This is a genomic window from Streptomyces sp. NPDC005808 (assembly GCF_042871385.1).
Taxonomy (GTDB): Bacteria; Actinomycetota; Actinomycetes; order Streptomycetales; family Streptomycetaceae; genus Streptomyces.
The window spans coordinates 678,900-736,570 of the sequence record NZ_JBIAIK010000001.1 but is presented as its reverse complement, the minus strand read 5'-3'; the positions used below and the strand labels follow the sequence as shown (position 1 = coordinate 736,570).

Genomic DNA, 57,671 nt, shown 5'->3' with positions numbered 1-57,671 from the left:
GGCGTCCGAGGAAGCCAAATCGACCACCAAGGCCGCCACCGAGGAGGCCGAGCGGATCCGCAGCAAGGCGGAGGCCGAGGCGGACCGGCTGCGTGCCGAGGCGCACGACATCGCCGAGCAGCTCAAGGGCACGGCGAAGGACGACACCAAGGAGTACCGCGCCAAGACGGTCGAGCTCCAGGAGGAGGCGCGCCGGCTGCGCGGCGAGGCCGAGCAGTTGCGCGGCGAGGCCAACGCCGAGGGTGAGCGGATCCGCAGCGAGGCCAGGCGCGAGGCCGTCCAGCAGATCGAGGAGGCGGCCAAGACCGCCGAGGAACTGCTTGCCAAGGCCAAGGCGGACGCCGACGAACTGCGGTCGGTCGCCACGACCGACAGCCAGCGGGTGCGCACCGAGGCCATCGAGCGCGCCACGACCTTGCGCCGGCAGGCCGAGGAAACCCTGGAGCGGACCCGCTCGGAGGCCGAGCGGCACCGCACGGAGGCCGAGGAGCAGGCCGAGGGCGTCAAGGCGGACGCCGAACGGGCAGCTCAGGCGCTCCGCGAGGAGACCGAGCGGGCCATAGCGGCCCGCCGCGAAGAGGCCGCCGAGGGGCTGGCCCGGCTGCACACCGAGGCCGAGCAGCGGGTCGCCTCGGCGGAGCAGGCGCTCGGCGAGGCCCGCGCGGAGGCCGAGCGGCTGCGCCGTGAGGCCGCGGAGGAGACGGACCGGCTGCGTTCGGAGTCCGCCGAGCGGATCCGTACGCTCCAGGCGCAGGCCGAGGCGGAGGCCGAGCGGCTGCGGGACGAGGCCGCGGCGGACGCGTCCGCCTCCCGGGCCGAGGGCGAGAACATCGCCGTACGACTGCGTTCGGAGGCCGCGGCGGAGGCCGAGCGGCTGAAGTCGGAGGCTCAGGACAGCGCGGACCGGGTACGGGCGGAGGCACAGGCCGCCGCCGAGCGGCTGGCGGCCGAGGCCGCCGAAGCGCTGGCCGCCGCGCAGGAGGAGGCCCAGCGGCGGCGCCGCGAGGCCGAGGAGCTTCTCGGTTCGGCGCGCCAGGAGGCCGACCAGGAGCGTGAGCGGGCCCGCGAGCAGAGCGAGGAGCTGCTCGCTTCCGCGCGCAAGCGGGTGGAGGAGGCCCAGGCCGAGGCCGTACGGCTGGTCGAGGAGGCCGACCGGCGCGCGACCGAGATGGTCTCGAACGCCGAGCAGACCGCGCAGCAGGTGCGGGACTCGGTGGCCGGGCTGCACGAGCAGGCCCAGGAGGAGATCACCGGTCTCAGGTCCGCCGCCGAGCACGCGGCGGAGCGGGTGCGGACCGAGGCGCAGGCGGAGGCCGACCGGGTCCGCGCCGACGCCTACGCGGAGCGGGAGCGGGCCGGCGACGACGCGAGCCGGGTCCGACGGGAGGCGTCCGAGGAGTCGGAGGCCGCCAAGGCACTGGCGGAGCGCACGGTTTCGGATGCGATCGCCGAATCCGAGCGGCTGCGTTCGGAGGCCGCCGAGCACTCCCAGCGCGTCCGCGCCGAGGCGTCCGACGTCATCGCCAACGCCGAGCAGGACGCTTCACGTACGAGGGGCGAGGCCCGCGAGGATGCGAACCGGATCCGTTCGGACGCGGCCACGCAGGCGGACACGCTGATCAACGAGGCGCGGTCCGAGGCGGAGCGGCTCACGGTGGAGACGAACGCCGAGGCCGAGCGAGTGCGCGCGGAATCGGTGGCCAAGGCCGAGCGTCTCATCTCGGACGCGACCGGCGACGCGGAGCGGCTGCGCGCCGAGGCGGCGGCGACGGTCGGCTCCGCGCAGCAGCACAGCGAGCGGACCCGCGCCGAGGCGGCGCGCCTCAAGGCCGATGCCGAGGCGGAGGCGGAGCGGCTCACGTCGGCCGCGCGCGAAGAGGCGGAACGGACTACGGACGAGGCTCGCAAGGAGGCCAACAAGCGGCGCTCCGAGGCGGCCGAGCAGGTCGACACCCTCATCTCGGAGACGGCGTCGGAGGCCGACAAGCTGCTCTCGGAGTCCCAGCAGACCGCGCAGAAGACCACGGCGGACGCCGAGAAGCAGGCCGACAGCATGGTCGGCGCGGCCCGCAAGGAAGCGGAGCGGCTCGTCTCCGAGGCGACGGTGGAGGGCAACTCCCGGGTGGAGCGGGCCCGTACGGACGCCGACGAGCTGTTGGTCGGCGCTCGCCGGGACGCGACCGCGATCAGGGAGCGAGCGGAGGAGCTGCGCGAGCGGATCACCACCGAGATCGAAGCGCTGCACGACCGCGCCCGCCGCGAGTCGGCGGAGACGATGCGGGCGGCGGGCGACCGGTGCGACGCGCTCATCAAGGCCGCCGAGGAGTCCCTCGCCAAGGCCGAGGCGAAGGCCAAGGACCTGGTGGCGGAGGCCAATTCCGAGGCGAGCAAGGTGCGGATCGCCGCCGTACGCAAGGCGGAGGGTCTCCTCAAGGAGGCCGAGCAGAAGAAGAACTCGCTCGTCGCCGAGGCTCAGAAGATCAAGGCCGACGCCGAGCAGGAGGCACGGCGCACGGTCGAGGAGGGCAAGCGCGAGCTCGAAGTGCTGGTGCGGCGCCGTCAGGACATCAATGCGGAGATCTCCCGTGTCCAGGACGTGCTGGAGGCGTTGGAATCCTTTGAGGCTCCGTCGGGCAACAAGGACGGTGGAGTCAAGGCCGGCGCTGCCGCGGGTGCGACTCGTTCGAGTGGCAAGGCGTCGGAGGACTAGCGATAAGCCTTGATTCCGTGCTTTGTAGGGACCTTTGACACAGACTCTGGCAAGCGCTCCGACAGGTAGCCACCCAAAAGGAGTGTCATTCTCCAGATCAAACACGTATCCGCTCGATGACACACCGCTTTGACCCCTAGGATTCCCCCTATCACCTCACCGGTCTCATTCGACAGGAACCCCATGAGCGACACTTCCCCCTACGGCTTCGAGCTTGTGCGGCGTGGGTACGACCGCGCTCAGGTGGACGAACGCATTTCGAAGCTCGTCTCCGACCGTGACAGCGCTCTGGCCCGTATCACTGCTCTTGAAAAGCGCATCGAGGAGCTCCACCTCGAAACGCAGAACGCCCAGGCCCAGGTCAGCGACGCAGAGCCGTCGTACGCCGGTCTCGGCGCGCGCGTCGAGAAGATCCTTCGCCTCGCCGAGGAGGAGGCGAAGGACCTGCGAGAGGAGGCCCGGCGCGCTTCCGAGCAGCACCGCGAGCTCGCCGAGTCGGCGGCCCAGCAGGTTCGCAACGACGCAGAATCGTTCGCTGCGGACCGCAAGGCCAAGGCGGAGGACGAGGGTGTCCGGATCCTCGAGAAGGCCAAGGGCGACGCTTCTCAGCTGCGCCAGGAGGCCACGAAGGACGCGCAGTCCAAGCGTGAGGAGGCGGACGCCCTCTTCGAGGAGACGCGCGCCAAGGCCGCGCAGGCCGCCGCCGACTTCGAGACGAACCTCGCCAAGCGGCGCGAGCAGTCCGAGCGTGACCTGGCCTCGCGTCAGGCCAAGGCCGAGAAGCGTCTCGCGGAGATCGAGCACCGCGCGGAGCAGCTCCGCCTGGAGGCCGAGAAGCTGCGCACGGACGCCGAGCGCCGCGCCCGCCAGACGGTGGAGACGGCTCAGCGCCAGGCCGAGGACATCGTGGCCGACGCGAACGCCAAGGCCGACCGCATCCGCTCGGAATCCGAGCGCGAGCTGGCGGCTCTGACGAACCGTCGCGACTCGATCAACGCCCAGCTCACGAACGTCCGCGAGATGCTCGCGACGCTCACGGGCGCCGCGGTGGCTGCCGCCACCTCGCCGGCCGAGGACGAGCCGATCTCGCGCGGGGTACCGGCTCAGCAGTCCCGGTAGTTCCTGGCATCCCGGCAGTTGCTCGTATCGACGACGGCCCGCACCCCTTCTCGGGAGTGCGGGCCGTCGTCTACCCGCGACTTCTCGGGAGCTCGGGCCGTCGTCGTACCCGCGACGACGTGCTGCCCGGGGATCGGTGAACAAGCGGCAAAAACACGCTCGCCCAAGTGGCACCGCGGCAACCCCCGTCTTAGCGTGGCCGCATGATCGAGCTCGAGGGGCTGACCAAGCGGTACGGCGACAAGGTGGCGGTCAACAACCTCACCTTCGCCGTCAGACCGGGCATCGTGACGGGCTTCCTCGGCCCCAACGGCGCCGGCAAGTCCACGACCATGCGGATGATGCTCGGGCTCGACCGACCCACCGCCGGCGACGTGCGGATCGACGGTCAGCACTACGACGGTCTCAGGGAACCGCTGAAGTACATCGGCGCCCTTCTCGACGCCAAGGCCATGCACGGCGGCCGCAGCGCCTTCAACCACCTTCTCTGCCTCGCGCAGAGCAACGGCATCCCCAAGGCGCGGGTCCACGAGGTCCTCGACACGGTCGGGCTGACCGCGGTCGCGAAGAAGAAGGCCAAGGGCTTCTCACTCGGCATGGGCCAGCGGCTCGGTATCGCGGGCGCGCTGCTCGGCGACCCGCGGATCCTGATGTTCGACGAGCCGGTGAACGGCCTCGACCCCGAGGGCATCCACTGGATCCGCAACCTCATGAAGTCCCTCGCGGCACAGGGCCGCACGGTGTTCGTGTCGAGTCACCTGATGAGCGAGATGGCGCTGACCGCCGACCACCTCGTGGTCATCGGCCAGGGCCGGCTGCTCGCCGACACCTCCATGGCGGACTTCATCCAGCAGAACTCCCGGTCCTACGTCCGTATCCGCACCCCCCAGCGCGAGCGCTTCCTCGACGTGCTGCACGGCGCCGGGATCACCGTCGTCGAGACGGGCAACGGCACGCTGGAGGTGGACGGCTCCAAACCGGAGCACATCGGCGAGCTGGCCTCGCGGCACCAGCTCGTGCTGCACGAACTCAGTCCGCAACAGGCGTCCCTGGAGGAAGCGTTCATGCAGCTGACCGCGGAGTCGGTGGAGTACCACGCCCACTCGGACACCCCGCGCCCGGACGCCGGCCTACTGGACCCGGCGCACCCGGTGACCCCGCCGCCACCGCCTCAGCAGCAATGGGGCAGCGACTGGAAGAGGGGTTGACCATGGCGGCGACGCAGGTCCTGCAGTCCGAGTGGACGAAAATCCGCTCTGTCGCGTCCACCGTCTGGACGCTCGGTCTCGCCGCGGTCGTCACGGTCGCCCTCGGCATTCTGATCTCGCTCCTGTCGAAGAACGACTTCGACAATCTGAGCGAGAACGACAAGCTGTCCTTCGACCCGACGTTCATCAGTTTCGCGGGTATGAGTCTCGGTCAGCTCGCGATGATCGTGTTCGGGGTGCTCGTCGTCTCGAACGAGTACAGCACCGGCATGATCCGCACCTCGCTCGCGGCCGTCCCGCAGCGCGGCACGTTCCTCTTCGGCAAGATCGCGGTGGCGACGGTCCTCGCCTTCGTCGTCGGCATCATCACCAGCTTCGTCGCCTTCTTCCTGGGCCAGGCGATGCTCGGCTCGCACAAGGCGTCGATCGGCGATCCCGGCGTGCTGCGCGCGGTCATCGGCGGGGGCCTCTACATGACGCTCATCGCCGTCTTCTCGATGGGCGTCGCGACGATGCTGCGCAGCCCGATGCTCTCCCTCGGCATCCTGATGCCGTTCTTCTTCCTGATCTCCAACATCCTCGGCAACGTCTCCGCCACCAAGAAGATCGGCCAGTACCTCCCCGACCAGGCCGGCAGCAGGATCATGCAGGTCGTGACCCCGATCGACGACGACACCCCCTACGGCCCCTGGGGCGGACTCGCGATCATGGTGGCGTGGGTGGCGGTGGCCGTCATCGGGGGCTATGTCCTGCTCAAGAAGCGGGACGCGTAGGGTCCTCCGGCCGGAGGGCGTCGAACTCCCCCCAGCCCTCCCAGGTGTTCACGGGGAGTTCCAGATCGGGCTTCACGGGGACGAACTGGCCAAGCTCCAGGCTCTCGTCGTCCAGTGAGAACCAGCGTTCGTCGTTCAGCTCGGTGCCCGTGCCCACTGCCCGCGCGCTGAATCGCACCAGGATGCGCACGCCCAGCAGGCCGCGCAGATCCTTCCCCTGGAGCGACGTGAGAGGGAGCGTGTCCACGGGGGAGCCGACCGGTATCCAGAGCGTAAAGGGGGCCGTCTGCTCCACCACGCGCCACACCCGCTCGTCGCACAGCACACCGTCCTCCCCGACCACCTTGAGCCGCTGCTTGTACAGCGCCAGGAGACCGTCACGGCGCGGCGACTCCTCCAGGAAGCGCAGATGGGCCTCTGCGCGCGCGTCCATGATGTCCACGTTGAGGATGTGCTGGTAGAAGCGCACCGCGATCACCGCCCGCCGGCCGCCCCGGTTGGCGTCCGCGAAGACCGGCGAGTGCGACATCGTGGCGAGCGAGACACTCGCCTTGTCGCGCCACACCAGCGGCCGGACCGTGAACATCTTGATCAGTACGATGCCCAGCAGCACCGCGGGCACCAGTGATCCGGTGACCGAGGCGAGCGTGGCCAGCAGTTGGTGCGGGGTGCTGTCCGGCTCCGGCTGGAGGTTGTCCGTACCGACGCAGGCACGCAGTGCGGTGAGGCTGAGGTCGAAGAGCTGCTCATGGTCCGAGAAGCGCACCCCGACGGACCTCGGCGACCGCTCGGTCAGGGTCCACATCGTGGCGATGGCGACGGCGAGCCCGGCCAGTCCGCCCAGGGCCGTCAGCAACAGGGCGTGGACGGTCCGCCCGGCGATCCACCAGCGCACCGAGGTGCGAAACCGGGGATGTGTCCGCCCCCGCACCATCCGGCGCCACCACCCCGGTCCGCTCAACTCGCCTACCCCGCAACCAGGTTCATCGCCTTTGCCACCCCGGAGGGCAATTGTTCCCGGTGTCCGTCGGGTCCAACCTCCGGCACGGGCCCTCCCCCGGCACCCCCCCTACGTCGGCCGAGTGGACGCCCCGCTTCCGGAAAACGGGCTCTGAGGACCGGGCGGGCGCCTGACCAGCCACGACACGTACCTGCCAAAGCATCCCCTTGACCTGCAGTGTTTTACTTTCCCTTGATGGGAACCGTCAGCGCACCGATATCCTCCTAACCCTTACGGGGGCGTGCGCCCCGACGTCCGAGACGTCCAGAACCTTTCGATGGGTGCGGAGCATGATCGAGGCAGTCGGCCTGACGAAGCGCTATGGCGCCAAGACAGCCGTGTACAACCTTTCCTTCCAGGTGAGGCCGGGTGCCGTCACCGGCTTCCTCGGGCCCAACGGCTCGGGCAAGTCGACGACGATGCGGATGATCCTCGGCCTCGACAACCCCAGCTCCGGGCAGGTGACGATCGGCGGCTTCCCCTACCGGAAACTGCCGAACGCGCCCCGCCAGGTCGGCGCGCTGCTCGACGCCAAGGCCGTGCACGGCGGCCGGCACGCCCGCAACCACCTTCTCTGCCTCGCCCAGCTGTCCGGCATCCCGGCCCGCCGCGTCGACGAGGTACTGGGCGTGGTGGGCCTCCAGGAAGTGGCCAAAAAACGCTCCAAGGGCTTCTCGCTCGGCATGGGCCAGCGGCTCGGTATCGCGGCCGCGCTGCTCGGCGACCCGCAGGTGCTGCTCTTCGACGAACCGGTCAACGGCCTCGACCCCGAGGGCATCCTCTGGGTCCGCAACCTGATGAAGGCCCTCGCGGCGGAGGGCCGTACGGTCTTCGTCTCCTCGCACCTGATGAGCGAGATGGCACTGACCGCCGACCACCTGATCGTGATCGGACGCGGGCAGCTGCTCGCGGACAGCAACATCAAGGACTTCATCTCGCACAACTCGGCCGACTTCGCCCGGGTCCGCACTCCGGACACCGAGCCGCAGCAGCGCGAGAAGCTGACCGCCGCGCTGACCGAGGCGGGCGGCCAGGTGCTGCCCGAGCAGGACGGCGCGCTGCGCGTGATGGGCCTGCGGCTGCCGCAGATCAGCGACCTCGCGCACTCCGCCGACGTACGCCTGTGGGAGCTGTCGCCGCACCAGGCCTCGCTGGAGGAGGCGTACATGCGGATGACACAGGGGGCCGTCGACTACCGCTCGACCATCGACCAGAAGGCCGGGCTCCAACAGCAGCTGCCGCCGGGCGCGATGCCGCCACCGCAGATGCCGGTGCCGGGCCAGGGCCAGCCGGGCTGGTACGCACCGCCGCCGCCCCAGCAGGGCGGGCAGCCGTTCGCGATGCCGCAGGGCCGGCCGCACGCGGGACCCTACGGTGCCCCGGTCGCGCCTGGTGCTCCCGGCGCGGCTCAGCCGGGGCCGTACGGCGCTCCGGTCGCTCCGGCAGCTCCCGGCGCCGCGCCCGCCAACCCGTACGCCCAGGCCGCGCCCCAGGCCCCCGCTCCCCAGCCCGCACCCGCCGCCCCCGACCTGACAAAGCCCGAGGACGCCCGATGAGCACGCCCCAGCCCCCGATGCCGCAGCAGGCCGCACCCGACTGGCAGGCGGCGCAAGGCAGTTCGTACACCTCGCCGATCCCGGTCACGCCGACTCACCTGGGGCACGCGCTCGCCTCCGAGTGGACGAAGATCAGGTCGGTGCGCTCCACGATGTGGACGCTCGGTGTCTTCCTGCTCCTGGTCGTCGGCATCGGCTTCCTGGTCGCCATCCAGACCACCGACGAGGACTTCGGCGACGTCCCGTACACGATCCCGGCCTTCTTCGGGCTCATCCTCGGGCAGATCTGCCTGATCACCCTGGGCGTCCTGGTGGTCTCGTCCGAGTACGGCACGGGCATGATCCGTACGACGTTCACGGCCTCGCCGCAGCGCCACCGGGTGCTCACCGCGAAGCTGATGATCTTCTTCGTCGTGGCGTTCGCCGTGTCGGCCTTCGCGATCGGCATCGTCGGCCTGTTCACCTCGGGAGTGCACGGCGGCTCGTCGGAGGTCTCCTGGGGCGGCACGGTGGTGATGGGAGCGCTGTACGTCTCGCTGCTCGGCACCCTGGCCCTCGCGGTCGGCTCGATGCTCCGTCACTCGGCCGGCGCGATCACCGCGATGCTCGGCCTCGTACTGGTGCCCGCGATCATGCCCGCGTTCCTGCTGATGTCCGAGAGCCTGCGGACGATCGGCGAAAAGATGCTGGAGTACAACGCTCCCAACGCCCTCGCCAAGATCTTCCACCTGGACGACGAGAACGGCACGGGCGGCCCGCAGCTCGGCCTGCTCGCCGTGGTGACAGCGGCGTCGATCGCCGGCGCGTTCGTGCTCCTCGAGCGCCGGGACGTCTGACCGGGAGGTGTGACCCGGGGGGGGGTGACCGGGGGGAAGTGAAGTCGCCTAGAACCTGGGCGCGTTACGGGACCGCTGCACCCGCGAGGTACGGCGGTCCTTCGCGTTCCAGCAGGACTTGTGCCAGTGACGGCGGTCATCGACGCCGGAGTGCTCCGGCCAGGCCACCACGTGCGGGATGCCGGAGGGGATCATCTGGTCACAGCCCGGGCAACGGTAGGTCTTGCCCTCGGCACTCGCGCCCGCGACATGGCGCACGCTCCATTCCTCGCCCTGCCAGCTCTCCCTGGACTGGAAGCCGCCGTAGCGGCCTCCGTCGTCCGAGGACGGGCTCGGGCCGGACGAGCCGGCGTCCTTCGGACGGTTGCGACGCGGGGACACAGGACACCTCACGGAGCTATACAGGGAGCAGGGGCCAAGTCCAGCCTACGCGGCGTACACAGGGGTACACGTACTCCACCAACCCCCACAGATCGCCCTCCCTTCGGTCGATTTTGAAGACAATCCGCAAATCTCTCCGAGAGGCCGTGTCTTGGGCACGTGTCGGGCGGTTATGCCGGTGGGGGAGCTCCGCGTCGGAGCCAAGGAAGCAGGAAAGTGCGATGCGTGTTGGAAGTTTTGTACTGGCCGCCCAGTTCCCGGGGCAGGGCCAGGGGGAGGCCCTGCACCGCGCGGTGCGGTCGGCCGAGGTCGCCGAGGAGGCCGGACTCGACTCGGTCTGGCTGGCCGAGCACCACTTCGTGCCCTACGGCACCTGCCCGTCGGCGATCACCCTGGCGGCCCTGCTGCTCGGCCGTACGCAGCGGATCCGCGTCGGCACCGCGGTGAGCGTGCTGCCCACCGCGCACCCCGTGGCCCTCGGTGAGCAGGCGGCGCTGCTGCATGTGGCGTCCGGCGGACGGTTCTCGCTCGGCGTGGGGCGCGGCGGCCCCTGGGTCGACCTGGAGGTCTTCGGCGCGGGACTGGCGGCGTACGAGGAGGGGTTCCCGGAATCGCTGGAACTGCTGTTGCGCTGGCTGCGCGAGCCGTCCGTGGCGGGCACCGGGGAGCGGTTCGGCTTCCGCGAAGTCGCCGTCGTACCCAGGCCGTCGGAGGCGCTGGGTTGCGCTCCCGGCCCCGAGGTGGTGCTCGCGTGCACCTCACCGGCGAGCGTGCGGCTCGCGGCGGAGCGGGGGCTGCCGATGCTCCTCGGGATGCATGTCGGGGACGAGGAGAAGGCCGAAATGGTGGCCCTGTGGCGGCAGTACGCCCGCGTGGCCGGACGGCCCGCCGACGAGATCTCCGCGGCGGCGCATGTGTCGGCCGGGATCTGCCAGATCGCGGACCGCCGCACCGACGCCGTCGAGACGCTCCTCAAGTCGATGCCGGGCTGGCTGAAGCAGGGGCTTGACGCCCATGTGACGGTCGACGGCCGAGCCCGCTCGATGCGGGACCCCCTGGCGTACACCGAACTGCTCTGTGGGCTGCACCCGGTGGGCACTCCCAGGCTGTGCGCCGACCGGCTCGCGGCGACCTCGGAACGCACCGGCATCTCACGCTTCGCCCTGCTCGTGGAGGGGTCGGGGGATCTGGCGGCCACCGAGGAGAACGTACGCCGGCTGGGTACCGAGGTGCTCCCCCAGCTCCGGTGACCCCCGGAGGCCCGCGGCCGGGTGCCAACAGGCCCGGTACGGGCCGGTCGACGAGCCGGACTCGCGGGAGCTTGCCGCCCCGTACAGAAACACCTCCCGCGTACGGAGCGGCAAGCAATGCGGCTACCGCGTCAGCAGTCCCGGAACTCCGGGGACTGGTTCAGCAGTTGGCTGCGCACCGAGGTGAAACGTGCCAGCGTGTCGTCCACTGAGTTGTCCAGTGGGAACACCGCCACCCGGTGGCAGTTCTGGAAGGCAAGCCGCACTCCGAAGTGCCTCTGCAGCGCGCCGCGTATCGCGTCACTCGCAAGCGCACGCAGCAGCTGGCCACGCGCCTGCTCGTCCGGCGGGGGCGTCTGGTTGTCGGCGAAGTTTCCGCCGTCCACCTTCAGCTGGGCCACCAGGGAGCTGATCATCTCCCATGCGTAGGGCAGGGAGGTCCGGACGCAGTCGACGAATTCCGCTTCGTCGACCTCGCCTCGCTCGGCCTGTTCGAGTAGGGCCGGTGAGACGTCGAGCGACATGAGTTCTCCTCTCGCACCCCCAGATCTCGGGGGTTGCCGGACAGGGAAGGGGAGTTCGCGATATCGAACACGCTGAGTACACGCACCGCGACCTCCTGTTCATACGGTAAGCAACGTACGGTGACGGCACCAGGAGAATGGGCACATAGCGAACTCTCACTAGGCACACAATCAGCCACGACCGAACAGGCGTCTTCCAGGGCGAATCGCGTGGACCACTGCCCGTCGAGTAGCGTTGCCGACCATGCGTCTCGTCATTGCCCGCTGCTCCGTCGACTACGCGGGCCGGCTCACCGCCCATCTCCCGTCAGCCCCTCGCCTCATCCTCGTGAAGGCGGACGGGAGCGTCTCGATCCACGCGGACGACCGGGCCTACAAGCCCCTCAACTGGATGTCGCCGCCCTGCACTCTGAAGGAGGGCTCCGGGGACGAGGAGGGCGTCTGGACCGTCATCAACAAGGCGGGCGAGAAGCTCATCATCACGATGGAGGAGATCCTCCACGATTCCTCGCACGAACTCGGTGTAGACCCCGGTCTGATCAAGGACGGCGTGGAAGCGCACCTTCAAGAGCTCCTCGCGGACCGCATCGAGACCCTCGGCGAGGGCTACTCGCTCATCCGCCGTGAGTACATGACGGCCATCGGCCCCGTCGACATCCTCTGCCGGGACGCCGAGGGCGGGACCGTCGCCATCGAGATCAAGCGGCGCGGCGAGATCGACGGTGTGGAGCAACTGACGCGCTATCTGGAGCTGTTGAACCGCGACCCGCACCTCGCGCCGGTCCGCGGCATCTTCGCCGCCCAGGAGATCAAGCCGCAGGCCCGTGTCCTCGCCACCGACCGCGGCATCGGCTGCACGGTCCTGGACTACAACGCGCTGCGCGGCATCGAGGACGACAAACTGCGCCTGTTCTGATCGCACGACGGCAGGCAAAGAGGGCCGGGTCCGAAGACGGACCCGGCCCTCTCGCGTGCTCCGTGCCTCACATCACCGGGCCACTGGGCGACCCGGCTTCACTGCTGCTCGCGGGAGCGCTGCTGATGACGGTCTCCGGGGCGCTGGAGGTGGCGCCACTGGCCGAGCTCGAAGTGGGGGGCTCCGTCGGGGGGGTTGGCGACGGCGTGACCGAGGTCGGCGGCTCGGTCGTCGGCGGCTCACTGGTCGGCGGCTCGCTCGTCGGCGGCTCACTGGTCGGCGGCTTGGCCGTAGGCGACTTCGTGGGCGACTTGGACGGCGAAGCCGACGGGCGACTGGTGCCCTGCGTGCCGGTCGGGTTGGCCGAAGGCTGCCCCGTCTCCGGCGGCGTCGGATCGTCCGAAGTCCCGTACGTTCCGTCGGGACCCGGATCCGTCGGCGTGCTCACGGATCCCGTGCCGGAGTCGTTGTCGTCCTTCTTCGCCTTGTCCGCGCCCAGGCTGTCGTCGTCGGCGCCCTGACTGGCCGACGGGTTGACGCCGACCTCCTCGGCCGGGGCTCCGGTGTTGCCGTCGGAGGTCGCGCCCAGCGTCACCACGGTGCCGAGGACGGCGACGAGGAGCGCGCCCGCGCCCGCGGCCACCAGGTTGCGCCGGGTGCCGCTCACCAGCCGGCTGGCGATGCCGGCGCGCTTGTGGTCGGGGCCCGGCCCGGAGCGGTGGGTGACCAACGTCGAGGGCTCGCCGGACTGTGCGGCGAGGAAGGCGGCCGGTACGCCGCCCGGAGGCGACGCCGACTCCTCGTACCGCGACTCGGAGACTTCCTCACCGGCTGCCGCGCCTGTGAGGGCCAGGACGCCTCCAGAGCGGTCGGTGACCAGCGCGAGGGCCCGGCGGCCCGCGACCGTGCCGCGCTTGTCGGCGAGGGCGCCGCGCAGTCCGATGGAGGCCTCCAGCTCAGCACGGGCCCGGTCCAACTGGCCGCCGCAGAGCGCGAGGATGCCCAACTCATGGTGGAAGTAGGCCTGTTCCGGCACCTCGCCGGAGAGTCGGGAGGCCTCGGCGCCGGAGCGCAGCGCGCGCTCCCAGGCGCTCCAGTGCAGGCCGCCGGCGAACGCGGGCGCGGCCGTACGGGCCAGCTGCACGGCGGTGCTCTCGTCCTGCTCGTCCAGCGGGGGCGTGGTGAGCGGGACCAAGAAGGTGAGCGCGGCGAGCAGGGCGTCGGCCTCGGCGCAGACCCGTTCCGGGGTCACCGAGGGGTGCCCGGCCCACCAGGTGTAGTGCCGGGCCGCCGCGAGCGCCTGCTCCTCGGCGCGGTCCGCGTATCCGGCGGCCTCCAGCTGGGCCTGCACACCGGCCGCGAGCCGGTAGCGGGAGCCGACCGGGGAGACCAGCGCGCAGCCCGCCAGTTCGGCGAGCGCGGCATCCGCGTGGGTGTCTCCCACGAGCGCGGGCAGATGCGCCTGGTGCGGCACCTCGCCGCCCAGCGCGATCGCGAACCGCAGTGTGGCGCGTGCCGACTCGCTGAGCCGGGACGCGAGCAGCGAGGCCGGGGCGGCACCCTCGGCGAGCGAGGGAAGCGGTACCTGGTTGTCGTCGGCCGCGTCGAAGGGGGCGTCGACCGGCACGTCCTGGAAGACGCCGAACTCGTCGACAGCGCCCGCACTGGCGCTCAGCTGGTCACGCTGCCGCAGCAGCGCCCCTGCCTGCACGAAGCGCAGCGGCAGTCCTTCGGACTCGAACCAGAGGTCGCCCGCCCAGTTCGACTCCTCCTCGGTCAGCACGCGTCCGACGGCCCGCTCCAGGAGTTCGAGGCCGCCACTGCGGTCGAGGCCGCCGAGGGACACCTCTTCCACGAGGGAGTCGGCGGTCGGCGCGGGCACGTCGGGCGTCGCGGCGATCACGAAGGCGCACTCGGGGGTGGCGTCCAGCAGCTCGTCGAGCGCGGCGCCGCCGAACTCCACGTCGTCGAGGACGACGACCGCGCCGATCTCGTTGACGAGCCGGAGCAGTTCGTCCCGTTCCGGCAGGTAAAGGGGTGCTTCGTAGACGGCGCAGAAGAGGTCGTGGAGCAGATCGCTCGCCGTACGCCGGTACCCGGAGAGGCGTACGACACCGTCCGGTGCGAGGTCCGCGCAGTCGTCGGCGACGGCGTCGAGCAGGCTGGTGCGGCCCGAGCCCGGAGCTCCGGTGAGCCGCACCGAGCGCCCGCGCGCGAGGAGGCGTACGAGCCGCTCGCGCTCGTCCTGGCGCTCCAGGAGCGGCAGGCGGGGCTGGGCGGGGCCCGGCGGGATCGGCGGCTGGGTCGCGCGGCTCAGTTCGGCGCGGGCCGTCGCGCTGTACTTCACCGGCCGCGGTGGCCGCTCTCCCGGCGGGCAGGCTTCTATCTCGCTGCCGTCAACGGGGTTGACCGTGAGCAGGAAGTCGCCCGAGACGAGCTGAACCGTGCGGGCGAGCGCGGGTGTGTGCTGCCCGAAGTCGGTCGTGAGCGGTTCGCGCGCCGGGCGCGAGCGAGGCGCCTGGCCGTCGTCGTCATGGCCGTACTCTTCGGGTCCGCGGTTGTTCGGGTCCATGTTCCAAGCCCCCCAAAAGCGTCGTGTGCCGAGCCCCTCCCGGCCTTGGTGCACACTGCGCTGTCGCTTCTGGTCCGGTGCCCGCTCCAGGGTTTCAGTCAGCAGGCAGGCGAACCCTAAACCTTCGCACAGTATCTACGAACGGCCGGGGTACCGCGCCGTCCGAGACGTCACAGCTTCGTGAGGATTGTGCGCGTGAGCCGTACGCACGGCTCCCGTGCTCATACCCGGGGCAGTGACTCCACGCCGATGCCGCCCTCGATCGCCAGGATCCGGTGCAGCCTTGTGGCCACCAGGAGGCGCTGCATCTGCGGTGGTACGTCGCGCAGTACGAGCCGTCGGCCGCACCGCCCGGCGCGTCGGTGGGCCCCCATGATGACACCGAGTCCGGTGGCGTCCCAGGAGTCCAGCTCGGACAGGTCGAGCACCAGGTCGCCGGCTCCGTCGTCGACGGCCGAGTGCAGGACCGTGCGGGCGTCCGCCGCGCTGCGTACGTCGAGGCGGCCCCCGACGACCAGCTCGGCGTGGTCGCCCCTGATGTACATATGCGCTCCCCGAGAGTGCTTCTCGTACTCCGCGTCTGTCTGTGCCCCGTCTGACTGCCCGAAGGGCAGTGTGGTTGCTGCTTGTAAGCGAACCGATACCGAATTCACCTCAAGGGGTGACACCCCAGAGGCGCGTGCGGTTTCGGTGCCGGCTGACGACGGGTGGTACTTGATCTTCAGTGCTTGTAGAAGCCCTGCCCGCTCTTGCGCCCGATGTCACCGGCGTCAACCATCCGGCGCATCAGCTCGGGCGGCGCGAACTTCTCGTCCTGGGTCTCGGTGTAGATGTTGCCGGTGGCGTGCAGCAGGATGTCGACGCCCGTGAGGTCGGCGGTGGCCAGGGGTCCCATGGCGTGGCCGAAGCCCAGCCGGCAGGCGAGGTCGATGTCCTCGGCGCTGGCCACGCCCGACTCGTACAGCTTCGTCGCCTCGACGACGAGGGCCGAGATGAGACGGGTCGTCACGAAGCCGGCCACGTCACGGTTGACGACGATGCAGGTCTTGCCGACGGACTCGGCGAACTCCCGCGCGGTGGCGAGGGTTTCGTCACTCGTCTTGTAGCCGCGGACCAGCTCGACGAGCTGCATCATCGGCACCGGCGAGAAGAAGTGCACGCCGACGACCCGCTCCGGGTTCTCGGTCGCCGCCGCGATCTTCGTGATGGGGATCGCGGAGGTGTTGGAGGCGAGCACGGCGCTGTCGCGGACGATCCTGTCGAGCGTCCGGAAGATCTCGTGCTTGACCTCCAGCTTCTCGAAGACCGCCTCGACGACGATGTCGGCGTCGGCGGCGGCGTCCAGGTCGGTGGTGGCCGTGATGCGGGCCAGCGCGGCGTCCGCGTCCGCGCCTTCCAGCTTGCCCTTGCTCACGAACTTGTCGTACGAGGTCCTGATGCCGTCGATGCCACGCTTCAGCGCCTCGTCGGTGACATCGCGCAGGACGACGTCCCAGCCCGCCTGCGCGGAGACCTGGGCGATACCGGCCCCCATGAGTCCGGCTCCGATGACGGCCAGCTTCCGTGCCACTCCGACTCCCCTTAACACCCTGTTCAAGTTGCCTCTCCGGCGGACCCTAGCGCTCGTGAGGGCCCGTGTGACCGCTTAGTAATGCGCGTCACGTCTCAACAGACGGACATCACACCGGATGGCTCACCCAGCGTCCCGCGGCGCATAGTTGAGCACCTTCCGGCTCCTCTGTCGCACTCGTGCGGAACACACGTGTGCTGCGGAACGCCGGGGGGTAACTACGCTGGTCCCATGGTCAATCTGACGCGCATCTACACCAGGACCGGCGACCAGGGCACCACCGCCCTCGGCGACATGAGCCGGGTCGCCAAGACCGACCTGCGGATCTCGGCGTACGCGGACGTCAACGAGGCGAACGCGGCGGTCGGGACGGCGATCGCGCTCGGCGGGCTCGACGAGGAGGTCGTCGCGGTTCTCGTCCGCGTGCAGAACGACCTGTTCGACGTGGGCGCGGATCTGGCGACGCCCGTGGTCGAGAAGCCCGAGTTCCCGCCGCTGCGGGTCGAGCAGTTCTACATCGACAAGCTGGAGGCGGACTGCGACCGCTTCAACGAGGAGCTGGAGAAGCTCCGCTCCTTCATCCTGCCCGGCGGCACGCCAGGCGCGGCTCTGCTGCACCAGGCGTGCACGGTCGTACGACGGGCCGAGCGGTCGACCTGGGCGGCGCTCGAGGTCCACGGGGCCAAAGGAAAGGACGGCAGTATGAACCCGCTCACCGCGACCTACCTCAACCGGCTGTCGGACCTGCTCTTCATCCTTGCCCGGACGGCGAACAAGGACGTCGGGGACGTGCTCTGGGTCCCGGGCGGGGAGCGCTGACGTAGCGCTCGGCGCGGTCGGCCGTCAGAGCCGCCGGTAGATGTCCCTGCGGTGCCCGACCTCGACGGCGAGGACGATCAGGTTTCCGTCGTCGATGGTGTAGGCGATCCGGTACGTGCCGACGCGCAGGCGGGTACGGATCGTCGTGTACCGCCTCTCGTGTAAACAGTGTCGGCGGTGACGAAGTCGCACTGCATCCTTCGATGTAGCCGCGGACCGTCCCGCAGGATCAGGCCACGGGGCCACGGCCCGTGTTGGATGGAGCCATGGCCGTGACACTCCCCCGCCCGCACCGCGACGACCTCCGCATCGCCGCCGGGGGCCTGCTCGGCGGACTTTTCCTCTGGGGCGTAGGTCTCTACAGCCGCACGCGGGACGACCCGATCATCCTCGTCGACCGGACGTGGGCGGTCCTCGTTCCGCTCGTCGTCACGGCCGGCTGTGAGCTGCTGCGCCGGAGCCGCCCGCGCACCGCCCTGATCATCGGCACCCTCGCCATCGCCGCCGATCTGGTGACCCGTGGCAGCCTGGCCACCCTGGTGATGTTCACGGACCTGATGTACGCGGCGGTGTTGTACGGCTCGCTCGGCATGGCGCGGCGCCTGCCCTGGATCACCGGCATGGTCACGGTGGTTCTCACCGTGGGACCCGTCGCGGCCTGGCGGAAGCCGGAAGCCCTGCTGATCGGGGTGTTCACCGGGCTGGTGACCTTCACCCCGGCCGCCACCGGCTGGATCGTCCGCAACCACCGTGACACCGCCGTCGCGGAGCGCCTGCGCGCCGAACAGACCGCCCTGCTCGCCGAGATCGACCGCGCCCAGGCGGTCACGGCCGAACGTGCCCGGATGGCACGGGAGTTGCACGACATGGTCGCCAACCACCTCTCCGCGATCGCCATCCACTCCACAGCCGCGCTCTCCCTCGACGACCCGAAGACCTCGAAGGACGCCCTCGCCGTGATCCGCGAGAACAGCGTCGAGGGCCTCGCCGAGATGCGCCGGCTGATCGGGATCCTGCGCGACGACAGCGGCGACCTGGAGCCCGCCGCCGCTCCCACCCTGGACGGCCTCGAAGCGCTGACGAAGGGCGCCCGCACCAACGGGCTCGACGTCACCCTCGACGCCACCCACGACGCCAGGCTCCCCGCCCCGGTCGAACTCGCCGCCTATCGGATCGTCCAGGAGTCCCTGACCAACGCCCTCAAGCACGCCTCCCCCGGCCGCGTCACCGTCACCGTGGCCCAGCTCGACGGCTCCCTCTGCGTGCGGGTGACCAGCCCGTACGGTGACCGGGACGGGCCGCGCGCGCCCGGCTCGGGGGCCGGTCTGATCGGCATGGAGGAGCGGGCCGCCCTGCTGGACGGCACGTTCGAGGCCGGTCCCGAGGGCAGGGGCCCGGTCAAGGTCTGGACCGTGCGCGCCACCCTGCCGCTCACCCACAGAACTCTGGGAACCGATGGAGGAAGCGAATGATCCGCGTGCTCGTCGCCGAGGACCAGGCTGCCGTACGGGCCGGACTCGTCCTCATCCTGCGCAGCGCGCCCGACATCGAGGTGGTCGGCGAGGCCGCGGACGGCGAGCAGGCGGTCGCGCTCGCCCGTCGACTCCGGCCCGACCTGGTCCTGATGGACGTCCAGATGCCCCGGCTCGACGGCGTCTCGGCCACCCGCCAGGTCGTCGAGGAGCAGCTCGCCGACGTGCTCGTCCTCACCACCTTCGACCTCGACGAGTACGTCTTCGGGGCGCTGCGCGCGGGCGCCTGCGGGTTCCTGCTCAAGAACACCGAGGCGCGCGCCCTCCTCGAAGCCGTCCGCACGGTCGCGCGGGGCGAGGGGCTCATCTCCCCCACGGTCACCCGCCGGCTGATCGCCGAGTTCGCCGCGAAGCCCGTACGGCGCCCGGGGCCCGACGCTGCGGTCCTCGAAGCCCTCACCCGGCGGGAACGCGAGGTGCTCTCCTGTCTCGGCGAGGGGATGTCCAACGCGGAGATCGCCACCCGGCTCAACATGGCGGAGGCGACCGTCAAGACGCACGTCAGCCGCCTCCTGGCTAAGCTGCAGCTGCGCAGCCGGGTCCAAGCGGCGGTGCTGGCTCAGGAGTTGGGCGTGTAACAAGTAACCATGCGCATCCGCTTCAGTGGTCTGGACCTATTGACCTATGGTCCAGACCTTTCTATTGTCCAGCGCACCTCATCAAAATCCCCCGGAGGACCGCGGATGCGCTTCAGACACCGAGCCAGACAGAGAGCAGTGGCAGGGCTCACCACCCTGCTGCTGCCGTTCGCCGCCATGGTCGGCCTCGCGAGCCCCGCCCAGGCAGCCACCAGCGCCACCGCCACGTACGCCAAGACCCAGGACTGGGGCACCGGCTTCGAAGGCAAGTGGACCGTCAAGAACACCGGGACCACGAGCATCAGTTCGTGGACGGTCCAGTGGGACTTCCCCGCCGGTACGTCCGTGACCTCGGCCTGGGAAGCGGACGTCACGTCCTCGGGCACGCACTGGACCGCGAAGAACAAGTCCTACAACGGCACCCTCGCGGCCGGCGCCTCCGTCTCCTTCGGTTTCAACGGAGCCGGCACCGGCGCCCCCTCCAACTGCCTCGTCAACGGCGGCTCCTGTGACGGCGGCACCACGCCGCCCCCGGTCCCCGGCGACGCGCTGCCCTCCGCGCCCGGCACCCCGACCTCGTCCGCCATCACCAACACCTCGGTGAACCTGTCCTGGTCCGCGGCCACCGACGACAAGGGCATCAAGAACTACGACGTCCTGCGCGACGGCGCCACGGTCGCGACGGTGACGGGCACCTCGTACGCGAGCACCGGCCTGACCGCCGGCACCAGCTACTCGTACACGGTCAAGGCCCGCGACACCGCCGACCAGACCGGTCCGGCGAGCGGCGCGGTCTCCGTGACCACCACCGGCGGCACCACGACCCCGCCGGCCGGCGGCAAGGTCAACCTCGGCTACTTCACCGAGTGGGGCGTCTACGGCCGCAACTACCAGGTCAAGAACCTGGACACCTCCGGCTCGGCCTCGAAGATCACACACATCAACTACTCGTTCGGGAACGTCACGAACGGGCAGTGCGTGATGAGCGACTCCTACGCCGCCACCGACAAGGCGTTCACCGCCGCCGACTCCGTCAGCGGCGTGGCCGACACCTGGGACCAGACGCTGCGCGGCAACTTCAACCAGCTGCGCCAGCTGAAGGCCAAGTACCCGAACATCAAGGTGCTCTGGTCGTTCGGCGGCTGGACCTACTCGGGCGGCTTCGCCCAGGCCGCGGCCAACCCCACCGCCTTCGCCCAGTCCTGCAAGGCCCTGGTCGAGGACCCGCGCTGGGCCGATGTCTTCGACGGCATCGACATCGACTGGGAGTACCCCAACGCCTGCGGCCTGACCTGCGACACCTCCGGCTTCAGCTCCTTCAAGACGCTGACCTCGGCGCTGCGCACGGAGTTCGGCAGCAACTACCTGGTGACCGCGGCCATCACCGCCGACGGTTCCTCCGGCGGCAAGATCGACGCGGCCGACTACGGCGGCGCCGCGCAGTACCTCAACTGGTACAACGTGATGACGTACGACTACTTCGGCGCCTTCAACCCCACGGGTCCGACGGCTCCGCACTCCCCGCTGACCTCGTACACCGGCATCCCGGCGGCCGGCTTCAACTCGGCCGACGCGATAGCCAAGCTCAAGTCGAAGGGCGTGCCCTCCAACAAGCTGCTGCTCGGCATCGGCTTCTACGGCCGCGGCTGGACGGGAGTCACCCAGGCCACCCCGGGTGGCACGGCGACCGGCGCGGCACCGGGCACGTACGAGGCGGGCATCGAGGACTACAAGGTCCTCAAGACGTCCTGCCCGGCGACGGGCACCATCGCGGGCACGGCGTACGCGTTCTGCGGCAACAACTGGTGGAGCTACGACACCCCGGCCACCATCGGTACGAAGATGGCCTGGGCCAACTCCCAGGGCCTGGGTGGCGCGTTCTTCTGGGAGTTCAGCGGTGACACCGCGAACGGTGAGCTCGTGACCGCCATCAAGAACGGTCTCGGCTGAGCCAGTTAAGTAAGAGAATCAAGCAACATTGACGCGCTGACCGGGCGGGGCTGCTTCCAGCCACGCGAGAAACCCGGTCAGCGCGTCTTCGCTCATCGCCAGCTCGAGACGCGTACCTCTGTGCAGACAGGCGAGGATGATCGCGTCGGAGAGCAGCGCCATCTCCTCCTCGCCCTCCGGGGCACGCCGTCCGGCCACCTCGATCGCCGAGCGTTCCAGGACGCGGCGCGGGCGGGGGGCGTAGGAGAAGACGCGGTACCACTCGATGCGGTCGCCGTTGTAGCGGGCGACGCCGTAGCCCCAGCCCTTGCCGTTGGTGTCGGGTTTCTCGGGCACGTCCCAGCGCAGGCTGCAGTCGAAGGTTCCGCCGGAGCGCTGGATCAGCCGGCGGCGGAGGCCGAAGACGAACAGCCCGATCACTACGAACGCGACTACCAACCCGCACACAGTCAGAGCGAGGACCATCGACACCGACCTCCTCGTCTCCTAGGTAAAGCAGGTAAAGAAACGGAAAAAAGCACCCGCATCGCCTCAGCCGCGACCCGGTCCGGAGCAAGCTCCGGTCCTGGCCGCGGCTGAGTCACTTCTTGTCGCGCGCTGGTTTCAGTGCGTCGACACCGCTCGCAGACGGACGTCCGCGCGACGCTCGGCGGAAGCGTCGCCCTCCGCCTTCGCACGCTCGAGCTCCCGCTCCGTGCGCTGGACGTCGATCTCGTCCGACAGCTCGGCGACCTCGGCCAGCAGCGAAAGCTTGTTGTCCGCGAACGAGATGAAACCGCCGTGCACTGCGGCGACGACCGTTCCACCATCACTCGTACGAATGGTCACCGGGCCCGACTCCAGCACACCGAGCAGCGGCTGGTGACCGGGCATGACGCCGATGTCGCCGGACGTGGTACGCGCGACGACCAGGGTGGCCTCGCCGGACCAGACACTGCGGTCCGCGGCGACGAGCTCGACATGCAGCTCAGCAGCCAAGGTGGGCTCCTCGGGTCACCACCCGGCTTTGCCGCCGGGTGTTGGGTCAAAGTCTAGTAGGCGTACATGAAGGGACGGGACGCACCCCGCGAGGTGCGACCCCGCCCCCTCACCAAGAAGCAGTACTCGGTTAAGAGACCGTTCAGGAGACGCCGAGCTCCTTGGCGTTCTTCTTGAGGTCCTCAATGCCACCGCAGAGGAAGAACGCCTGCTCCGGGAAGTGGTCGTACTCGCCGTCGATGATCGCGTTGAAGGCCGTGATCGACTCCTCCAGCGGAACGTCCGAACCGTCGACGCCGGTGAACTGCTTGGCGACGTGGGTGTTCTGGGACAGGAAGCGCTCCACGCGACGGGCACGGTGGACGGTGAGCTTGTCCTCCTCGCCCAGCTCGTCGATACCGAGGATCGCGATGATGTCCTGAAGGTCCTTGTACTTCTGCAGGACCGACTTGACGCGCATCGCGGCCGCGTAGTGGTCCGCCGCGATGTAGCGGGGGTCCAGGATGCGGGACGTGGAGTCCAGCGGGTCCACGGCCGGGTAGATGCCCTTCTCGGAGATCGGACGGGAGAGAACCGTCGTCGCGTCGAGGTGGGCGAAGGTGGTGGCCGGGGCCGGGTCGGTCAGGTCGTCCGCCGGGACGTAGATCGCCTGCATCGAGGTGATCGAGTGACCGCGGGTCGAGGTGATGCGCTCCTGGAGGAGACCCATCTCGTCGGCCAGGTTCGGCTGGTAACCCACCGCGGAGGGCATCCGGCCGAGCAGGGTCGAGACCTCGGAACCGGCCTGCGTGAAGCGGAAGATGTTGTCGATGAAGAACAGCACGTCCTGCTTCTGCACATCGCGGAAGTACTCCGCCATGGTCAGACCGGCAAGGGCGACACGGAGACGGGTGCCCGGGGGCTCGTCCATCTGACCGAAGACAAGCGCCGTCTTGTCGATGACGCCGGACTCGGACATCTCCTCGATGAGGTCGTTGCCCTCACGGGTGCGCTCACCGACACCGGCGAACACGGAGACACCGTCGTGGTTGTTGGCGACGCGGTAGATCATCTCCTGGATGAGCACCGTCTTGCCGACACCGGCACCGCCGAACAGACCGATCTTTCCACCCTTGACGTACGGGGTGAGAAGGTCGATGACCTTGACGCCGGTCTCGAACATCTCGGTCTTCGACTCGAGCTCGTCGAAGCGCGGGGCCTTGCGGTGGATGGACCAGCGCTCACCCGTGTACTTCTCGTCGGAGTTCAGCACCTCACCGAGGGTGTTGAACACCTTGCCCTTGGTGAAGTCACCGACCGGGACGGAGATACCGTTGCCCGTGTCGGTGACCGCGGCCTGGCGGACCAGACCGTCGGTGGGCTGCATGGAGATGGTGCGGACCAGGCCGTCACCCAGGTGCTGGGCGACCTCCAGGGTCAGGATCTTCTTCTCGCCGGCGTTGGCCGGGTCGGCCACCTCGACGTGAAGGGCGTTGTAGATCTCCGGCATCGCGTCGACGGGGAATTCCACGTCGACGACCGGGCCGATGACCCGGGCGACGCGGCCCGTGGCAACGGCCGTCTCAACTGTCGTCGTCATTACTTGTCACTCCCCGCGGACGCGTCGGCCAGGGCTGCGGAGCCACCGACGATCTCGCTGATTTCCTGGGTGATTTCGGCCTGGCGGGCCGCGTTGGCAAGACGGGAGAGCGTGGTGATCAGGTCTCCCGCGTTGTCGGTCGCCGACTTCATCGCGCGGCGCGTGGCGGCGTGCTTGGAGGCAGCCGACTGGAGCAACGCGTTGTAGATACGGCTCTCGACGTACCGCGGCAGCAGGGCGTCAAGGACGTCCTCCGCCGACGGCTCGAACTCGTACAGCGGAAGGATCTCGCCCTTCGGCGCCTCCTCCGCGACCTCCTCGAGGCGCAGCGGCAGCAGACGGCTGTCGACCGCGTTCTGCGTCATCATCGAGACGAACTCGGTGTAGACGATGTGGAGTTCGTCCACGCCGCCGTCAGCCGTCTCCTTCTCGATGGCCTCGATCAGCGGACCCGCGACCTTCTTCGCGTCCGCGTAGGTGGGCTCGTCGGTGAAGCCCGACCACGATTCCACGACCTTGCGCTCGCGGAAGTTGTAGTGGGCCAGACCGCGGCGGCCGACGATGTACGTGTCGACCTCCTTGCCCTCCGCCTCAAGACGCGCCGTCAACTGCTCGGCGGCCTTGATGGCGTTGGAGTTGAAGGCGCCGGCCAGTCCGCGGTCGCTCGTGAGGAGCAGCACCGCGGAGCGGGTCGGAGTCTCCGCCTCCGTGGTCAGCGGGTGCTTGGTGTTCGAGCCGGTACCGACCGCCGTGACCGCGCGGGTGAGCTCGGTCGCGTACGGCGCGGAGGCCGCCACCTTGCGCTGCGCCTTGACGACGCGCGAGGCGGCGATCATCTCCATCGCCTTGGTGATCTTCTTGGTCGCGGTGACGGATCGGATGCGACGCTTGTAGACCCGGAGCTGGGCTCCCATGAGTCAGGTCCCTTCCGTCGTCACTTGGTCGCGGCCGGAACGTCTTCGCCGAGAAGCTTGCCGTCCGACGTCTCGAACTGCTTCTTGAAGTCCGCGACGGCGTCGGCGATGGCGGTGATCGTGTCGTCCGACATCTTGCCGCCCTCCTTGATGGAGGTCATGAGGCCCTGCTCCTTGCGGTGCAGGTACTCCAGGAGCTCCTTCTCGAAGCGGCGGACGTCGGAGACCGGTACCTCGTCCATCTTGCCGGTGGTGCCGGCCCAGATGGAGACGACCTGGTCCTCGGTGGCCATCGGCTCGTACTGAGCCTGCTTGAGCAGCTCGACCAGTCGCATACCGCGCTCCAGCTGCGACTTCGACGCGGCGTCCAGGTCGGAACCGAAGGCGGCGAACGCCTCCAGCTCGCGGTACTGGGCGAGGTCGAGACGCAGTCGGCCGGACACCTGGCGCATCGCCTTGTGCTGGGCGGAGCCACCGACGCGGGAGACCGAGATACCGACGTTCAGCGCGGGACGCTGACCGGCGTTGAACAGGTCGGACTCCAGGAAGCACTGACCGTCGGTGATGGAGATGACGTTGGTCGGGATGAACGCCGACACGTCGTTCGCCTTGGTCTCGACGATCGGCAGACCCGTCATCGAACCGGCGCCCATGTCGTCGGAGAGCTTCGCGCAGCGCTCCAGCAGACGGGAGTGCAGGTAGAAGACGTCACCGGGGTAGGCCTCGCGCCCCGGCGGACGGCGGAGCAGCAGGGACACGGCGCGGTAGGCGTCGGCCTGCTTCGAGAGGTCGTCGAAGATGATGAGGACGTGCTTGCCCTCGTACATCCACTGCTGGCCGATGGCCGAACCGGTGTACGGCGCAAGGTACTTGAAGCCGGCCGGGTCGGACGCCGGGGCGGCGACGATGGTCGTGTACTCCAGCGCGCCGGCCTCTTCGAGGGCGCCACGCACGGAGGCGATGGTCGAACCCTTCTGACCGATGGCGACGTAGATGCAGCGGACCTGCTTCTTGGTGTCGCCCGAGCGCCAGTTGTCACGCTGGTTGATGATCGTGTCGACGGCCAGCGCGGTCTTGCCGGTCTGGCGGTCACCGATGACCAGCTGACGCTGGCCACGGCCGATCGGGGTCATCGCGTCGACGGCCTTGTAGCCCGTCTCCATCGGCTCGTGCACCGACTTGCGGACCATGACGCCCGGAGCCTGCAGCTCAAGGGCGCGGCGTCCGGTGGTCTCGATCTCGCCGAGGCCGTCGATCGGGTTGCCGAGCGGGTCGACGACGCGGCCGAGGTAGCCCTCGCCCACGGCGACGGACAGCACCTCACCGGTGCGCTGCACCGGCTGGCCCTCCTCGATACCGCTGAACTCGCCGAGGACGACCGCACCGATCTCGCGCTCTTCCAGGTTCAGCGCGAGGCCGAGGGTTCCGTCCTCGAACTTCAGCAGTTCGTTGGCCATCGCCGAGGGAAGACCCTCGATCTTGGCAATACCGTCACCGGCGACGGTGACCGTACCGACCTCCTCGCGCGAGGCCGCGTCCGGCTTGTACGACTGGACAAAAGTCTCCAGCGCGTCCCGGATCTCCTCCGGCCGGATCGTGAGCTCCGCCATCTGGGTTCCCTGCTCTCCTTGTTGGGCCCGAAGTTTCACTTGGGGGGATGGGGACTCCCCCCTGTAAAGAGGTGAATCCTCTGCACGGCCCAACGAGGGCCGTAGGTACGTACTGCGTATGAAGTTGGGGCTAGCCGGCCATGCGGCGGCTGGCGTCCGCGAGACGGTCCGCGATGGAACCGTTGATGATCTCGTCGCCGACCTGCACCTGGATCCCGCCGAGGACCGCGGGGTCCACGTCGAGGTTGAGGTGCATCTGACGGCCGTAGAGCTTCGCCAGAGCGGCGCCGAGGCGCTGCTTCTGTCCGTCGCTCAGCGGAACCGCGGAGGTGACGACGGCGACCATGCGCTCGCGACGCTCGGCGGCGAGCCTGGACAGGGACTCGAGTCCCGCTTCCAGGCTACGTCCACGAGGTGCGGTCACAAGGCGCGTCACCAGACGTTCGGTCGTCACGTCCGCACGACCGCCGAGCAGGCTGCGCAGCAGCTCGCTCTTGGCCGCGCTCGTCGCGGCACGGTCGGTCAGCGCGGCGCGCAGCTCGGTGTTCGAAGAGACGATCCGGCCGAAGCGGAACAGCTCGTCCTCGACGTTGTCGAGCCGGCCGGCCTGCTGCGCCGCCGTGAGGTCGGCGAGGTCGGCCAGCTCTTCGAGAGCGTCCACCAGGTCGCGGGGCTGCGACCAGCGCGAACGCACCAGACCGGCCACCAGATCGGCGGTCGACCCGCTGACCTGGCTGCCGAACAGGCGCCCGGCCAGCTCGGCCTTCGCCTCTCCGGGCTGCGACGGGTCGGTGAGGACCCGACGCAGCGACACCTCGCGGTGGAGCAACGCGGTGACCGCGGCCAGTTCGTCGCCGAGCTGCGCCGCGTCCACGGACGTGTTGTCCGTCAGCGCGTCGAGACGCTCACGTGCGGCTGCGGTTGCCTCGCGGCTCGCTCCGTGCGCTGTCATCGAGCCGCCTCGGCCTTCGAAGCGGTCTCGTCGAGGCCGTCGAGGAAGCGGTCGATGGTGCGGCTCTGCCGGGCGTGGTCCTCGAGGGACTCGCCGACGAGCTTGCCGGCCAGGGCGGTGGCCAGCTGGCCGACGTCCTGACGCAGCGCCTGAGCCGCGGCCTTGCGGTCCGCCTCGATCTGCGTGTGACCGGCGGCGATGATTTCCTCACGCTGCCGCTGGCCTTCCGCGCGCATCTCGGCGATGAGCGTGGCGCCCTGCTCCTGCGCCTCCTGGCGCAGTCGCGCGGCCTCGTGCCGGGCTTCGGCGAGCTGAGCCTTGTACTGCTCAAGCACGCTCTGGGCCTCGGTCTGAGCGGCCTCGGCCTTCTCGATACCGCCCTCGATGGCCTCGCGACGCTGCTCCAGAACCTTGTTGATGTTCGGGAGAAGCTTCTTGGCGAGGAAGCCGAAGACGATGACGAAGGCGATCAGGCCGATGACAAGCTCGGGGATCGGCGGAACGAGGGGACTTTCCATCTCCTCAGCCGCGATAGTGAGCAGCTGGCTCATGTCAGTGCCTTTCGTCTAGTCGGCTGGTCGGTGATCCGCAGATCACTTGCCGTAGACGAACGGCATGACCAGACCGATGAGGGCGAGCGCCTCACAGAAGGCGAAGCCGAGGATCTGGTTGGCGCGGATCAGGCCGGCAGCTTCGGGCTGACGGGCAAGAGCCTGGGTGCCGTTACCGAAGATGATGCCGACGCCGACGCCAGGGCCGATGGCGGCGAGGCCGTAGCCGATGGAGCCGAGGGAGCCGGAGACAGCGGCGAGGGTCTCAGTGGCAGCCATGCTGATTCTTCCTTCTCTGTACGGACCGGCGGAGGTTGGCCACCGGACGCTTAGGGGGTTTTACAGGGGGGGCGCTCAGTGGTGCTCGGCGAGCGCGCCCTGGATGAAGGTGCAGGTCAGAAGCACGAAGACATAGGCCTGCAGGGCCTGGATGAACAGCTCGAACGCCGTCATGACAAGCACCATGACGAACGAGACGCCCGCGTAGGCGATCCCGATGCCGTTGAGCAGATACCAGCTGGCGATCGTGAACAGCAGCAGCAGGGTGTGGCCCGCGAACATGTTCGCGAAGAGTCGCACCGCGTGCGTGAACGGCCGGACGATCAGGTTCGAAAGGAGCTCGATGCCCATAGCCAGCGGGAGAACCGGGCCCAGCGACTTGTCGTAGCCGGAGAAGTTCTTGAACGCGCCGACGAATCCGTGCCGCTTGAAGGTCAGCGAGACCCACACGATGTAGACGATCCCGGCGAGCACCGCGGGGTACGCGATGACCGACGTGACCGGGAACTGGGCAATCGGGATGATCGACCAGAGGTTCATCATCCAGATGAAGAAGAACAGCGAGACGACCAGAGGTACGTACTTCTCGCCCTCCTTCTTGCCGATCGTTTCGTAGACGACACCGCGGCGGATGAAGTCGTAGCCCGACTCGGCGACCATCTGCAGCTTGCCCGGAACGACCTGCGGCTTACGGAAGGCGGCCCAGAAGAAGCCGACGACGATCACCGAGCCGAGCAGCGCCAACAGCATCGTCTTGTTGAAATAGACGCTGCTGTCCGCATTGCCCACGAGGGGCTCGAACAGGAACGAGTGCAGGCCGGGAGCGGGGAAGCCACAGCCGTCGAAGATGTGGCAGTCGGTCTCAAAGGCGAGCACCTGCGTCGGGTCAGCACTCACCGCGGGCTCCTTCAGCGTGGCGCATAGGTACGGCAACCTCGTTGTGTCGGCGCGGCACGCAGCCGCGGTTCGGCACTGGACTGGTGTAACGGATGTGGGGGCGGCTGTGGGGCATCAAGCCTCGCGTTTGAGCAGGCGTCAGCTCAGATGCCCGCGCCCGCGATGCCGCAGTTGGCACCGGACGATAGCAGGGGTTCCTACGCTCGCTTATCCCGGCCCTACCCCTCACGACGAGTGCCCCGTCTTTTCGGGCTTGTCGCCCTTCGAAGACTCGGGTTCGACGTAGAGGATCTTGGCCTTCATGTACGCACGCGCCTGGGCGCCGATCCACACGAGCGTGGTGGCGACAAGCGTGATCGCGAAGGCTTTGGGGTTGAACAGCGTCGTGTTCTTGAACGCCGCGACAAAGATGAACAGCAGAAGAATCTGTGCCGTATAGAGCATCAGACCCATCGCCTGGAACAAGTGCGGAAGCGATTTGGCAGTGCGCTGCAGGACGTAGAGCCCGATGCCCATGAAGAGGATCACGACCAGCGTCGCGACGACCGCACCGATTGCTCCCTTGCCACCGGCGACCACACCACTGACGACGGCGGCAATCGCGCCGACGGCAGCTGTGGGCACAGCGGCCTGAAGGAGAATCCGGGCGTCATTGGACGGCATGGCGGCAACTCCGCTTGCTAAGGGGGGCAGGGTGTCGTCATGGACGAGCGTAGTCCCGGGCTGAGAGGGAACCTCACGCCAAGGGACCGTCTCTCTCAGGTCCTTCGGCTCCGGCTCGGGTTCTCGTGAACCGTATCACAAACTATTTGATGAGGTCTTTACCTGATTGGTGTGCTCGCTGTCACACATGAGAGTGAAGGTGCGCGTCTGTGCATTCAGCGAGTCGACTTGTCTGGTATTGGGGCAGTTTGCCGACGCGCGAAGGTGTGAACCTCTTGCAGGATTCTTACCTTGGCGTCAGCGCGACGACCCCGCTTTACGCCGATCCAGGAAGCGCGAACGGGCCCCAAGTGCCGTCGCCCCGTTGACTCCTGAGACTCCGGCAGCAACCGGAGTGCGGTGCTCCGGAGCCCCGTCCTCCTCGGCGAAAACCGCAGCCTCGTACGCGACGGCCGGCTCGGTCCGAGACGCCTCCGAGGGGGCGGCGACGACCCTGCTACGGCGATAGCGCGGCGGCACGAAACTCTCCGCCCAACGCGGGGTCCGCGGCGTGAAGCGCGGCAGCAGGAGCAGGACGAGACCGACCGCGCTGAGCCCCATGATCCCGAGCACGATCCACATGGCGCCGGAGTTGACCGAGTACGCGAGAGCGCCGAAGGAGATCAGCGCCGACCAGAAGTACATGATCATGACTGCGCGGCTGTGCGAGTGCCCGACCTCAAGGAGGCGGTGGTGCAGGTGCCCGCGGTCGGCGGCGAAGGGGGACTGTCCGCGCCAGGTACGCCGCACGATGGCGAGCACCAGGTCGGCGGCCGGGATGGCGATGATCGTCAGCGGCAGCAGCAGCGGGATGAAGACGGGCACCGTCTGGTGCACGGTGTTCCGCGGTGAACCGGTGAACAGGTTCATCACGTCGGGGTCGATCTGCCCCGTGATGGAGATGGCGCCGCCGGCCAGCACGAGGCCGATGAGCATCGAGCCGGAGTCGCCCATGAAGATGCGCGCGGGGTGCATGTTGTGCGGCAGGAAGCCCAGGCACATGCCCATCAGGATCGCCGCGAAGAGCGTGGCCGGGGCGGCGGCCTCGATTCCGTAGCTGTACCAGATGCGGTACGCGTACAGGAAGAACGCGGCGGACGCGATGCACACCACTCCGGCGGCCAGACCGTCCAGGCCGTCCACGAAGTTCACCGCGTTGATGGTGATGACGACCAGGGCGACGGTGAGCAGGGTGCCCTGCCACGAGGTGAGCGCGACCAGGCCGACACCCGGGATGGGCAGCCACAGGATCGTCAGACCCTGCATGACCATCACGCCGGCCGCGATCATCTGGCCGCCCAGCTTGATCAGGGCGTCGATCTCGAACTTGTCGTCCAGGACACCGATCAGCCAGATCAGCGCCGCCCCGGAGAGCAGGGCCCGCGGCTCGTTGGAGTTCGCGAAGACGTCGCTGAGGCCCTGCAGGTGGTCCGCGACCAGCAGTCCGGCGCACAGCCCGAAGAACATCGCGATGCCGCCGAGCCGCGGGGTCGGTTCTCGGTGCACGTCGCGCGCACGGATTTCCGGCATGGCTCCGGCCACGATCGCGAACTTCCGCACCGGCCCTGTCAGCAGATACGTCACCGCGGCCGTCACGCAGAGCGTCAGCAGGTATTCACGCACGGGCTTCCCCACAGGTCTCGCTGGCCATCTGAGCCCCACACCTTAGCGATGCATGCATATGGTTGGGGACTTCCGGGTAGCGACGATGGTTGCACGAGTGGCTGTGCATGCGGTTCCGTCTACCCCGCATCAGCCGGGATACGGCGGAAATCCGCTGGTCAGCTCCCGGACTTCTTCACGAACCGTCTTCGCGTCCGCCGCGTCCCGCAGCACACTCGCGAAGAGTACGGCGATCCGCGCCATCTCCGCCTCACCCATCCCCTGCGTGGTCAGCGCCGCCGTGCCCAGCCGCAGCCCACGCGCGTCCCCATGGGGCAACGCGCAGGTGTCGAGGATCATCCCGGCGGCGGCGAGGCGCCCGCGGGCGGTGCGCCCGTCGACGCCGAGGGGCGTGGTGTCGGCGGTCAGCAGGTGGGTGTCGGTGCCGCCGGTGGTGATCGCGAGCCCTTCCGCGTCCAGCGCCTCGGCGAGCTCCCGGGCGTTGGCGACCACCCGGTGGGCGTACGCCGTGAAGGCCGGGGTCGCCGCCTCGCCGAACGCGACGGCCTTGGCGGCGATCGTGTGCATCTGGGCGCCGCCCTGGGTGAACGGGAAGACGGCCCGGTCGACCCGCTCGGCCAGCTCGCCGCCGCACAGGATCATGCCCCCGCGCGGGCCCCGGAGCACCTTGTGGGTGGTGGCGCAGACCACATCGGCGTACGGCACCGGACTGGGCGCCGCTCCCCCGGCGACGAGCCCGATGGGGTGCGCGGCGTCGGCGATGAGATAGGCGCCCACTTCGTCGGCGATCTCCCTGAACAGCGCGTAGTCGATGTGCCGGGGATAGGAGATGGACCCGCAGACGATGGCCTTTGGGCGGTGCATACGAGCCAGCGCGCGCACCTGCTCGTAGTCGATGAGCCCGCTCTCCGCCTCGACGCCGTATCCGACGAAGTCGAACCACCTTCCGGAGAAGTTCGCGGGCGACCCGTGCGTGAGGTGACCGCCGAAGGGCAGCCCCATCGCGAGGACGGTGTCACCGGGGCGCAGCAGGGCGGCGTACGCGGCCAGGACGGCCGAACTCCCCGAGTGGGACTGCACGTTGGCGTGTTCGGCGCCGAAGAGCGCCTTCGCCCGGTCCACCGCGACCCGCTCGGCGACGTCCACGATCTCGCAGCCACCGTGGTGGCGGGCGCCCGGATACCCCTCGGCGTACTTGTTCGCCAGCGGGGACCCGAGCGCGGTCAGCACGGCAGGCGAGGTGAAGTTCTCGGCCGCGATCAGCTGCAAGGTCGTCGACTGCCGCTCCAGCTCCCCGAGCAGGATCTCGGCGAGCTCCGGGTCCTGCCGACGCAGAACATCCGCTTCCAGCGTTTGTGTGACCGGCATGGTGGACTCCGGACCTCGGCATGGGGGTGCGCTAAGTCCAATGTAGAACCGGGACCGGTGGGTCGCCCGGTGTTACCTCCTGCCGGGTGCATCGGGACCCCGACGGGGACCTACGTACGGGCGCGCACACCCGTCAGCGCGGTCACCACCGGATCCAGTGCTTCGTTGATCTCGTCCCCGATCGACCGGAAGAACGGCAGCGGGGCGCCGTAGGGGTCGAAGACCTCGTCCGCCTCCGCGGTGGGGGCCAGGAGCCACCCGCGTAGAGCCGCCGAGGCCCGTACCAGGGCGCGTGCGCGCTCGACCACTCCCTCCTCCAGAGGTGGGAGGGTGGCGGGATCTATGGCCCGTACGAGCCGGGTGAACTCCTTCAGGGTGAAGGTGCGCAGGCCCGCCGAGTGGCCCATGGAGATGACCTGGGCGCGGTGGTCGCGGGTCGCGGTGAGGACGAGGTCGGCGCGGATGACGTGGTCGTCGAGGAGTTCACGGCCGACGAAGCCGGAGGGGTCGGCGCCGTAGTCGGTGAGGACGGTGGCGGCGTTGGTCTCCATGGGGGCGCCCTCGTGCCCCCAGGTGCCCGCGCTCTCCACGATGAGACCGCCCCACAGGGGGTCGCCGAGCCGGTCCGCGAGGGCATGGCGGGTCAGCCGCTCGGTGATCGGTGAGCGGCACACGTTGCCGGTGCTGACGTGGAGGATGCGGAAGGACCCCCTGGGAGAACCGTTGGCCCCCGTGATCCCCGTGCCTATGCCACGCCCCGCGTCAGGGGCTGTCAATTCGCCACCTCGAGGTCGGGTACGACCTTCCGCAGCTCCTCGGCCGACAGTGCCCCCTCGCGCAGCAGCACGGGCACCTTGCCGGTCACGTCGACGATCGAGGACGGCACGATGCCGGGGGTCGGGCCGCCGTCCAGGTAGACGGAGACGGAGTCGCCGAGCATCTCCTGCGCGGCGTCACAGTCCTCCGGCGAGGGGTGACCCGTGAGGTTGGCGGAGGAGACGGCCATCGGGCCGACCTCGGTGAGCAGTTCGATGGCGACGGGGTGCAGCGGCATGCGCACGGCGACGGTGCCACGGGTGTCCCCCAGGTCCCACTGAAGGGACGGCTGGTGCTTGGCGACGAGGGTCAGCGCGCCCGGCCAGAACGCGTCGACCAGCTCCCAGGCCATCTCGGAGAAGTCCGTGACCAGGCCGTGCAGGGTGTTCGGGGAGCCGATGAGGACAGGGGTGGGCATGTTGCGGCCCCGGCCCTTGGCGTCGAGGAGATCGGCGACGGCCTCGGAGGAGAACGCGTCGGCGCCGATGCCGTACACCGTGTCGGTCGGGAGGACGACCAGCTCGCCGCGGCGGACGGCGGACGCGGCTTCACGCAGACCGGTGGAGCGGTCGGTCGCGTCGTTGGTGTCGTATCGCCGTGCCATTTAGCGGTCCTCCTCGTACACGTACTGCTGCCTGGGGAACTCGATGCGCGTGCTCACGGCATCGCCTTGCGGGCGGTCGCGAACCGCGGCCGGTTGTTGAGGTCCGGGTGGTCGGCCGCGTCGGCCCAGCCCCGCTCCTCGGTGAAGATCCACGGCACCTGCCCGCCCTGCGTGTCGGCGTGCTCGATGACGACGACGCCGCCTGGCCGCAGCAGACGGTGAGCGGTGCGCTCGATGCCGCGGATCAGGTCGAGGCCGTCCTCCCCCGAGAACAGGGCGAGTTCGGGATCGTAGTCCCGGGCCTCCGGCTGGACGTACTCCCATTCCGTGAGCGGGATGTACGGCGGGTTGGAGACGACCAGGTCCACATGGCCGTCGAGGTCGGGAAAGGCCTCCAGGGCGTCTCCCTGGCGCAGGTCGACCCTGGAACCCGCGACGTTCTTGCGGGTCCACTGGAGGGCGTCCTCGGACAGCTCCACGGCGTGTACACGGGAGCGCGGGACCTCCTGCGCGAGGGCGAGCGCGATGGCGCCGGAACCCGTGCACAGGTCGACGATCAGCGGCTCCACGACATCCATGGCGCGTACGGCGTCTATGGCCCAGCCGACGACGGACTCGGTCTCCGGGCGCGGCACGAACACCCCTGGCCCGACCTGGAGTTCCAGGTACCGGAAGTAGGCGCGTCCGGTGATGTGCTGGAGCGGCTCGCGGGCCTCGCGGCGCGCGGTCACCTCCCAGTACCGGGCGTCGAAGTCGGTGTCCTTGACGGTGTGCAGCTCGCCCCGCTTCACTCCGTGCACGAAGGCGGCGAGCTCCTCCGCGTCATTGCGCGGCGAGGGCACGCCGGCGTCCGCCAGCCGCTGGGTGGCCTGGGCCACTTCCGCGAGCAGCACGCTGCGGGGGTTCGGGGGTCGCCCCCCAAAATGTTGCTGCACGCTGGTCCTCCGGGCTGAGCTGTTGTCGTGAGGTGGGTGGAGCTCTACACAGCTTGTTCGACTTACGCGGCGGCGAGCTTCGCGGCCGAGTCCGCGTCGACGCAGGCCTGGATCATCGCGTCCAGGTCGCCGTCGAGGACCTGATCCAAGTTGTACGCCTTGAAGCCGACACGGTGGTCCGAGATGCGATTCTCCGGGAAGTTGTACGTACGGATCTTCTCGGAGCGGTCGACGGTGCGGACCTGGCTGCGGCGGACGTCGGCGGCCTCCCGTTCCGCTTCCTCCTGCGCCGCCGCGAGGAGCCTGGAGCGCAGGATACGCATCGCCTGCTCCTTGTTCTGCAGCTGGCTCTTCTCGTTCTGGCAGGAGGCGACGACTCCGGTGGGAATGTGCGTGATGCGCACCGCGGAGTCGGTGGTGTTGACGGACTGGCCGCCAGGACCCGAGGAGCGGTAGACGTCGATGCGCAGGTCGTTGGCGTGGATCTCGACGTCGACCTCCTCCGCCTCGGGCGTGACCAGCACACCGGCCGCGGAGGTGTGGATGCGCCCCTGCGACTCGGTCGACGGCACGCGCTGTACGCGGTGCACCCCGCCCTCGTACTTCAGCCGCGCCCAGACACCCTGGCCCGGCTCGGTCGCGCCGTTGCCGCCCTTGGTCTTCACGGCGACCTGGACGTCCTTGTAGCCGCCGAGCTCGGACTCGGTGGCGTCGATGATCTCGGTCTTCCAGCCGACGCGCTCGGCGTAGCGCAGGTACATGCGCAGCAGGTCACCGGCGAAGAGCGCCGACTCGTCGCCGCCCGCGCCCGCCTTGATCTCGAGGATGACGTCCTTGTCGTCGCTGGGGTCGCGCGGGACCAGCAGCAGCCGGAGTTTCTCCGTCAGCTCCTCGCGCTGCTTCTCCAGCTCCTTGACCTCGGCGGCGAAGTCCGGGTCGTCGGCCACGAACTCCTTCGCCGTCTCGATGTCGTCCCCGGTCTGCTTCCAGGAGCGGTACGTCGCGACGATCGGGGTCAGCTCCGCGTAGCGCTTGTTGAGCTTGCGCGCGTTGGCCTGGTCGGCGTGGACCGACGGGTCAGCGAGCTTCTTCTCCAGATCGGCGTGCTCGCCGATCAGTTCCTCGACCGCCTCGAACATCTCCGGCTCCAATGGACTGCCCCCGGCTCCATCATGGGCTCGGGGACGTAGGTAAGACGAATAGGGGCTGCACCGCAAAGCGCCGGTCCCGACGCCCCCGTGCAGGGGGCGCCGAAGACCGGCGCTGTGAGGTCGCTACTTCTTGGCAGCGGCAGCCTTGCCGAAGCGGGCCTCGAAGCGGGCCACGCGGCCACCGGTGTCGAGGATCTTCTGCTTGCCCGTGTAGAACGGGTGGCACTCGGAGCAGACCTCGGCACGGACGGTGCCGCTGGAGATCGTGCTGCGGGTGGTGAACGACGCGCCACAGGTGCAGCTGACCTGCGTCTCGACGTACTCGGGGTGGATGTCGCGCTTCAAGGTGTCTCCTAGTTTCGGGAGGGCGCCGGGTCGCAGCCGCGGATTGCGGGTGCGTGAACCGGAGCCGACGTACCAGTCTGCCAGGACTGGCCGCATCCCCCAAAACCGGGGGACGCCATGATCTATTCCCAGAGCCTGCCCATGCCGCTCAGGCCGCGCTGACGACGCCACTCGCGCTGCCCGTGGCCGTGCCCTCGGTGGCCGACTTCGGGATCACCTGGTCGTTCCTCAGCGCGTCCCAGACCAGCTTGTCCTTGGCCTCGTCGATGAGCACGCGGTTGGCGTTCGCGCTGTCGTACTGGACCGGCATCGTCACCATGGTCATCTTCGAGGAGCTGATGCCCTTGAGGCCGCCGGCGAAGGACACCAGGTCGTTGACGGACTTCAGGTCGGAGTCGGTGGTGATGGCGCTGGTGGCGGTGTCGGCGAGTTCGAGCAGCTTGGTCGGGCTGGTCAGCAGGCCGATGCTCTTGACCTGGTTCATCAGGGCCTTGATGAACGCCTGCTGGAGCTGGATGCGGCCGAGGTCGGAGCCGTCGCCGACGCCGTGCCGGGTGCGGACCAGGCCCAGCGCCTGCTCGCCGTCGAGGGTGTGGGTGCCGGCCTTCAGGTTCAGATGGCTGTCGGGGTCGTTGATGTCCTGGGTGGTGGTGATCTTCACGCCTCCCAGGTCGTCGATGAGCTTCTGGAAGCCGCTGAAGTCGACCTCGATGTAGTGGTCCATGCGGATGCCGCTCATGGACTCGACGGTCTTCACCGCGCAGGCCGCGCCGCCCGTGGAGTACGCGGAGTTGAACATGACGTCGGAGGCCGCGTCGTGCGTGACACCGTTGGCGTCGGTGCAGGAGGGGCGCTCGACGAGGGTGTCGCGGGGTATGGAGACCACACTCGCCGACTTGTGGCCCTCGTACACGTGCACGACCATCGCGGTGTCCGAGCGGGCGCTGCCGTCGTCGGTGCCGCCGCCCAGCTTCTCGTTGGAGCCGGAGCGGGTGTCGGAGCCCAGGACGAGGATGTTCTCGGAGCCGTTGTCGACCTTCTCCGGCCGGTCCGTGCCGAGGACCTGGTTGATGTCGACGCTCTTGATGTTGCCGTTGAGCTTGAAGTACAGGTATCCGGCGCCGGTGCCGCCCAGCACGACGATGCCCGCCGCGACCCAGGCCGTGATCAGCAGGCCCTTGCGGCGCTTGCTGCGGGCCTTGCGGCGGCGGCCCTTCGCGCGGTGGCGCGGGGCGCTGGTGCCGGGTTCCCCGGATATGCCGGGTTCCGGCGTGCTCTCGGCAGGCATGTGCTCCTCAGTCCTTGTTCGGGTCGGTTACCCCCTGCTTTCCGGCTCAGGCCCGGTCGAAGTGACACATACAGCTCTATGGTCACTCCGTACGGTCAGACGGGGAAACTCGGGCAAGGGTTGCACGACGCTCTGTGCCCAAGCTGTGGGTTCACGGGCACAGCGAGTCACCGGGAGTCCAGGGAAACCCCCCTTCACCTGGGATTTCCGCCGAATTGAGCGTGCCGCTCGGAATCGGCGCTGCTCACGGCTCCTGTGGCAAAGATCTCTCCGCTCCCTGCCTGCCTGCCTGCCTGCCTGCCTGCCGGTGCCACGCAAAGGGCCGCCCCCGTCACCGATGTGACGGGGGCGGCCCTCGGGTTCCGCAGGATTCGGATCAGTCGTTGCCGTTGCCCGGCGTCGTCTTCGCGATCTGCATCAGGAACTCGGCGTTGGACTTGGTCTGCTTCATCTTGTCCAGCAGAAGCTCGATGGCCTGCTGCGAGTCGAGGGCGTGCAGCACCCGGCGCAGCTTCCAGACGATGGCGAGCTCCTCCGCGTTGAGGAGGATCTCTTCCTTGCGCGTACCCGACGGGTCGACGTCGACCGCCGGGAAGATGCGCTTGTCGGCGAGCTTCCGGTCGAGCTTGAGCTCCATGTTGCCGGTGCCCTTGAACTCCTCGAAGATCACCTCGTCCATGCGCGAGCCCGTGTCGACGAGCGCGGTGGCCAGGATGGTCAGCGAGCCGCCGTCCTCGATGTTGCGCGCGGCACCGAAGAAGCGCTTCGGCGGGTACAGCGCGGTCGAGTCGACACCACCGGACAGGATGCGGCCGGAGGCGGGGGCGGCGAGGTTGTACGCACGGCCCAGACGCGTGATCGAGTCGAGCAGTACGACGACGTCGTGACCCAGCTCCACCAGACGCTTGGCCCGCTCGATGGCGAGCTCGGCGACCGTGGTGTGGTCCTCGGCCGGGCGGTCGAAGGTCGAGGAGATGACCTCGCCCTTCACCGACCGCTGCATGTCGGTGACCTCTTCCGGACGCTCGTCGACCAGGACGACCATCAGGTGGCACTCGGGGTTGTTGACGGTGATCGCGTTGGCGACCGCCTGCAGGATCATGGTCTTGCCGGTCTTCGGCGGGGCCACGATCAGACCACGCTGGCCCTTACCGATCGGCGCGACGAGGTCGATGATGCGAGTCGTCAGCACACCCGGGTCGGTCTCCAGACGGAGCCGGTCCTGCGGGTAAAGGGGCGTCAGCTTGTTGAACTCCGGGCGGCCACGGCCGGATTCGGCGGCCATGCCGTTCGCGGAGTCGAGGCGGACCAGCGCGTTGAACTTCTCGCGGCGCTCGCCGTCCTTGGGCTGGCGGACCGCGCCCGTGACGTGGTCGCCCTTGCGCAGACCGTTCTTGCGGACCTGGGCGAGGGAGACGTACACGTCGTTCGGACCCGGCAGGTAGCCGGACGTACGGATGAACGCGTAGTTGTCGAGGATGTCGAGGATTCCCGCGACGGGGATCAGGACGTCGTCGTCGGCGACCTGCGGCTCGTTCGGGCCGAAGTCCTCGCGGCCACGACGGCCACGGCGGTCCCGGTAACGGCCGCGACGGCCGCGACGGCCATCGCCGAACTCGTCGTCGTCCTGGGGGCCGTTGTCGCGCTGCTGCCGGTCCTGGCGGTCCTGGCGGTCCTGACGGCCGCCGCCCTGGCTCTGCTGCTGCCGGTCCTGGCGCTGCTGACCGCCGCCCTGACCCTGGCCGCCCTGTCCCTGACCGCCTTGTCCCTGACCGCCCTGTCCCTGGCCCTGCTGCTCGTCGGTCTTGCCGGCCCGGCGGTCGCGGTCACGGCCACCGCGGTCGCGGTCGCGGTCACGACGGTCACGGCGGCCCTGCCGGCCGTCGCCGTCACCCGCGTCGGCCTTGGCCTCGACCAGGGTCTCCGTCTTGGACTCGCTCTTCGCCTCGGCGGTGACCGTCTCGGGGCTGCCGGCCTCGGCCACGGCGCGGCGCCGGCGACGCTCGCCCGCGGGGGCTTCCTCGGCTTCGCTCGCGCGGGAGGGGCCACCGGCGGGCTGGCCGGGAATGTCGATCTGCTGCGGGGCCACGGCCTTCTCGGCGGCGGGCTGTTCGGCCTTGGTCTCGGCCTCGGCGGCCTCAACGCCCGTACGGGCCTTCGAGGTGGCCCGGCGCTTCGGCTTGGTCTCGGCAGTGGCGTCGGCCTTCGCCGACGCGCCGCCTCCGCCGGCCTGCGCCTCCTTGATTACCTCGATCAGCTGGCTCTTGCGCATCCGCGCGGTGCCCCTGATACCGAGGCCTGACGCGACCTGCTGAAGCTCGGCAAGCACCATGCCGTCAAGGCCGGTACCGCGGCGCCGCCGGGAGCCTGCACCGGAGGCAGGCGCCGCTGAGGCGTCCGTGGCGGGCGCGGCAGCGGTCTCCTCGACACGTGCGCCCATCAGATCGGTGGTGTCGCTCACGAAGGGTCCTTCCCTGGAGCGGACGTCGGCCTGTCTGGCACGGCGACCGGTTTTGCTGTCCGGATTTGGTCCTTTTGGTACGGACCGTGCCGGGGCGGTGGTCCGCCAACGCGGCGGAAGAAATGACTGGTGATGACGGTTCCGGAGCCGTGGCACTGATTTGCGGTGTCATCGGCTCGGTCACGCCGGTTCCGGAGCGTGCTCAACACTGCTCAGCACATAGCACCCAATGCATGGCACAAAGCAGTTTGGGAGGCTCCCGGAAGAATGGGTGTCCCGGACGGGGACGTGAAGCACCTCGCCATGGTGAGGTCGGGTGCAGACTTGAGATTAACACTACCGGATCCAACAAACATTCCCCCTCTCGAAATCCGGTAACCGCGCGCTTCTAATTGACACCGGAGGGTGCGAGCGGCAACACGCTCGCTCCCGTGGCGTCGAGGTCCAGACGGTTGGCAGCCCACCCCTGACCTGCGAGGTCGGCGATTTTATCGGCCGACGCCCCGTCAGCGAGGGCCAGCACCGTGGGGCCCGCGCCGGAGATCACCGCGGGGATGCCGTCGCCTCGCAGCCGTTCCACCAACGCGATGCTCTCGGGCATGGCCGGGGCGCGGTACTCCTGGTGCAAACGGTCCTCGGTGGCCGGCAGCAGTAGGTCGGGACGCCGGGTGAGAGCCTCGACGAGCAGTGCGGCGCGGCCCGCGTTGGCCGCTGCGTCGACATGCGGCACGGTACGCGGAAGCAGACCGCGCGCGGTCTCGGTAAGGACCGGCTTTCCCGGTACGAAAACCACCGGAACGATGGAATCGGCGGGGTCCATCCTGATCGCCCGCGCAGCGCCGGTCTCCATCCAGGAGAGCGTGAATCCGCCGAGCAGACAGGCCGCGACGTTGTCGGGGTGCCCCTCGATCTCGGTGGCGAGCTCAAGCAGGGCCGAGTCGTCGAGTTTCGCGTCTCCGCCTATCGTCACCGCCCGCGCCGCCACGATGCCGGCGCAGATGGCGGCCGACGAGGAACCGAGTCCCCGGCCGTGCGGGATGCGGTTGGCGCAGACGATCTCAAGGCCGCGCGGCTGTCCACCCAGCAGATCGAAGGCGGTGCGCAGGGAACGTACGAGGAGATGACCCTCGTCGCGCGGCAGCGTCTCACTGCCCTCACCCGCGATGTCGATGTGCAGCCCGGCGTCCGCCACCCGGACGACCACGTCGTCGTACAGCCCCAGTGACAGGCCGAAGGCGTCGAAGCCCGGCCCGAGATTGGCGCTGGTGGCGGGGACGCGCACCCGGACGGCGGCGGCGCGGAAGGCTGGACCGGCCATCGCTCGATGACTCTCCTTGAGCTGCGTGATGTACGAGACCTTGAACTGCGTGACGTGCGGGACCCTGAACTGCGTGACGTGCGGGACCTTGAAGTGCGTGACGTGCGAGATTGTCGAAAACGTGCGGTACGAACGTGGGGCGTATTGCGATACGACTGTGGTGCGACTGGCGGTACGGCTGTGGAACGGCCGGCGATACGGATGGGGACGGCTTGCGCTGCGAACCTGACGCGTACGTCAACACCCGAAGGCCACAACGAGGGCGGCTCCGCGGCATATGCGGCGGGCGGGTTCAGTACAGCCTATCGAAGACAGGTTCTGTGGCGACATAGGGCGCACAGGAGGCGCACGATGCGTGTCGTAAGCCCCCTGTGCACCCCCCTCCGGGTGTCCTGCGGGGTGTTCTCCGTTTACGCGAGGTGTTGCGCGACGTTCTACGCGAGATGTCGCGCGCCGTTCTACGCGAGACCGAGCTTCTCGGCTGCCGCGACCGCGTCCACCGGAACGGTCACCGGCTGCGGAGCGCCGGCGACGGCCCAGTCCGGATCCTTGAGCCCGTTTCCGGTGACCGTGCAGACGATCCTCTGGCCCGGGTCGACCTTGCCCTGCTCGGCGGCCTTCAGCAGACCGGCGACGGACGCGGCCGACGCGGGCTCGACGAAGACACCTTCCTGTGCGGCCAACAGGCGGTAGGCGCGCAGGATCTCACGGTCCGTCACCTCGTCGATGAACCCGCCCGACTCGTCCCGGGCGGCGAGCGCGAACTGCCAGGACGCCGGGTTGCCGATACGGATGGCGGTGGCGATGGTCGACGGGTCCTTGACGACCTCGCCGCGCACGATCGGGGCGGAACCGGAGGCCTGGAAACCCCACATGCGCGGGGTCCGTTGGGCGATGCCGTCGGCGGCGTACTCCTTGTACCCCTTCCAGTACGCGGTGATGTTGCCCGCGTTGCCCACCGGCAGGACGTGGATGTCGGGCGCGTCGCCGAGCATGTCCACGATCTCGAACGCAGCGGTCTTCTGGCCCTCGATGCGCACCGGGTTGACCGAATTGACCAGCGCCACCGGGTAGTTGTCGGACAGCGCACGCGCCAGCGTCAGACAGTCGTCGAAGTTGCCGTCGACCTGGAGGATCTTCGCGCCGTGCACGAGGGCCTGCCCCATCTTGCCGATCGCGATCTTGCCCTGCGGCACGAGAACGGCACAGACCATCCCGGCACGTACGGCATAGGCGGCGGCGCTCGCGGACGTATTGCCGGTGGAGGCGCAGATGACGGCCTTCGCGCCCTCCTCCTTGGCCTTGGAGATGGCCATGGTCATACCGCGGTCCTTGAAGGACCCGGTCGGGTTGGCGCCCTCCACCTTCAGGTGGACCTCGCATCCGGTGCGCTCCGAGAGCACCTGCGCGGGCACGAGCGGCGTACCGCCCTCCCGGAGGGTCACGACCGGCGTGCTGCCGGATACCGGCAGCCGGTCCCGGTACTCCTCGATGATTCCGCGCCACTGGTGGGTCGTCATTGCTGGTTACTCTCCTTCAACCCGCATGATGCTGGCGACACCCCGCACGGTGTCGAGGCTGCGCAGCGCCTCGACGGTCCCGTTCAGGGATGCGTCGGACGCGCGATGGGTGACTACGACGAGGGAGGCCTCGCCGTCCTTTCCCTGCTGGCGCACGGTATCGATGGACACCCCGTGCTCAGCGAAGACGGTGGCCACCTGGGCGAGAACACCCGGTTTGTCGGCCACGTCGAGGCTGATGTGGTAGCGCGTCACGACCTCGTCCAGGGACGAGACGGGCAGTTGGGCGTACGCGGAGTCGCCGGGCCCGGTCGAGCCGCTGAGCTTGTTGCGACAGACGGCCACGAGATCGCCGAGCACGGCGGACGCGGTCGGCGCGCCACCGGCACCCGGCCCGTAGAACATGAGCTGCCCGGCGGCGTCCGACTCGACGAAGACCGCGTTGTACGCGCCGCGCACGGAGGCGAGCGGGTGGCTCAGCGGGATCATCGCCGGGTGCACGCGCGCGGTGACGGACCCGCCGTCGGCGGCCCGCTCACAGATGGCGAGCAGTTTGATGGTGCAGTCCATCGCCTTGGCCGAGGCGAAGTCGGAGGCGGTGACCTCGATCATGCCCTCGCGGTACACGTCGTCGAGACGCACGCGCGTGTGGAAGGCGATTCCGGCGAGGATCGCGGCCTTGGCGGCGGCGTCGAAGCCCTCGACGTCGGCGGTGGGGTCGGCCTCGGCGTATCCCAGCGCGGTGGCCTCGTCGAGCGCCTCCTGATACCCGGCGCCCGTCGAATCCATCTTGTCGAGGATGAAGTTGGTGGTGCCGTTGACGATGCCCATCACGCGGTTGATCTTGTCGCCGGCGAGGGACTCGCGCAGCGGCCGGATGAGCGGGATGGCGCCGGCGACGGCGGCCTCGTAATAGAGGTCCTTGCCCTGTTCCTCGGCGGCGGCGTGCAGCGCGGCACCGTCCTGGGCGAGCAGTGCCTTGTTCGCGGAGACGACGGAGGCGCCGTGCTCGAAGGCGGTGGTGATGAGCGTACGAGCGGGCTCGATACCGCCGATGACCTCGACGACGACGTCGATGTCGCCCCGTTTGACGAGCGCGGTCGCGTCGGTGGTGATGAGGGCGGGGTCGATGCCCGCACGGACCTTGGTGGGGCGGCGTACGGCGACGCCGGCCAGTTCCACCGGGGCCCCGATCCTGGCGGCGAGATCGTCGGCGTGCGTCGTCATGATGCGCGCCACCTCTGAGCCGACTACCCCACAGCCCAGCAGCGCCACCTTCAGCGGACGCGTACGCATCATCCGACCTCGTTTCCTGTTACGTCACGGTTGGACCAGTCTCACTCACCGGACGGGACTTTCTATCCCATGTCCGGATCGTGAGACGTCCATTTCATTACCACGATGGCGGAAGACCGGAGATCTTCCGCCCCTGGTGGCACTTCTCGGCCGAGATCTCTCGGCCGATCTTCCTCTGCCGGCCACTCTCCTGGTCGGCGTCGATCAGCCGACGTCGAGGCGGAGCAGGTCCTCCTCCGTTTCGCGGCGGACGATCACCCGGGCCTCGCCGTCGTGCACGGCGACGACCGGCGGGCGGAGTGCGTGGTTGTAGTTGCTGGCCATGGACCGGCAGTAGGCGCCGGTGGCAGGGACGGCGATGAGATCACCGGGCGCCAGGTCGGCGGGCAGGAACGCGTCCCGCACCACGATGTCGCCACTCTCGCAGTGCTTGCCGACGACCCGGACGAGCATGGGCTCGGCGTCACTCGTACGGGAGACGAGGGCGACGCTGTACTCGGCGTCGTAGAGAGCGGTCCGGATGTTGTCGGACATGCCTCCGTCCACGGAGACGTACGTCCGAAGCCCGTCGAGCGGCTTGATGGTGCCGACCTCGTAGAGCGTGAAGGCGGTCGGACCCACGATGGCGCGCCCGGGCTCCACGGAGATCCGCGGCGTCCGCAGCTTGGCGGCGTCGCACTCGCGGGTGACGATCTCGGTCAGCGCCTTGGCGATCTCGTGCGGCTCGCGCGGGTCGTCCTCGCTGGTGTACGCGATTCCGAGGCCGCCGCCGAGGTCGATCTCGGGCAGCTCGACACCGTGCTCGTCGCGGATCTGCTTGAGCAGTCCGATGACGCGGTGGGCGGCCACCTCGAACCCGGACGTGTCGAAGATCTGGGAGCCGATGTGACTGTGGATGCCGATCAGTTCGAGCCCGTCGAGCTGGAGGGCACGGCGCGCGGCCTCCGCGGCCCGACCGCCGGCCAGCGGGATACCGAACTTCTGGTCCTCGTGCGCCGTGGCGATGAACTCGTGGGTATGCGCCTCCACGCCCACCGTCACCCGGATCTGCACCCGCTGCCGCTTGCCGAGGGACTGCGCGATGTGGGCGACGCGGACGATCTCCTGGAAGGAGTCGAGGACGATACGTCCGACGCCGCTCTCCACGGCCCTGGTGATCTCCTCGATGGACTTGTTGTTGCCGTGCATGGCGATGCGGTCGGCAGGCATACCGGCAGAGAGGGCGGTGGCGAGCTCACCACCGGAGCACACGTCCAGATTGAGCCCCTCCTCGTCCAGCCAGCGCACGACGGCCCGGGACAGGAACGCCTTTCCGGCGTAGAAGACGTCGGCGTCATGCCCGAAGGCGGTACGCCAGGCGCGCGCCCGCGCCCGGAAGTCGGCCTCGTCGATGAAGTAGGCGGGGGTGCCGAACTCCTCGGCGAGCGTGCCCACGTCGATCCCGCCGACACTGACGACTCCGTCGCCGTTGCGGGTGACGGTCTGGGCCCAGATCTTCGGGTCGAGGGCGTTGAGGTCCGCGGGCGGAGCGGTGTAGTGCCCCTCAGTCAGAACATCGGCGTGACGGGGCCCGGCGGGATGTGCGGAACGGCTCATGTCTGTGGGGCTTTCTACTGTGTCATCTGCTGGGTCGTCTACTGGGTCGTGTACTGCGTCGTACTAGGTCGTGCACTGGGTCGTGTACTGGGTCGTGTACTGGTCATCTATTGGGTCAGAGGTGTTCGGGTACTGGGTCAGAGGTATTCGGGTGCGCTGATGCCGAGCAGGGACAGGCCAGCGGCCAGTACCGTCCCGGCGGCTTCGGCAAGCGCCAGCCGGGCCCGGTGGGCGTCCGACGGTTTCTCGTCACCGAGCGGCAACACGCTGTGCTGAAAGTCGAGGACGGCATCGGCGGTGGTGACGAGATGCCGGGCGAGCCGGTCGGGGGCGTGGTGGGTGGCGGCGGCGCTGAGGGTGCGGGGGTACTCGGCGAGGGCCCTGAGAAGTTCTGCCGCCCGACGTACGTCTTCGGGGGCGCTCGCCTGGGGTACGTCCGCGACGGCGCTGTCGATGCCCAGACTCGCGGCGTTACGGCCGAGGGCGCGGGTGCGGGCGTAGGCGTACCGGATGCGGAAGAGGGGGTTGATCTCGCGCTGGACGAGGTGCTCCGCGGTGATCCGGGGCCGGTCATGGGGTGCTGGGTGGAGCAGGGCCCAGCGGGCGGCGTCGGGGCCGAGGGCGACGGGGTCCTCGGGGGCGGGGACGGGCCGGAGACTGACCGGCTCGGAGTTCCGCACCTCGGCGCGCCCGCATTGGGTGGAGATGACGCGACCGCCCTGCGTGGCGATGGCGCGACCGCCCTGGGTGGCAATGGCGCGGCCGCCCTGGGTGGCGATGATCTGTACGAGCGTGTCGGCAACGACCTCGGCACGGATGTCGTACGGCACGCTCAGCTCGATGACCTGCCCGGCGAGGGCGTCGCCGTACCCGTACCGACTGCCTTGTCGGAGGATCTCGGACACCAGTGTGCGGGCGGCGTCGGCCAGGTCGAGGCTGATGTTCAGGAATCCGGGTCCGGTGATCGCGACGTCCGCGACACCGGGCGCGCCGCTGAGATGCGGCCGGAGGATCTCCGCGACCTGCCGCGGCGCCCGCCCGGCCGGCCGGGCCAGCTGCAGCGCGATGTTTGTGGCGTAGTCCCCACACCCCCCGGCCCCCGGCACGGTCACCACCGCCCGTGCCGGCACCACCACGCTCAGCTCCCCCTCGTCCACAGCACGACGCACCGCGCCCAGCACGGTACGGGAGAGCTCGACGGGGGTCACGGGACAAGCGTAGGGGAGGAGGGGGGTGGGCAGGCGAGTCGGTTTAGGGTGGTCCGGAATGTGGACGAGCTGGGCGGCCCGTGAGTGACTGATACGTCATCGACTCACATGTCGGCAGGGAATGCTGCTTCACGGACTGCTGGGTCAGTGACTGCTGGGTCGGGCATGCTGGGTCGGGGAGTGCTGGGTCAGTGACCGGCACGTCCAGCGCGCTCGGCCTCTTCGGCGCCGAAGACACCAGGGAAGGGGGCTCCGGTGCCGCTGCCATCGCCACCGCCATTCCCCCGACGCCCCATCAATTGCCGTACCAGCTTTACGAGTTCGGCTGGCTCGAAGGGCTTGGCAAGAAACGCGTCGACCCCGACATCAAGTCCGCTCTCGACCTCGTACTGAGTGCAGGCGCTGACGATGGCGAGGGGAAGGTTCCGGGTCCGCGGGTCGGCCCGAAGGCGAGCGGCGGTGCGCAGCCCGTCCAGCCGAGGCATGACCACATCGAGCGTCACCACATCGGGCCGCACCTGATGCACGACGTCCAGGCATTCGGCACCATCGGCCGCGGTCACGACCTCGAGACCCTCCAGCTCGAGGTTGACCCTGATCAGCTGCCGGATGACCTTGTTGTCGTCCACAACAAGCACCCGGCCCGACGCGCCTGGCACAACTTGAGGGTAGGTCCGCACCCACCGCCGCGTCCGGGTTTTCCCCACTTCCACCCCGTGCGGACGACCCACCTACACCCTTCCCGGAACCCACCACTCCCCCGACAACACCCCACCCGTCCCCCACCGAAACCCATGCCAGTCACCCCCATAAGAGCTGGTAGGGTTCTACCCGTCGCCGCAAACCAAGCGCCCGACACGCCCCCGTAGCTCAGGGGATAGAGCAACGGCCTCCGGAGCCGTGTGCGCAGGTTCGAATCCTGCCGGGGGCACCGGAAATTTAGGCCCTGACCAGCGGAAACGCCGGTCAGGGCCTTTTTTGTGCATGCCAAAACAGCAACGGCCAAGTAAGCCATGTGCACTCGCCAGCCCACGTATTCCGACCTGGGATTTCGGCGCACCGGTCGACCGAAATCCCAATTGTCCGATCCCGTGACATCGCTCCCTGCGGGATATGCGCGGGAACGAGGCGTCTAATTCGGGGTTCCGGGAGCCACGACCCGCTTGTGAGCTGCATGTTTGCGGCCAGGGAAGCGAACAAGGCAGACGTCTGAGCAGGCCGTTCCACTTTCCTGAGCCGAGGGGTCAGAGCCTGGAACCGGGTACCTCACGGGCTTCAGATCTAATGGAGCACCGCGCTCCTCGGCACCAGCGGAAAGCTCCTGCTGGCCAGGGGCTTTCCCGCCTCATGCTGGAGACAACCGCGGCACGCTCCACAGCTCGAGCAAACTGCGGAACTGCCTATATCGCGTCGCAGACGACTATTGAGAGTCCTGCTCGGCTACCGGAGCCGGGGCCACGGCAAGAGGCAGGAAGTACTCTTCGGCCAGCTTCGCGAGGTGTAGTGGGAGGGGCCGGGAGAGCGGGTGGTACTCATCGTGGAAGCGCAGCTGATGGGCGGCCGCTGTAACTACGGCGGGCCGGTCCGGGGCTATACCGGCGCGCCCTGCGGCTGCCAGAGCCGACTCGGACAGGCAGCCGAGCACGGTGAGTTCCAGAGCCTGCGGGTTCCAGGCGGTGGCTGCGGGGCCGTGTGGCCAATCCTTGTGGGGCACCAGCTTGCGCAGGTCATTCCGCACCGTGCCCGCAGCGGGCGGCTTGCCGACGGTACTGATGAACACCCGATCGTCCGGGCCCGCGCCCTGTGCCGCCCACAGACCAGCGGAGAACCCTGGCGTCTCCTCATCGGTCTCGGCAGGTGCGTACCACTGGGGTGTCTCGCCACGGCTGTTTGCGTCCCGAAGCAGCACCATCCGCAGGTCCCTCCCGAAGAGCGCGAGCCGGGCGGGCGGCTCGCAATGGAACGTGACCATGTCTCTGCGCAACTGCCCGTTGTTGAGGCCGGGCCAAGCCTCACGCAGGTTGCCGCTGTTCGCCAGCAGTAGGGTCGGCCGGTCGCGCACCTGGTAGAGCAGCGACCTGATCTGGCGCTCGACCTCGTCGCGCCGCTCCTCGGTAGTCGAGGCGAATCGGCCTGATCGGGTGCGCGTTGCGGTGGCATCCGCCACGGCGCCATCGGTGGCAAGTGTGAGCAGCAGTTGGGCGTAAGGTACCCATTTCTTGCGGGCGTCGTCCCACCCTCGTACGGGGTGCACCGGATCGTGTGGGCGGATCCGGAGAGCGACCAGGCGCTGTCCGGCCTGCCGCGTCGGTCCGTTGGCCTTTCGCCGGACCTGCCAGAGCGCAAGGTATTGGAGGTCGTCTGCCAGTGCCTCGTCCAGCCGCTGATCCGGCGGGACCACGGCCCCGAGCTGGCGCATCCCGTCAGCCAGGGCGGACCGGGCGCGCAGAGCCACAGCCCCGTCGGAGTCCTCCGGTACGACGATGAACTGGCTGACCCGCCGGGCTGCGGCGCAGCCGTGCCGCAGTGCCGACTTGGGGTCGGAGTCCTGTACTGAGAACCGATCGGGGCCCAGCGTCTCTACGATCGCCAGCCCCACCGGACTGGTTCGAGGGCCAAGCTGGGCAGCTGTCAGCGCGGCCCGCTCCCGCACGGCCTCGGCCAGTGCCTGGGCTCGCGACCGGCCGGATTTCCGGACGACCAACAACGGGGCGCCCAGGGCACCAAGTGGCCGGGCACGGAGCACAACGTGCAGGTCTCCGTCCTGCCACTCATAGTCGCCTTCCACTCCGCCGGAGCCGGTCGGAAGTCCCAACCACTCGCGAAGCATCGCGATCAACTCGTCGCGGGTTTCCTCGGTCTGCCAGAGCACGTCTATCAGCAGCGGCTGCCCGCCGAGTGCCGCGCGCACCGCGTCGCGCCGGGCTTGCACTCGCCGTCGGGAGCGCACCTCCTGCTTCTCCAGATCCTTCGTCGCAGAGGTGGGCAGCAGGGCGGGCTTGGCCTTCCGATGCGCGCGTTCCAGGTCGGGCACTCGACGCAGGACTGGGTGGAGACTCTCCTCAAACCACTGATCGAGGAGCGAACGCTCGAGTGGCATAAGTCCGGTGCCGACGCCGTGCCGGCCCATCGCCGTGCTGTGCAGGATGCCTGCGGCAACTCCGTCGCGGCCCTCGATCCAGTCCACCGGTTCGGTGATCAACTCGGTCGGCTTGGGGTAGGCCCGAAGCACGTCGAGTTCGGGCAGCAGGTCGACCAGGCTATGCCGGCTCCAGGACAGCATGCCCAGGCCACGGTCGAAGGCCAGGGAGTTGGCAGTCAGCCGTCGGCGCGAACCGTCGGCCCCAGACCAGGGCAGAGGTGCGTCGAGCAGGGCAGTCGCACCTCGGCCCTCCGGCAGCCGGACGGGCGATCCGGTGGCCCAGCGGCGGATCCCGTAGGAGACGTGCACCCTGAATCTCGCGGCGAACGGCACTGTCTGGACGGTGATGGTCACCAGACCCGAGTAGTACCAGGTGCTTTTCCCTCGGGTGTATGTCCGTGGCGGCCAGCTGACCAGCTCGACGCCCTGGTCGCGGGTGACCAGCCGGAAGGAGAGGTCGACGCCGTTGAGGTGGAGAGGGCGAGCAGCGAGCCTGGCGCCGATCCACTCGGGCAGCAGGTGGTAGAGCCTCCGGTCGGGTTGGGCCGTGCCTCCCGGGGAGGGCTCCGCTGCAGTGAGGTCCAAGGACTCGTGCCGCCACTGTGGGGTGTGCCGGTCGATCAAAGCCAGTGCCCGATCCAGGGCCGCTTGGTGGTCGGCCGCACGCTCGGCATCGGAATCGGTGCTGGGCGGCAGGGTCATCACCCACGAGACCAACAACGGGGCGACCAGTTCGGCCGGCATCTCCTCGGACGCGTAGAACCAGGGTGACTCGGCGCTGTTTCCGGCTCCCCGCCCGGTGGCCACCAGGCCCGGGGCTATGGCCCGAAGTAGGTCGTTGAGCTTGCTGATCGGCAGGCCCACCGGTTGTTCCCGGCGACGCCACCGTCGCCGGTAGAGGTCCATGAACTCGGTCCGCCATTCCTCTGGAAAACTGATCACGCGATATTGCTCGGTCCAGGCTCCGGCCTGCGGGTCCGGTTCATAGGCGGTGGTGCTGATCAGGCGGTGCATGCGGTGTTCCCTTCGTCGGTGAACTGGATGAGGCAGCGGTCGAGGGCAGTCCACATCGGCCGGTAGAGCGCCTGGACGATGTGCCGGTCGGCCGCGGGCACAGGAGTGTCCGGGGTGAAGTAGGGCCTGAGCACGGCATGGATGCTGTGCAGGAGACTGGTCTTCGGGGTGTCCGGCTGACCTGGCGACTGGCCGGTGGCCAGGTTGGGCGCGAACGCGGCGTCAACGAAGGCGACCCGGGTGGGTACCGCGCCGCGCACGGAGCGGCCGATCACCTGCCAGATCAGCACGAGTAGATCCCAGGTGACCTGCTTCCGGTCGTCATCGCTCAGACGGCTCCAGGCCATGCTCCTGGCCAATACCCGGTACCACTCAGAACGGGCCAGGTCCCTGACCTTGCGGGCGCCCAGGCCCAAGGTGAGCTCGCCCCTGACCCAGTCGGTGAACTCCCCACCGTCGATGGCCCGCACGATCCAGTCGTTGATCGCGTGCACCGCGAGCCCGAGGTCGTCGGGACGCGGGTTGGGCCGAGCGAGGAAGTAGATCGACCCGATTGCGGCGTGCCGGCGGTCGAGGTCGAGGATATTGTGTCCGCGTTCCACTGCTAGCAGAGGCGCCACCAAGATGTCGGCATTGGTGTTGGCTAGCGTCTCCACGTCGCCGCGGCGCAGAACGGGGGCGTGGTGTTCGTCGTCATCCGACCATGTGCCAGCGTTGGGGTCGTCGTCGGACACCAGCCGATGGACTCTGCCCCTCCAGCGCTTGCTAAGGATGTGCAAGGTGTCCGCCACAAGCTTGGCTTCCTCATAACTGCCGACAAGCAGGAGGATGTGGCGGCGGCTCTCCGGGAGGAGCCTCAACTCCTCCTGGAGACGGCTGATTCCGGTGTCGTCCTTACCAAGGGCGATGGCCATTCGGCGCAGGATGGCGGCTCGCTGGTCGAGTGGCTCACCCGAGAGCCGCTCTGCCTCATTAGGCACCTGGCACTCGCAAGCCACACGGCACAGACAGTCGTCGCGGACGAACTCGAAGCGGAACTCGCTCTGTTCAACGATCCGTTTCAGTTCCTTCGGATCCGGCTCAATGATCACGCCGATAGGCACCGGGATGTGGTAGCGGCTAGAGCTCCCGGCCCAGCTGCTGCCCGACATCAGCAGGACATTGGTGCCGGGTCGACCGTCCACCGTCGGCAGGTCAGGCATCGCACGGAGCAGTTCCCGGCCGAGCCCGCTACAGCGGAAGAAGCGCAACTCTCCGGTACGCGCTCCGCCGAGGTCCGGGCCTTCCATCAGGAACTGAAAGCCGATCACATTGCCCATTGGCGCCTCGGGCACCATCGGGCCGTAGTCGAGCGGCCTGCGGTACATCTCGTTGAAGCCCAGGTTGAGTGCCGCCGCGACGCGCGGCCACATGGCGTTGATCAGGGCGAGTTTGGGCTCCAGCGCGCTGAGCAGCAAGGTGAACTCAAAGCGGGTCATCAGTAGGCTCAGCCACTGTTCCGGATTCTCCAGCAGACAGTCCTTCCTCCGGCGCTTGGCCCTCCTGCGGCTCGCCGCACGCTGCGCAGGTTTCCGCCCCCACTCACCATTGGCGCGGGCACGCAGCTCCTGGTAACGCTCCCGGCCCTCGTTATTCGGCTCCAGGAGGGGATCGAGGTCGAAGAGGTCGCGGAGCACCTTCTCCAGCCGACTGCGGGTGTTCTCGCGGTAGTTGGTGTGTAGTAGTTCGCTCAGCAGGCCGGTGAGTGCAACGCCGTCCTCGGGGATCGGGCGCCGGTCGCCGAACGGATTCTCTCGGAAGCCGTCAAGGATTTCGGTCAGTCGGCGCCGCGGCGCCCGAAGAGAACGCTCGGCGTCGGGCTCCGCCGCCTCAGCCTGAGCGCCGTCGTGATCTTCCGGCAGCGGGTACCGCTCCTCCAACAGGCGGAGCTGGAGCGTCCAGGCGCTGAAATAACCGGTCCTGACCCAATCGCGCAGGCCGACATCACTCACCAACATGGCGACCAGACGGTCCGCTGCGGTCTGCGTGGTGTTGACAGCAGCCGACCAGTTCTCGACGTCCCGATCCGACAGCTGGATCCGCCCAGCACCGGCCAACTCACGGATGCGATGCTGGTTGACATCGTCAAGAAAAGATCGAGTGTCGGGACCGCCGCCGATCAGCGGGATGCCGGGCGCGAACATCCGGTCGAGTTGCATCTGGACCCGGTCTGCTTCGTCGACGATCACCAGGTCGCTGCGCCGACAGGCGAGTTCGAGGTAGCGGATGCGCTCATGATTCTGCGGGTGCGGCACCGCCGAGTCGATCAGGCTGGGCGGTGTGGCGACCCAGACAGCCGCATCGACCAGTTCGCGGGCACCGTGATGGCGGGGGCAGCCCGACCAGAACGGGCAGGCCACCCGGCGCCGTATCCACAGGTCGTCCGCGTAGTCGCCGCGATTGCCGGGCGGTTGCAGCCTGGTGCACGGTGCCTCGCCGAAACCGAGCAGGTCGTCGGCGAGTTGACCATCCGCGTGCCGCAGCGCGTTCAGGGCACAGGAAGTGCTCAGGTAAGCGAACCCAGCATCGTCGTGGGTAAGCAGATTGCGCGCGCCACGGCCGACCAGCCGCCGGTGCAGCCGTTCGGCGTGCTGCTGACGGCCCGTCGCGCCGAGCACCGGGGCGGCCGAACCGGGGACGTACGTGTTGTACAACTGAACCAGTTTGAGCTGCTCGGCGACGTCCCCAACCACAACGGTCGCCCGAAGGCCCCGTTTGGCCAGGTGTACCGCCAGCACGTCCCGCAGGGTGCTCTTGCCGGCGCCGACGATGCCCAGCAGATGCTGGATCCCAGCTACCTCGAAGGTGTCCGCACATGTGAACTTCCCGGCCTGGCGGGTGAAAAGGTGGATCGCATCCAGCCGTCCGGTCCAATTCTCAGATTTGACCGAGTCCATGAACTCCGCAGTCTTCACCAGGTCGTCCCATCGGAAGGTCAGCGGCTCGCCCCCGTTCGCCGGGGGTGCCGCAAGGTTGTGGCCGACCGGTGGCGGCAGGGTGTGCTCAGGGAGCTGGACGGTGGTCAGATGCCGACCGATCGGGAAGGCATGCCGGCCGGCCTTCGCGAACGTCAAGGGGCGTCCGGCGAACATCGGTGCCTCGCGCATCAGCAGCTCGTACGTCTCCCAACGGTCCGGTGCCACCGACAACGAGGAGCGCCGGACGGCCGGAAGGCCCGGATCGGCGACCTCATAGGCACGGAGTTGGCGGTCAAGCCGCTGGTACTCCTCAAGCGCCTCGGTCCAGGCCAGACGACGGCCCCAGATCCATAGTGTGTGCCGGGCCGTGCGGAGGGTTCGTTGTCCGGCCGCGTCTACGGCTTCCCAGGCCCACGCGAACGGGTACCCACTGAAAAGCGTCCAGGCATCCGCTGCCGGCGCGCCGGCAGCAAATCGCTCCTGAAGGACGAGACCAACCTCGATCTCACAAAGGGAGACCAACCGGGCCCTCTTCAGCTGCGGTGCGGCTTTCAACAGACAGCTGACCACCTCACCCAGCGACTGGGCGGTGCTACGCATGATTCCTCCTCGCTCGGACGGTTGGCTCCGGTGTGGTGAACTCGGTCGCGGACAGCAGACGCACCCGTGCGCCGACGGGCAGCGCACGGTCGAAGTCCTGCCGGTACCCGGGGTACGCCACGAGCTCGTCCGGGACTACGACGTCCAAAGGTCCGCCGAGCCGGGCAGCGACATCCGCTGCTCGCAGGGCGGCTGGAACAGGCTGTCCCCGGTTGTGGACCTGAAAGGTGTGGAGTGTCCCGTCGTGGCCGACGACGCGGTGGACACCCAGACCCAGCGGGAGCAACTGGGCCTGCGACGTGAGGCGAGAACGGACGTTATGTTCGGTGCTGCCTGGGAGCGCCAGGAAGAGCCTGAGCCCGAACGGCAGAGCCAGGGCGTGCCCGAGTTGGTGCGACGATTCGAATTCGCGGTCCCCCGGTGTACAACCGCCCTCGCACCAGGGACCGGCCGTCGTCACGGGTTTGGCAAGCAGCAGACAGCTTTTGCAGCGGTGTACCAGCCCGTCGATAGTGAAGCGGTCCGGCACGGGGGCATAGAGGTCTTTGACCAGCTTCCAGGTCTGAGCCACAGTCGGCTGGAGCATCTCCATCGGGTCGAACCGGAGGATGATGGGCCGCCGGATGAGGAAGTCGCGGCAAAGTGCGAAGCGCTCCACGGTGCCGCAGGCGTCAGCAAGTTCAGCGAGCCGGGTCTCGGCTTCCTGCTCCAGCGCGCCACGCGGGCCAAGGGAGGCCAGTTCGGCGCAGGTCCGGGTCGGTTCGCCCGCCGCGGGATCGATCAAGCGGGCATCGTCGGTCAGGAAACCGCTTGGCAACGCCAGTGGCCATCCCGACGGCCCGCGCTCCCTGCACCAAAGCAGCAGCTCTGGCACTCCGACGGGCACCGGTTGACCATGCATCAGCCCTAACAGCACCACGCGGTCTAGCGCCAACTGGAGGCTCGGCGGATAAGGCAGCCGGAATGTCGACGATCGGTCCACTGAGGTCAGTTCAATCACGCCCCGGGCCACCTCCGTGAGGAGGTCAACATCCGTTCGTTCATCCCCACTCACCGGCTTGTCCCCGTTCCGTGCCCCTGCGGCCGCCGGGCAGAGCACCATCTGGCCACCTCGCAGGTGGCACACTCGGCACCAGGGACGGCCTCGAAGAGCGTCTCCGCGTGCCAGCCCGAAACTTGCTCGCGCAGTACCGCCTCCGCGGCAGCCTGGGTCTCCGGAGCAAACGGGTCGAGGATTCGCAGATCGACGCCTCCGGGGTGCAGCAGTTCCAGTTCGACCCGTCCTCCGGCCTGCGGTCTGGGCAGCACGCCACCAGCAATGACACGGACGCCCAAGGCCAGTTGAGGATAGGTGGCCAGTATGTTGCGGCGCGGGCGGTCACTGGCGGAGGTCTTGGTCTCCCGCCAGATCCAGGAGCCCGCTTCCCGGTACAGCAGGTCGGGCTCTGCCACGACCAGCAAGTCGGCCGCGGTGTCGTCGAACACCAGCCGGGGCTCAGTCTGGATCTCCGATCGCGGTTCAGCCGTACGGAGTGGGCACACCTCGGCGTGATGACGCAATAACTCGGCCCCGAGCTGCCGCTCCTCGTCGGGTAGCCGGTAGCCCTCAGGCACCCAGTTCGCTGGGATCTCGGGGGTACACGGCGTACCCGACCACTGGCCATGCCGCTCGGCGAGGAACGCGTGGACCGCCCGACCACGCTCGACGGCTGCCCCCCGCTCCACGGTGTCATCGGCTGGGAGCCGAAGGCCGCGCAGATAGCCGCGGGCCGGACAACTCCGGTGCCCCCGGCCGGTGGTCGAGGACCAACTGCGCCGCGGCCGACTCCGATCGGCTATCCCGAGAAGCCCCTCAGCCCGCGGAAGCGCCGGACAGACCGGCGCAACGGCACACGAAGTACAGGCAGTACCGGGCCGGTACTCCTGGCTGTCGAGCAGTGCGCGGACAGCGGGCGCCCCGTCGGCCCGGTACAAGGCCAACGCCTCGTCCCGAGTGCCATCGAAGATCGTGTCCGTTCGACCGTCGGACAGCGCGAACTGGACAACCCTGACCCATTCGAGCCGGGGATCGAGATTCCCCTCCGCCACAACCAGGGCGGCAACGGCGCACTCCGCCGCGCTGCGCTTACGAAGCCGGTTGACCGGTAGGCGTAGCTCACGCAAGCGGCCGTCGTCGGACTCGAAGCACAGTCCCCACGCTGTGATCCGGTACTCCACAGTGCCCCGCCCTTCGCTGCTCGGGCGGTGGTGCCTGTATACCCAAGGCCGACGGGTGAGTCGGAGGTCCAGATCCGCAGAGAACGCCTCCTGGTACATCCGGAGCGCATGCTCGGTCCACTGCCGAACGCCGTCGTGCAGCGGACGCCGCCGAACGCCGCGAGACGCGCTCGGCGGAGGCTCGTCCACCGGCCATTCCAGCCTGTCAGCCTCGTCCATGAAGGGGCCGTTCGGAAACGGGTTCAGCACCTCGGGCTTCCAAGCGGCCCGCTCGCGCGGCCGCAGTCCGCGAGCCTTCAGCGCATCGGACGCCGGGCATCGGTACCGCTCTGGACCGAACATGCCCAGGCGTACCTCAATGACGCCGGAATCTCCAACCAGGCCGTCGGGTGGCCAACTCGCTGTCATAATGTCCTCACTTCTCTGCACCCCGGGGCATGCGATCGAGCCGGCCGG

The 57,671-nt window shown here is 68.8% G+C and carries 47 protein-coding genes, 1 tRNA gene and 1 pseudogene (1 of these 49 only partly in view); 13 read left to right on the top strand and 36 right to left on the bottom strand.

The window, feature by feature from the left end; translation table 11 throughout:
- The 4 genes from scy to ACFYPC_RS03275 all read left to right on the top strand — a co-directional run.
- On the top strand, positions 1-2,710 hold the 3' portion of the coding sequence (gene scy / locus ACFYPC_RS03290; RefSeq protein ID WP_388669820.1) for a polarized growth protein Scy. The gene continues 1,139 nt to the left of window position 1, outside the view; only the last 2,710 of its 3,849 coding nucleotides appear in the window; the start codon falls outside the window, past its left edge; the stop codon is at positions 2,708-2,710.
- Between the two features lie 183 nt (positions 2,711-2,893).
- Positions 2,894-3,829, top strand: a complete 936-nt coding sequence (locus tag ACFYPC_RS03285) for a cellulose-binding protein (RefSeq protein ID WP_388669817.1) — start codon at positions 2,894-2,896, stop codon at positions 3,827-3,829.
- A gap of 203 nt (positions 3,830-4,032) precedes the next feature.
- The gene (locus ACFYPC_RS03280) at positions 4,033-5,037 is read left to right on the top strand and encodes an ABC transporter ATP-binding protein (protein ID WP_388669814.1); all 1,005 of its coding nucleotides are present in this window, start codon (positions 4,033-4,035) and stop codon (positions 5,035-5,037) included.
- Between the two features lie 2 nt (positions 5,038-5,039).
- Positions 5,040-5,810, top strand: coding sequence for an ABC transporter permease (locus tag ACFYPC_RS03275; protein ID WP_388669811.1), 771 nt, complete (start codon positions 5,040-5,042; stop codon positions 5,808-5,810).
- Here the strand turns inward: ACFYPC_RS03275 and ACFYPC_RS03270 are convergent.
- A complete protein-coding gene (locus ACFYPC_RS03270) occupies positions 5,791-6,705 on the bottom strand; it encodes a hypothetical protein (RefSeq protein WP_388669808.1) in 915 nt (304 codons plus the stop codon). The two genes, ACFYPC_RS03275 and ACFYPC_RS03270, sit on opposite strands and share 20 nt — an antisense overlap.
- Positions 6,706-7,100: 395 nt before the next feature.
- Between ACFYPC_RS03270 and ACFYPC_RS03265 the strand changes: the two genes are divergently transcribed.
- Together ACFYPC_RS03265 and ACFYPC_RS03260 are read left to right on the top strand one after the other, a co-directional pair.
- On the top strand, positions 7,101-8,366 hold the full coding sequence (locus tag ACFYPC_RS03265) for an ABC transporter ATP-binding protein (protein ID WP_388669805.1): 1,266 nt from the start codon (positions 7,101-7,103) through the stop codon (positions 8,364-8,366).
- Positions 8,363-9,202, top strand: coding sequence for an ABC transporter permease (locus tag ACFYPC_RS03260; RefSeq protein ID WP_388669802.1), 840 nt, complete (start codon positions 8,363-8,365; stop codon positions 9,200-9,202). Before ACFYPC_RS03265 ends, ACFYPC_RS03260 begins: the two co-directional genes overlap by 4 nt.
- Positions 9,203-9,250: 48 nt before the next feature.
- Here ACFYPC_RS03260 and ACFYPC_RS03255 read toward each other — a convergent pair whose 3' ends face one another.
- Positions 9,251-9,583, bottom strand: coding sequence for an ATP/GTP-binding protein (locus ACFYPC_RS03255; protein WP_388669799.1), 333 nt, complete (start codon positions 9,581-9,583; stop codon positions 9,251-9,253).
- Positions 9,584-9,804: 221 nt separating this feature from the next.
- Here ACFYPC_RS03255 and ACFYPC_RS03250 point away from each other — a divergent pair, with 221 nt between their 5' ends.
- Positions 9,805-10,833: an LLM class flavin-dependent oxidoreductase gene (locus tag ACFYPC_RS03250; RefSeq protein WP_388669797.1), complete on the top strand. Its 1,029-nt coding sequence runs from the start codon at positions 9,805-9,807 to the stop codon at positions 10,831-10,833.
- A 131-nt stretch (positions 10,834-10,964) separates the two neighbouring features.
- Here the strand turns inward: ACFYPC_RS03250 and ACFYPC_RS03245 are convergent, their stop codons facing one another.
- The gene (locus ACFYPC_RS03245; protein WP_388669794.1) at positions 10,965-11,357 is read right to left on the bottom strand and encodes an SCO5389 family protein; all 393 of its coding nucleotides are present in this window, start codon (positions 11,355-11,357) and stop codon (positions 10,965-10,967) included.
- Positions 11,358-11,601: 244 nt separating this feature from the next.
- Here ACFYPC_RS03245 and nucS point away from each other — a divergent pair, with 244 nt between their 5' ends.
- On the top strand, positions 11,602-12,273 hold the full coding sequence (nucS, locus tag ACFYPC_RS03240) for an endonuclease NucS (protein WP_388669791.1): 672 nt from the start codon (positions 11,602-11,604) through the stop codon (positions 12,271-12,273).
- Between the two features lie 67 nt (positions 12,274-12,340).
- On the opposite strand, the gene ACFYPC_RS03235 is transcribed toward nucS, so the two are convergent.
- The 3 genes from ACFYPC_RS03235 to ACFYPC_RS03225 all read right to left on the bottom strand — a co-directional run bounded on the left by ACFYPC_RS03235 (position 12,341) and on the right by ACFYPC_RS03225 (position 16,415).
- Positions 12,341-14,845, bottom strand: a complete 2,505-nt coding sequence (locus tag ACFYPC_RS03235) for an ATP-binding protein (RefSeq protein WP_388669788.1) — start codon at positions 14,843-14,845, stop codon at positions 12,341-12,343.
- A gap of 221 nt (positions 14,846-15,066) precedes the next feature.
- Positions 15,067-15,390, bottom strand: coding sequence for an STAS domain-containing protein (locus ACFYPC_RS03230; protein ID WP_020136551.1), 324 nt, complete (start codon positions 15,388-15,390; stop codon positions 15,067-15,069).
- A gap of 176 nt (positions 15,391-15,566) precedes the next feature.
- On the bottom strand, positions 15,567-16,415 hold the full coding sequence (locus ACFYPC_RS03225) for a 3-hydroxyacyl-CoA dehydrogenase family protein (protein WP_388669785.1): 849 nt from the start codon (positions 16,413-16,415) through the stop codon (positions 15,567-15,569).
- 231 nt (positions 16,416-16,646) lie between these two features.
- Here ACFYPC_RS03225 and ACFYPC_RS03220 point away from each other — a divergent pair, with 231 nt between their 5' ends.
- Positions 16,647-17,234 (top strand): cob(I)yrinic acid a,c-diamide adenosyltransferase, encoded by a 588-nt coding sequence (locus ACFYPC_RS03220; RefSeq protein ID WP_388669782.1) that lies wholly within the window; start codon positions 16,647-16,649, stop codon positions 17,232-17,234.
- 24 nt (positions 17,235-17,258) lie between these two features.
- Here the strand turns inward: ACFYPC_RS03220 and ACFYPC_RS03215 are convergent.
- Positions 17,259-17,366, bottom strand: a pseudogene (locus ACFYPC_RS03215) (type II toxin-antitoxin system RelE/ParE family toxin); the annotation flags it as partial.
- A gap of 134 nt (positions 17,367-17,500) precedes the next feature.
- Here ACFYPC_RS03215 and ACFYPC_RS03210 point away from each other — a divergent pair.
- The 3 genes from ACFYPC_RS03210 to ACFYPC_RS03200 all read left to right on the top strand — a co-directional run bounded on the left by ACFYPC_RS03210 (position 17,501) and on the right by ACFYPC_RS03200 (position 21,294).
- On the top strand, positions 17,501-18,706 hold the full coding sequence (locus tag ACFYPC_RS03210) for a sensor histidine kinase (protein ID WP_388669779.1): 1,206 nt from the start codon (positions 17,501-17,503) through the stop codon (positions 18,704-18,706).
- Positions 18,703-19,344, top strand: coding sequence for a response regulator (locus tag ACFYPC_RS03205; RefSeq protein ID WP_388669776.1), 642 nt, complete (start codon positions 18,703-18,705; stop codon positions 19,342-19,344). The genes ACFYPC_RS03210 and ACFYPC_RS03205 overlap by 4 nt, the downstream gene beginning before the upstream one ends.
- 105 nt (positions 19,345-19,449) lie before the next feature.
- A complete protein-coding gene (locus tag ACFYPC_RS03200; RefSeq protein ID WP_388669773.1) occupies positions 19,450-21,294 on the top strand; it encodes a glycosyl hydrolase family 18 protein in 1,845 nt (614 codons plus the stop codon).
- Between the two features lie 18 nt (positions 21,295-21,312).
- On the opposite strand, the gene ACFYPC_RS03195 is transcribed toward ACFYPC_RS03200, so the two are convergent.
- The 25 genes from ACFYPC_RS03195 to ACFYPC_RS03075 all read right to left on the bottom strand — a co-directional run bounded on the left by ACFYPC_RS03195 (position 21,313) and on the right by ACFYPC_RS03075 (position 47,992).
- Entirely contained in the window at positions 21,313-21,759 is a 447-nt protein-coding gene (locus tag ACFYPC_RS03195) for a DUF2550 domain-containing protein (protein ID WP_388669771.1), read from the bottom strand.
- 138 nt (positions 21,760-21,897) lie between these two features.
- Complete coding sequence (locus ACFYPC_RS03190) at positions 21,898-22,272, bottom strand: F0F1 ATP synthase subunit epsilon (protein ID WP_388669768.1); 375 nt, start codon at positions 22,270-22,272, stop codon at positions 21,898-21,900.
- A gap of 142 nt (positions 22,273-22,414) precedes the next feature.
- A complete protein-coding gene (gene atpD, locus ACFYPC_RS03185; RefSeq protein ID WP_388669765.1) occupies positions 22,415-23,851 on the bottom strand; it encodes a F0F1 ATP synthase subunit beta in 1,437 nt (478 codons plus the stop codon).
- Positions 23,851-24,765 carry a F0F1 ATP synthase subunit gamma gene (locus ACFYPC_RS03180; protein ID WP_388669762.1) on the bottom strand — a complete coding sequence of 305 codons (915 nt, stop codon included), beginning with the start codon at positions 24,763-24,765 and terminating at the stop codon, positions 23,851-23,853. The genes atpD and ACFYPC_RS03180 overlap by 1 nt, the downstream gene beginning before the upstream one ends.
- Before the next feature lie 20 nt (positions 24,766-24,785).
- Positions 24,786-26,375 (bottom strand): F0F1 ATP synthase subunit alpha, encoded by a 1,590-nt coding sequence (gene atpA, locus ACFYPC_RS03175; RefSeq protein ID WP_388669759.1) that lies wholly within the window; start codon positions 26,373-26,375, stop codon positions 24,786-24,788.
- A gap of 130 nt (positions 26,376-26,505) precedes the next feature.
- Complete coding sequence (locus tag ACFYPC_RS03170) at positions 26,506-27,327, bottom strand: F0F1 ATP synthase subunit delta (RefSeq protein ID WP_388669756.1); 822 nt, start codon at positions 27,325-27,327, stop codon at positions 26,506-26,508.
- Positions 27,324-27,878 (bottom strand): F0F1 ATP synthase subunit B, encoded by a 555-nt coding sequence (locus ACFYPC_RS03165; protein ID WP_388669753.1) that lies wholly within the window; start codon positions 27,876-27,878, stop codon positions 27,324-27,326. Before ACFYPC_RS03165 ends, ACFYPC_RS03170 begins: the two co-directional genes overlap by 4 nt.
- Before the next feature lie 42 nt (positions 27,879-27,920).
- Positions 27,921-28,157, bottom strand: a complete 237-nt coding sequence (locus ACFYPC_RS03160; RefSeq protein WP_019060721.1) for an ATP synthase subunit C — start codon at positions 28,155-28,157, stop codon at positions 27,921-27,923.
- Between the two features lie 75 nt (positions 28,158-28,232).
- Positions 28,233-29,069, bottom strand: coding sequence for a F0F1 ATP synthase subunit A (atpB, locus tag ACFYPC_RS03155; protein ID WP_388670058.1), 837 nt, complete (start codon positions 29,067-29,069; stop codon positions 28,233-28,235).
- A 210-nt stretch (positions 29,070-29,279) separates the two neighbouring features.
- Positions 29,280-29,717: a hypothetical protein gene (locus ACFYPC_RS03150; RefSeq protein WP_388669750.1), complete on the bottom strand. Its 438-nt coding sequence runs from the start codon at positions 29,715-29,717 to the stop codon at positions 29,280-29,282.
- A 297-nt stretch (positions 29,718-30,014) separates the two neighbouring features.
- Positions 30,015-31,379: an MraY family glycosyltransferase gene (locus tag ACFYPC_RS03145; protein WP_388669747.1), complete on the bottom strand. Its 1,365-nt coding sequence runs from the start codon at positions 31,377-31,379 to the stop codon at positions 30,015-30,017.
- 129 nt (positions 31,380-31,508) lie between these two features.
- The gene (gene glyA / locus ACFYPC_RS03140) at positions 31,509-32,747 is read right to left on the bottom strand and encodes a serine hydroxymethyltransferase (RefSeq protein ID WP_388669744.1); all 1,239 of its coding nucleotides are present in this window, start codon (positions 32,745-32,747) and stop codon (positions 31,509-31,511) included.
- A 110-nt stretch (positions 32,748-32,857) separates the two neighbouring features.
- Complete coding sequence (locus ACFYPC_RS03135; protein ID WP_388669741.1) at positions 32,858-33,523, bottom strand: protein-tyrosine-phosphatase; 666 nt, start codon at positions 33,521-33,523, stop codon at positions 32,858-32,860.
- Entirely contained in the window at positions 33,520-34,167 is a 648-nt protein-coding gene (locus ACFYPC_RS03130; RefSeq protein ID WP_388669738.1) for an L-threonylcarbamoyladenylate synthase, read from the bottom strand. The genes ACFYPC_RS03135 and ACFYPC_RS03130 overlap by 4 nt, the downstream gene beginning before the upstream one ends.
- Positions 34,168-34,220: 53 nt before the next feature.
- Positions 34,221-35,060, bottom strand: coding sequence for a peptide chain release factor N(5)-glutamine methyltransferase (gene prmC / locus ACFYPC_RS03125; protein ID WP_388669735.1), 840 nt, complete (start codon positions 35,058-35,060; stop codon positions 34,221-34,223).
- A 104-nt stretch (positions 35,061-35,164) separates the two neighbouring features.
- Entirely contained in the window at positions 35,165-36,241 is a 1,077-nt protein-coding gene (gene prfA, locus ACFYPC_RS03120; protein ID WP_385731819.1) for a peptide chain release factor 1, read from the bottom strand.
- A gap of 135 nt (positions 36,242-36,376) precedes the next feature.
- Complete coding sequence (gene rpmE, locus ACFYPC_RS03115) at positions 36,377-36,598, bottom strand: 50S ribosomal protein L31 (RefSeq protein ID WP_010984345.1); 222 nt, start codon at positions 36,596-36,598, stop codon at positions 36,377-36,379.
- A gap of 148 nt (positions 36,599-36,746) precedes the next feature.
- On the bottom strand, positions 36,747-37,886 hold the full coding sequence (locus tag ACFYPC_RS03110) for an LCP family protein (RefSeq protein ID WP_388669731.1): 1,140 nt from the start codon (positions 37,884-37,886) through the stop codon (positions 36,747-36,749).
- Between the two features lie 376 nt (positions 37,887-38,262).
- On the bottom strand, positions 38,263-40,347 hold the full coding sequence (gene rho, locus ACFYPC_RS03105; RefSeq protein WP_388669728.1) for a transcription termination factor Rho: 2,085 nt from the start codon (positions 40,345-40,347) through the stop codon (positions 38,263-38,265).
- 388 nt (positions 40,348-40,735) lie between these two features.
- Positions 40,736-41,665 carry a homoserine kinase gene (thrB, locus tag ACFYPC_RS03100; protein WP_388669725.1) on the bottom strand — a complete coding sequence of 310 codons (930 nt, stop codon included), beginning with the start codon at positions 41,663-41,665 and terminating at the stop codon, positions 40,736-40,738.
- A gap of 458 nt (positions 41,666-42,123) precedes the next feature.
- The gene (thrC, locus tag ACFYPC_RS03095; protein ID WP_388669722.1) at positions 42,124-43,185 is read right to left on the bottom strand and encodes a threonine synthase; all 1,062 of its coding nucleotides are present in this window, start codon (positions 43,183-43,185) and stop codon (positions 42,124-42,126) included.
- 6 nt (positions 43,186-43,191) lie between these two features.
- The gene (locus ACFYPC_RS03090) at positions 43,192-44,481 is read right to left on the bottom strand and encodes a homoserine dehydrogenase (protein WP_388670055.1); all 1,290 of its coding nucleotides are present in this window, start codon (positions 44,479-44,481) and stop codon (positions 43,192-43,194) included.
- Between the two features lie 204 nt (positions 44,482-44,685).
- Positions 44,686-46,077, bottom strand: coding sequence for a diaminopimelate decarboxylase (lysA, locus tag ACFYPC_RS03085; protein WP_388669719.1), 1,392 nt, complete (start codon positions 46,075-46,077; stop codon positions 44,686-44,688).
- A 137-nt stretch (positions 46,078-46,214) separates the two neighbouring features.
- Complete coding sequence (gene nrtL / locus ACFYPC_RS03080) at positions 46,215-47,285, bottom strand: ArgS-related anticodon-binding protein NrtL (protein WP_388669716.1); 1,071 nt, start codon at positions 47,283-47,285, stop codon at positions 46,215-46,217.
- Between the two features lie 188 nt (positions 47,286-47,473).
- Positions 47,474-47,992, bottom strand: coding sequence for a response regulator (locus ACFYPC_RS03075; protein WP_388670051.1), 519 nt, complete (start codon positions 47,990-47,992; stop codon positions 47,474-47,476).
- Positions 47,993-48,144: 152 nt separating this feature from the next.
- Between ACFYPC_RS03075 and ACFYPC_RS03070 the strand changes: the two genes are divergently transcribed.
- A tRNA-Arg gene (locus ACFYPC_RS03070) sits at positions 48,145-48,216 on the top strand.
- 489 nt (positions 48,217-48,705) lie between these two features.
- Here the strand turns inward: ACFYPC_RS03070 and ACFYPC_RS03065 are convergent.
- Genes ACFYPC_RS03065 through ACFYPC_RS03050 form a run of 4 tightly spaced genes read right to left on the bottom strand, consistent with a single transcriptional unit; the run spans position 48,706 to position 57,314 of the window.
- Complete coding sequence (locus tag ACFYPC_RS03065) at positions 48,706-51,441, bottom strand: pPIWI_RE module domain-containing protein (RefSeq protein WP_388669713.1); 2,736 nt, start codon at positions 51,439-51,441, stop codon at positions 48,706-48,708.
- A complete protein-coding gene (locus ACFYPC_RS03060; RefSeq protein ID WP_388669711.1) occupies positions 51,429-54,998 on the bottom strand; it encodes a hypothetical protein in 3,570 nt (1,189 codons plus the stop codon). The genes ACFYPC_RS03065 and ACFYPC_RS03060 overlap by 13 nt, the downstream gene beginning before the upstream one ends.
- Positions 54,991-56,100 (bottom strand): hypothetical protein, encoded by a 1,110-nt coding sequence (locus ACFYPC_RS03055; RefSeq protein WP_388669708.1) that lies wholly within the window; start codon positions 56,098-56,100, stop codon positions 54,991-54,993. Before ACFYPC_RS03055 ends, ACFYPC_RS03060 begins: the two co-directional genes overlap by 8 nt.
- Positions 56,049-57,314, bottom strand: a complete 1,266-nt coding sequence (locus tag ACFYPC_RS03050; protein ID WP_388670048.1) for a PD-(D/E)XK nuclease family protein — start codon at positions 57,312-57,314, stop codon at positions 56,049-56,051. The genes ACFYPC_RS03055 and ACFYPC_RS03050 overlap by 52 nt, the downstream gene beginning before the upstream one ends.
- Positions 57,315-57,671: the final 357 nt, after the last annotated feature.

Coding starts and splice junctions, on each gene's coding strand:
- ACFYPC_RS03285 (WP_388669817.1), top strand. CDS start 2,894: ATGAGCGACACTTCCCCCTACGGCTTCGAGCTTGTGCGGCGTGGGTAC.
- ACFYPC_RS03280 (WP_388669814.1), top strand. CDS start 4,033: ATGATCGAGCTCGAGGGGCTGACCAAGCGGTACGGCGACAAGGTGGCG.
- ACFYPC_RS03275 (WP_388669811.1), top strand. CDS start 5,040: ATGGCGGCGACGCAGGTCCTGCAGTCCGAGTGGACGAAAATCCGCTCT.
- ACFYPC_RS03265 (WP_388669805.1), top strand. CDS start 7,101: ATGATCGAGGCAGTCGGCCTGACGAAGCGCTATGGCGCCAAGACAGCC.
- ACFYPC_RS03260 (WP_388669802.1), top strand. CDS start 8,363: ATGAGCACGCCCCAGCCCCCGATGCCGCAGCAGGCCGCACCCGACTGG.
- ACFYPC_RS03250 (WP_388669797.1), top strand. CDS start 9,805: ATGCGTGTTGGAAGTTTTGTACTGGCCGCCCAGTTCCCGGGGCAGGGC.
- ACFYPC_RS03245 (WP_388669794.1), bottom strand. CDS start 11,357: ATGTCGCTCGACGTCTCACCGGCCCTACTCGAACAGGCCGAGCGAGGC.
- nucS (WP_388669791.1), top strand. CDS start 11,602: ATGCGTCTCGTCATTGCCCGCTGCTCCGTCGACTACGCGGGCCGGCTC.
- ACFYPC_RS03235 (WP_388669788.1), bottom strand. CDS start 14,845: ATGGACCCGAACAACCGCGGACCCGAAGAGTACGGCCATGACGACGAC.
- ACFYPC_RS03230 (WP_020136551.1), bottom strand. CDS start 15,390: ATGTACATCAGGGGCGACCACGCCGAGCTGGTCGTCGGGGGCCGCCTC.
- ACFYPC_RS03220 (WP_388669782.1), top strand. CDS start 16,647: ATGGTCAATCTGACGCGCATCTACACCAGGACCGGCGACCAGGGCACC.
- ACFYPC_RS03210 (WP_388669779.1), top strand. CDS start 17,501: ATGGCCGTGACACTCCCCCGCCCGCACCGCGACGACCTCCGCATCGCC.
- ACFYPC_RS03205 (WP_388669776.1), top strand. CDS start 18,703: ATGATCCGCGTGCTCGTCGCCGAGGACCAGGCTGCCGTACGGGCCGGA.
- ACFYPC_RS03200 (WP_388669773.1), top strand. CDS start 19,450: ATGCGCTTCAGACACCGAGCCAGACAGAGAGCAGTGGCAGGGCTCACC.
- ACFYPC_RS03195 (WP_388669771.1), bottom strand. CDS start 21,759: ATGGTCCTCGCTCTGACTGTGTGCGGGTTGGTAGTCGCGTTCGTAGTG.
- atpD (WP_388669765.1), bottom strand. CDS start 23,851: ATGACGACGACAGTTGAGACGGCCGTTGCCACGGGCCGCGTCGCCCGG.
- ACFYPC_RS03180 (WP_388669762.1), bottom strand. CDS start 24,765: ATGGGAGCCCAGCTCCGGGTCTACAAGCGTCGCATCCGATCCGTCACC.
- atpA (WP_388669759.1), bottom strand. CDS start 26,375: ATGGCGGAGCTCACGATCCGGCCGGAGGAGATCCGGGACGCGCTGGAG.
- ACFYPC_RS03170 (WP_388669756.1), bottom strand. CDS start 27,327: ATGACAGCGCACGGAGCGAGCCGCGAGGCAACCGCAGCCGCACGTGAG.
- ACFYPC_RS03165 (WP_388669753.1), bottom strand. CDS start 27,878: ATGAGCCAGCTGCTCACTATCGCGGCTGAGGAGATGGAAAGTCCCCTC.
- ACFYPC_RS03160 (WP_019060721.1), bottom strand. CDS start 28,157: ATGGCTGCCACTGAGACCCTCGCCGCTGTCTCCGGCTCCCTCGGCTCC.
- ACFYPC_RS03150 (WP_388669750.1), bottom strand. CDS start 29,717: ATGCCGTCCAATGACGCCCGGATTCTCCTTCAGGCCGCTGTGCCCACA.
- glyA (WP_388669744.1), bottom strand. CDS start 32,747: ATGCCGGTCACACAAACGCTGGAAGCGGATGTTCTGCGTCGGCAGGAC.
- ACFYPC_RS03130 (WP_388669738.1), bottom strand. CDS start 34,167: ATGGCACGGCGATACGACACCAACGACGCGACCGACCGCTCCACCGGT.
- prfA (WP_385731819.1), bottom strand. CDS start 36,241: ATGTTCGAGGCGGTCGAGGAACTGATCGGCGAGCACGCCGATCTGGAG.
- ACFYPC_RS03110 (WP_388669731.1), bottom strand. CDS start 37,886: ATGCCTGCCGAGAGCACGCCGGAACCCGGCATATCCGGGGAACCCGGC.
- thrB (WP_388669725.1), bottom strand. CDS start 41,665: ATGGCCGGTCCAGCCTTCCGCGCCGCCGCCGTCCGGGTGCGCGTCCCC.
- thrC (WP_388669722.1), bottom strand. CDS start 43,185: ATGACGACCCACCAGTGGCGCGGAATCATCGAGGAGTACCGGGACCGG.
- ACFYPC_RS03090 (WP_388670055.1), bottom strand. CDS start 44,481: ATGCGTACGCGTCCGCTGAAGGTGGCGCTGCTGGGCTGTGGGGTAGTC.
- lysA (WP_388669719.1), bottom strand. CDS start 46,077: ATGAGCCGTTCCGCACATCCCGCCGGGCCCCGTCACGCCGATGTTCTG.
- ACFYPC_RS03065 (WP_388669713.1), bottom strand. CDS start 51,441: ATGCACCGCCTGATCAGCACCACCGCCTATGAACCGGACCCGCAGGCC.
- ACFYPC_RS03060 (WP_388669711.1), bottom strand. CDS start 54,998: ATGCGTAGCACCGCCCAGTCGCTGGGTGAGGTGGTCAGCTGTCTGTTG.
- ACFYPC_RS03055 (WP_388669708.1), bottom strand. CDS start 56,100: ATGGTGCTCTGCCCGGCGGCCGCAGGGGCACGGAACGGGGACAAGCCG.
- ACFYPC_RS03050 (WP_388670048.1), bottom strand. CDS start 57,314: ATGTACCAGGAGGCGTTCTCTGCGGATCTGGACCTCCGACTCACCCGT.